Raw genomic sequence first — 57671 nt, 5'->3', positions numbered from 1 at the left:
GGTTATTTTCCATTAAAAAATCGAACTGTACTCAATTGCCCCTTCATAACCTGAATGACAACATTTTTGAGCATAAAAAAGGAGACACTATTAACTAGTGTCTCCTTAAGTGCCGGTCAGCATACTTTTTTCACATCATTTTGAGCAGGATTTGAAGAATTTGTTGGAAGCTTTGAGCTGAAAATCTACATAGGCCTCAACATACCTAATGTCCATTAATTTTTATTAGACGTAGGGTAAGTACATCATTTTTCCGAAAGCTAAGATTGGACTTTTCTAATTTACGTTACTAATTGATTTATTTGTTGTTTGTGTCTAATATTTTTTGATAATTCCGTTGGTGTGAGATTCCCCAGCCCTTCATGGGGTCTGTTGTTATTATATTCATCCATCAATGCCTGGGTATGTTCTCTTACTTCTGACAAATTGAAAAATAAATAAGCATCCAAAATTTCTTTGCGATAACTTCGGTTGAATCGTTCAATATAACCGTTTTGCATAGGCTTACCGGGCTGGATAAATTGAATAGCGACGCCTTTATCTTTAACCAAAGCTCAAAATGATGACTGGTGAATTCAGGTCCGTTATCATGGATCTTCCCATTCATGTTTTCGATGATATTTGGTCGTATAGATTATTCTTCGGATCTCAAGTGGAAAGCCTTAAAAGACAGTTAGTTGAATTTTCGGCATTACTTCCGGTACCCATCTTAATTGTATGTCCTGACCCGGAGATATTTCCATCTAAGGGCTGCCATGTCGCACCTGGAGCACCTTTCTCCAATATCCTGTCAATAGGGCCAGCTTCAAAAATTGTCCTTTCATATGGATAGCTCGTCGTTTGGATCCCAGATCCTAACGGTGGATTTTCATAGAAATTTGGTCATATTCAGCCGAAAATTGAGTACGTAACATATTCACAAATGCAATTTCCTTGATCGTAACAAGAGCATTTAAATAACGGCTCAAAGCATCAAGGTCCCCACTTTCCGGAATGCTAAAATCACCCCAGTTACATTTTTTTGCCATCTTCGTTTTATAGTTCGTCCAGCTTCCCTCAAACGAATTATTGCTAAATCCATCTCCATAATAATACAATGTATTGACCGTAGGACAGTGGAAAGGTTTCAGGACATTGAAAAGCTCAGCGAAAGCGAAAAAGATCAGGTATTTGCACTGCTTGACGCATTCCTCGCCAAAAGCAAGATGCAGGCAATACTCAAATAAAACAACAACGCCCAATCTTTATCGGATTGGGCGTTGTAAGTGTCGTCATAAAAAGGGGAACATATTATTTTTGCCGAATGCTATGTATAAGAACAGTAGGAAGACAAAGATAACCAAAGGGATAATGATCAAAACAATCCTATGCAGAGTATTTTCTTTAGCAAAGAGAAGAGCAATAGATACAAAGAATAAACCTACTAAACAAATATAAAGGGTGTATATCAACGTATTCCTAAACACTTCTACTGTTTGCAATTCATTAACACCAAACACCCTATTAAACAAATTCTCCTTAAGAAGGCTCAGGGTTAACAGTAACAAAGTAAATGCAACCAGATAATAGTATTTTTCAGCGAAAAACTTCATCATAACATGTTTATTGATGTTTATATTTTGTACTTATAGGTGGAAGATTTTTATATCCCATCATTCCCATACCATATTTCCACCGATCTGTAATGCTCATTATTGACCCATTAAACACAGGTCCTGGAATAAACTTGGATAGAAAATAGTTTTTCTTTAAAGAGTTTTCTAGAGTATTCAACGAGCTATTAGACAACTTCCAATAAGAACCGTTTATCACATTTTGCTCCTTTAACAACTGATCGCCGTCCCAAATACGTGCTGCATCTCCCTTCACAGGGTTGCCGTTATACAAGTCTTGTAATCCGCCCCAAACATCGTCCATTATCATTTTATTCCCTAATGTAACAAAGTTCTTGATTTCGTCATTGGAATAGCCTGTCATTGTCGCTCCAAATCCCAATAAGTTTTTCAACTTATCAACAGTAGAGGCAGCAGCACCAGCCCATTTAGTTTCAAACCCGCGACTGGAGGTCTCATCCTGAAACCATCTGTAAAAATCGGCCCTTTGATCCAAATTCTCATACTCTTTAAAACCATCGTTTTTCTGAATATTAGTTTTATTAGCATTTTTCCAAACAGAAGTATTATATTTTCTATCTGAAGTTCGCCAATGACCATCACTGCCATCAAGCTTTCCATTGGGATTTTCTGCGTAATAGGCTTCTGCATCATCATACTCCTTGAAATACCTTCCATCCGGATCAATAAAAAGAATAGGATTATTTGCAGTATAGGTATAAGGTGAATAAGAATAATAGGAGCTTGCCAACGGATCCACTACGTTCCATCTTCCAATCTCCGCGTCGTAGAATCTCGCTCCGTAATCCAGTTGACCTTCCAGAATATAAGTACTTCCCAAGTTATGCGTGCCACCATTCAGGTCAGACTGCATCTCCTTGCCATTATAAAGATATTTATTATTAATGCTAGTTGCAATAGACTTTGTTTTGCCAAAGGGATAATAGTCCTGACGTTGCATCACGGTAGCTATTGGTAAAGCTGCAGACCCCTCTTTTTTCAGAACCACTCGAATATTGCCTAGATGATCTGTCAGATTATAGTAATAACTGTATGTTCCTCCGCTATTTAGCAGAAAGCCGTCTTCGGTAGCGATCCGCTCAATCACGGGTGCTGCTGAGCCTGTCTTGCTATATTCGATTCCACCAATATAATCTTGTTCTGTAGTAATGTTATTGACTGTCGACTTCCGGTTCAGTTTGCTACCCAAGGCATCGTAGCTGTACACGACACTCCTACCCCCTCCGATCGCTGTCTTCGGTTGATTTAGGTAACTGTAGGTCAATGCCATCCCAGTACGATCTTTTGTCGCATTACCATTGAGGTCATACGTAAACGTTGCGATCAATCCTCCTGAAAGACTAGCAAGTTTATTACTTTTATTTGCATTATTATAATTGTAATTAATGGCCGGACTATTGTCACGCGTAAGGGTTTTTATATTGCCCATCTCATCATAACTCAGGACTTCACTCATCACCGTACCTGTACTTACACTACTCGTTAACCTGCTCAGTGCATCATAACTGTAATCGAACGTACTGCTTGTCATGGTGCCATGTCCCCACAATTGCTGAGCTATATTTCCATTGTATTGTGCATTGGGTAATATCGTGTTGCCGTTGATATAATAATTCAACTGGGAGACGAACTGGGGTGCCCCTATTCGGGTCAGCCAGCCGCGCTCGTTATACTGATAGGCAATGCTGGTCATAAAGTTTGCACCTCCGTTTTCACTGTGTAGCGATTTCGTTTTAGGCTGTCCGATTTCATTGTATACGAACCGACTTTGAATCACTTCTGCCTGAGCATTCACCTTCTTCTTTGTCTGTAAAAGACGCCCAACATGATCGTATTCATAAGCCATGACAAGCGTTGTCGCTAAACCAGTCGCTGGTGTATGGATCCGCGTGCTTTTCAGCAGTTCGTTCGTAAAGCTGTACTCATTGGTCTCCCGGTCTGTACCTTTTAGGTGGTTTTGGCTTACATTCTGTATCAGCCGCCCATAATCATCATAATAATTGATCGTCAGCATGGAGTCCGTGCGGTCATCTTTCCATATTATTCTACCTGTTAGAAGTCCCTTGGTCATCGAACTTTTTGTTACCCCTAATGGTTGGAGCTTCGCCAAAGATCCGCCATTGAAGCTATAGTCATCGTAATAAACGGTTGTCAGACGTTCTTTTGCTGTCCTAGGATAAGCCAGGTTGCTATAGTCGGCCGCTCCTTCACGCTCTTCCCAATACTTTGTCACTGTATTTACATCAGATTGAGCCAAAACCTGCGATGCAAATAGTTTTGTATAATGTCCTGTTTCAACAATCCTGTCAAAAGCATCATATTTTATATAAGTCCACCTGTTCAGTGCACGCTGATTGGCGTCCTGTTGCAGAACCACTTTGTCTTTGGCATTATATACCAGCCATTCCCAGCCTTTTCCCGGAATTTTCTTTTGTATCAGCCGTTGTTTATTGTCGTACTTATATGCATAGATCAACTCGTCAAATCCATTTGCGTTCTCTGAAACACTTGTTTCTTTATATCCTGGTGGAATGACATAGCGTAAATTCCCTATAATATCATATACATAATAAGTATCTATCGAACTATTCTCATCCTGCCAGATCCGGATCAGAACCAACTGGCCCTGAAGATTTCTAAACTCCTCCCTTGTACCGGTTTTGCCAGAAACCCAATTTTCATCTTTTTTAATCAGCTTTTCGAGTTTATTAGCAGCATAGAAGGTCGATGCTGTAGCGCCATCTGTAGCGATCATCCGCCATAAACGCACCTCATTTGCAGTATTTGCAGTATAAGCGAACTTAACAGTATGTCCAGAATTACCGATCTGACTGTTACTGACCTGCCACACCTGCCCAGGAGCACCGATCTGTTCGGTCCTTCCCAGTTCATTTTTTTCATATACCGTTTCGGCAAAGGGAAATGCTGTTCCATTGGCCAGTAATGGATTTGACTGATAGAAGCTTTTTACATTATTGGCATCCCCTATCCTGAAACTTCCTTCATTACCATAAGCAACGTAGGGAAGGTACTGATATCGTTCTCTGCCAACTGGATCATATTCACTGTATTGCACGATATCTCCATAATCAGTACTTCCCATAACAGAAGTAGCCTGAATTGGTCTGCCAAAACCATCGATGTATTGAATATTGCGGTTCTCCTGATCTGCCGTTCTTGCCGCTGCCATATTCGAAGGATTGATTCCTGCCACACGGAATATATTATTTAAAATATAATTCTGCGTTCTGGTTTCAACGCTCTTCATGGCAGGAAGCCCCCCAATAGAGATCTGCGCATTGGTTCCCTGCGGAATATAGAATCCATTTTTAAGGGTCACGCTTTTGGCCGCCTGTATGTTATTTTCGCCATTATAGGTTTGAAGAACTAGATTTAGCTCCTGCGCAATCAAAAATTGACAATGAAAGAGGAGAATTAAGATTAATTTTATTCGTTTCATAAAATTTGTAGTTCAGGAAATCATTTTCTTACATTATATTCAGTCGCACCCGTTATATTACCCTTCGAATCAGATGTCGTAACCCGTCTTCCCAATTCGTCATACGTGTAATACGTAAATTCTCCCCGGGTATCGTATTGTTTGATCATGTTACCTTTTAGATCAAATAGCTGAACCCAAAAGTTAACGCCTACTGGCGTCATCAGAATCAATTCCTTATTGATATGGCTGTCAAATTCGACATCAGTAAATTGTAAAAAATTGTTTATTGTGGCCAGATCGACAGTTGTGCCGTAAAGTCCATTTGTCATGGGTGATGAATTTAGGCTGAGCTGGTACCGTTGGCTTTCTCCCTGATAAAAGTTCAGTTTAACGCCTGAAAATGGCTGCGCAGAAATGAACTGAACTGGCCTTCCTAAGTTTTTAAAACCATCCAATTTCTTTCGGTAGTCCAACTTACCATTTAAAGTTGACAGGTATAAACCACCGTTTTTCGAATACCATAAACCTGAGGGATATAAATTATTTCGCAGGGGATAGACTACCTTGGAGAACAAATCAGTCAAATATCCACCAAATGTGATCTCACCACCGTAAAAGTCATCAAATTCCGCGGAATTTTGACCGGCCTCAGAATACTTTGACTCGGCCAGCGGATATTTTGCAAGGATCGAATCTAAATTATCAAATCTGACTGCAGATTTCAAAAAATCTGTCATTGATCCTAAAATATTATTAAAATCCCCCCAACCATTATCAATTAAATACTCGTTTCTTTTAATAATCCACTGTAATATTTCTGTCTTGTCAATTGAGTTTGGAAGCTCGAACATAGATCCAAAGTTGCTGTCATTAATTTCACTTGGATTTAACGACCTGCGAACTCTCCTCGTATTAGGAATTCCGTCAGAATAAAAGACTTCATCACCGTTTGCTCCTTCAATGGAAACAGTGAAAGAAAGATCTTCAATCGAGGCTTTTTTGACTTCATTGCTAGAAACCGAACCGCTGCTCCTCACTCCAAAAGGACTTACATAAAAATAATGATCCACGGTCTTTTGAAAATTAGCACTGGTGGGCTCATTCAGTGCATTATAGTTATTCAGGTTATTTTCAGGATTAACTTCACCCACTTCCGCAGCTGCGATGGGCCCAGCAAGCATTGCTGTTTTCACAGAAATAGGTAGGATTACATTCTTTAAAAATTCGGTATCATATTTTATATTCTGAAAAGTCTGAATATTTCCACTCATATAACTCCAGGTCGCTGTCCCAGAAGGCATAACCCAATTCTGTTCCTCAACAATATCAAATAACCTATTTTGTCTTTTTAAGCTATCAATTAGTGGTGAGACATTGCTGACAAAGTCCCGTACAAATTTCCGCTTTTTAAAATACCGATCGCCATTTTCAGCTTCTACTTTTTCCCCAACAGGTACTTTGGAACTTCCGTTATAAATGTACTTCATTCTATTTTCCAGACCACTACCCAATATTGTTGTGGAATAAAGGCTGACATTGTCATACCCATTGATTTCTAGTGGCATATTTTGGCCTGCATTAGCCTGCCAGACAACATTCTCAGAAAGAGATACGTTGCCCCCAGCCCTGAGGGTATAATTCTTTGGCATATTATTTATCATATTGAGCCTTGGCTGAATATTTCTCATATAGACCTGTAAATAGGGATTAAAGCCATATCCGACATCCCTGTTTTCATAACTTGAACCAAACTGATTTTTATAGATATTTTTATATGGATAAGGTCTATATTGATCTATAATACCGTTAAAGGCGAATCGTACATCAAAATCAAACATAGATAGATACTTCGAGTTGACATAGGGTACAAGATCATTCTGGGCCAGAAGGTAGCGCTTTTTTTCAATCTTTAGAACAGTTCCCGAATCATCAAATATCGTTCTGGAAAGAAGCAGATCTTCGAGCCAATAGGGATATATTGAATCGGACGCTGTAAAATCCAAAAAGCGATAACCGATCTTGCCTTTGCCCGGTTCGGATTCTTCAACATACGTATAAAACAAGTCATTATTACTCGATGTAAAATATGCAGGACTAAAATCAAAAGGTTCGGACATGCGATAATTATCGCTCTCAGGCATACCTGTATAATTGACCGACATATCAAATGACCGTTTATTTTTCTTGATATAAAAAGCTGTACTAGTTTGATTAAATTCGTAGGTAAACCTCCGCTGGCGTACCAATTTATCCTTATTAAAGTATTTTATCGCTTTAATCCGTATACCCCCGCCCAATGTATTTTTCGACGGAATAATTGGCATACCACCGCTATTCATAATACCGCTACATTGCAGTGAATTACTTTCGTAGTCAAATTCCATTTTACCTTGGAGTGGAGAGGTAATGGTTTTCAACGAAAAAGACTTTACATATGCTGAGTCCGGTTCTCGGTTTACTCCTGAATTTCCTTTTGAAAAATTCGCATAATCGTTTTCTGAAATGGAAGTAAAAAACTTCAGATAGGAAAGTCCCGGCGCAATATTATAACCGAAATAGGGCACCAGACCATAGCTATGATTATTATCAAGATCAGGGGTGAGACCACCGATATTATTGCAATAGTAATTCCAATAATCTTGCTTATAATCCTCCAAATTATGATTCTCCCGATAATATTCAAAGGAATACGGCATGTTAAGTCCCGTTTTGCTTCCTTTTATTATTTTTTTCAGGAAAACCTTTTTTGAGCACATATGGTCACCTTGATCAGATAAGTAGCTATATTGGAAATTGATAGAATCAATTTTGGTATTCTCCCAGTCTGTGAGGACAATCTGATCTAAAACGGGTTGGTATTTTTTCTCCTGATCATAGGACTTATATGAAAATTTCAGCAAATGGTTTTTTGAAACAATCAGAAGGGGATATTTTTTCAAAAGGAAGTTCTCGCCCTCAAACATCCAAATATCTACAGGGACATAAGTCGCGGTACTATACAATTCCCGCATTAACTGATTTTGCTGGTACTGGGCGGCCTGTAATGCAGAAGAGGCAAATAAATATTCGTTGGCACGGACCTGTTTCGAGGATTCAAGGCTCTGTAAGTTACTGACCAAATTGGACATCTTCGTTTCGTACAATACATTGGAATTATTTCTGACATAATTAAGATAGGAATCTTGCTTTTCCAAAGCGGACAGTTTGGAATTGTTTAAATCGTTTACAAGGACATTTTGATTAAAAAAAAGTAAATCTCTGTATTGTGCAATTGTATTGTCCAGCTCTTGCGTTGTAAAGCGTTCTGCACATTGTAACTGGTCGAAATAATTCTGCACCTTATCATACTCCGTAAGCACCGCAGCATAATTTGACGAATGGAGCTGTGCTAGTAAACTCTCATCCTTTCCCCATTCTGCAATGCTACGCCCGTACCTTAACGTATTTTCTGCAAGTGATTTTTTTGTGACCAGATAAGAATTATATAAGATGGTAATCTTTTCTCCAAAAGCACTTTTTATTTCGCTTACATACCATTGCGATGGGATTCCAGGTTTAATATTGGACGTGTTAAAGTTATTTTTGTTATCTATCTCGGCCTCAAATTCTTTTTCGTTAAATGTATAGATCGTGCCATCTGTATCTGTGACCTCAAAATAGTCTATTTCCTGATTTTTTTGTACTGCGCCATTACTTGATTTGAGTTCAATCCTCACATCACTTTTTTCCAAAAGTATGGCGACTTTTGATGTTGCATTGTTGCGGACAACAAATTTAAATGACTTACCATTTAAATTCAGGGCGAACACATCAGATTCACCATCCAGAAGATCATCTTTAACCGCATCCTTGAAATTTTGGACATCATTGCTGTTTTGTAAAACAGTATAATCTCTGCCTTTACCAATGCCATCTGGCATACCTTTCATTATTCTGACAATGGAATTGATACCACCTAAGGACCAGCCTAAACCAATCGGCGAGGAAATATCCCCAACCTTGATCCCGGAAGTGGTGTAGTTAGCACCGATGCCAATATTGAGATGTCCTTCCTGAATCGAAAAAAGAGGAACATTGATATTTACGAGACCCGTAGAATGCTTAACATCTGTCTGTATGTCCTCATACTGGCTTCGAATAATACTCTGGCCACTTAACCGCGAGGCGAGCATAAACAGGGAAAATAAGGTCAGAGAAAATCTTTTCATAATTTGAAGGCTTTTATTATGGCAAACGGCTCAGAAATAGAATTGTCCCCAAAAAATAAAAATAATTCATATTGGTTTATTAAAAACTCATTAGTACATTAAAAAAGACGCAAACGATTAAAGAAATTTTCAACTTAAAACATCCAATAAATTCTCTATATCCTGCTCAAAATGCTGTAAAGAAATTATGCTGACCCGTAAAAAATCTATTACTTTCCATGTAAAAAGATTGACTTGGATTCTGCTATACTTTTTCGTTCTTTATTAACTCAGTCGTATATCTCAATAGAAGTTACACCTCTTCTTGGTAAAAAATCCCTTTTTCAATCAATCCTAGGATCGCTCATGGACATCGACAATATGCGACAGACCTGCTCTACAAGTCCTCAGCCGGCAAGAAGCCCTATTTACCTAATCTTACTTTCCAGACGCTAAGTTCTTCGTTTATATGGCTGGAAATTACTATCCAACCGCTCGGTGAATATTTTAAACGGATATTCGTCTTGATTACAGTAAAGCTTACGAGGGCCAAGAATAGTCATGGAAGTTTTACCAATGACTGTAAGCTCTGCGATTTTCCAGGTGTAATAGCTAGGATTCTTTCCAAAGAAATGTAGCGGTTCGGACAGGCGGCAGATCGGATAGTGCTGTGCACATAGTTTTTCAGTATATCTAGTTGGTTATCTACTGACATCTTCATCATCCGAAAAAACAAGTTTTGATGCATTCACTAAAATTTGAATACACAACACAAGATCAATAGGATAAAATTCCCTCTAAAATTGGGGAAGAACCAATTTACTTCGGAATTTGCAATAATTGAGTTTGAGTGTAAATTTCGGATACGAGAAATGGCATGAGAAGAGCACACAAAGAAGGCAGATGGATGGGTTCAACACCTGTAAGTTATAAAAACTGGTTAAATGAACATGGGAAAAAGTCCATTGAGTTAAAAGAACCTGATGCATCATTAATTAAATGGGCTTTTGAAGAACTATCGAAGGGAATTTTTCAACACTCAGCAAATTCACCTTAAAGAGAGAGAAAGGTTTAGATATCTGTAAAGCCTATTTTTGGAAATGTATCAAAAATCCCGTGTATTGTGGACGAATTGTAGTTCCTGAATATGAAGGAGAAGAAGAATACACTGCAAAGAGACAACATGAGGCTATTATTTCGGAATCTACGTTTAACAAAGTTCCAGGAGGTTTTAGACAAAAGGAAAAGAAAAAAATATCGAACAAAGATTGTTGGACTTCAACTTGTCGTTCTGGTAGCCAGCTGGAGCGATGTTAAGTTCATCTAAATAAATGTGGAGCTGATTGTCAACCTGATCGACTTCTAAAATCTGAAAATATTCCAAAAGCCCTTCGGGCATCAATAGGGATAGTAATTTACGTTTGGCCTCTTGCAATGTTAGCTATATTAAAGAAGCTAAACTAGGAAATTTTTACTATTCCCCAACAATTCAGCTTGATCCACTTTCTGACCTCTAATGGGAAAGTCGGAAATCTCTGTAGAAGGCATAAAGCCCTTTGACTCCAGCTTGCTGTTCTCATAGCCTGTTGGAGAAATATTAAGCTCGTCTAAATAAATGTGGAGTTGATTGTCAACCTGATCGACTTCTAAAATCTGAAAGTATTCTAAAAGCCCTTCGGGCATCAATAGCGATAGTAATTTACGTTCGGCGTCTTGCAAGGGATATCTGTATTAAAGATGCTAAACTAGGAAATTTTTGATATTCCCCCAAGAAGTCTGCTTGATCCCTATATCTATTTGATTAACAACGAATTAAATTCAAAAAAAAGCAGACAAAACTCGATTTTAAAGAGTTGTCTGCTAAAGTGCCCAGGAGCAGATTCGAACTGCCACGCCCATGCGAGCGCCACCCCCTCAAGATGGTGCGTCTACCAATTTCGCCACCTGGGCTCATATTCATCTTTGGTATCACAAAAATAAAGATTTTTCGCTCTTTTACAAGTCGAAAATCGCTTTTTACAGCATTATTTTACTAAATTCCTATTGATCAAGGTTCTAATTACGCCGTCGACAAGCCCAACCCTTGGAACAATGATTTGTTTTAGACGACCATGCTTCATAATCGTCAGAAAAATCTCACTTGCAGGAATAATGACATCGGCACGATCTTCGTTTAAACCCAATAAGATAATACGTTCTTTCAGAGAAAATGAAGATAAATGCTCATACACGGCTTTTAATTTAGCATAGGATAATGGTTTATCCAATTTTTCATTGGAAAGGCGCGCAAGCTTATTAATATTGCCGCCAGTACCAATACCAACCACTTGCTTATACATATGCGTATTGCTACGTACCCATTCCCTCAGTTCATCCCAGGTCTCTGCCTTGTCCTGATTGTCGAGGATACGGATTGTGCCCAAGTTGAAGGACCTGGAATTAACCAAAACTCCATTGGCAAATAACGATAATTCTGTACTACCGCCACCGACATCAATGTAAAGGTAAACTTTGTCCTTTTCCATCTTATTATCCCAATGGCTATTGTAAATAATCTCCGCCTCCTTTGCCCCTTCTATAATATCGATGTTAATACCGTTTTTCTTGACCTCCGCAACAATGTCAGCTCCATTTCGCGCATCGCGCATGGCCGAAGTTGCACAGGCCATATAATCCTCCACGTTATAAACATCCATCAACTCCCGAAAAGCCTTCATCGTTTTAATCAAACTCTGAGCTTTCCTTGGTGAAATTTCCTGATGAATAAACGCATCATCCCCCAAACGAAGTGGAACACGTAACAGTGTATTTTTCTTAAAATTATATTGGTCTTTCTGTCCAATAATGTCAGCTATCAAAAGACGGACTGCATTGGAGCCTATATCTATTGCGGCGTATCTCACTTTATATACGATTTCATTAAATTACGCTAAAATAAACACAGTTATTAAGAACTGTGTTATATAAACGTTAAGTTATCATTAATTTAACAAATAACAAACCATTATTACAGGGAATTCTTGCCTACAAAACATTCGATATGTCGTACAATAACTAAAATTCCCATTTTATCAAAAATAACAACGGATTTCCTGACAAAATCATTTCACTAGCAATAACTGAGTCGAGATACAGATCGAGCATCCTACCTAAACTCACTATTAGCACAATTCCGTACAAAAATCTATTATTGCCAACAAAAAATCATAAAAAAAGGAATATTCATTTTGATGAATACTCCTTTCCTACTATTATCTTATTTCTTAGTGATGGTGCTCTTCAACTTTACCGCCAGCTAATTTGTAGATCTCTTCCACTTTTTTCAAAGATTCCTCTGAAAGGTGAATAACATCCTTATTTGTATTGAGTTCTTCATGAGACAATCTTGTATTGATCTCACCTTGTTTTTCAACTACTAGCGCTAAAAATGCTTTATCGTTAAATGCCGCTGTACTGTCCGAACCAATTGAAGCAGGAACTTGAAATGCAGGCACGCCACGTTGCGCATCGCCAACATGCAATTCTTTAGCTAAATTGTCCAATTCTGGTAGCACTGTTGCGTAAGCTTCTTTAATCTTTGCGGCTACATTTTTCACCTCTGCTGAGGTAGATTGTTTTGCAGCTACATCGGCAAGATTTACCAAGTAGTTTCCATTTTCGCCAACGAATTTAATCATTGCAAAGGCATCACCATCCGCTAAGGATGCATTAGAGTATTGACGCTGTCTATCTGCAGCTGTTTGACCACAAGATGCAAATAATGTACCCGCACAAGCCGCAACAATAAATAACTTATTAATCTTCATATCAATTTTGTTAACTATACAAAAGTAGATAAAATATATGTTCTCCGAAACCCTATCCGTGAAAAGAAAGAAAAATTACGCAACATTTCTTCCGGCATTCACCACGCCAAAGATTGTACGTGCTATTAATTTCGAATAATCTTCACGTTGTGCATCGGTCAGCTGATCCGAATTCAATGCACGAATCGCAAAATGCTGTATAACCAATAACGGTAATACAATTCCCTCGCGCGCTAAAATAGACTCTCGATCCACAGGATAGTTCTCCATCAATTTTGAGGTTCCGCTCAGCTTTAACAGATATTCTTTTGTTATTTGGTACTCGGCATACAAAGTTTTCCAAAAGTCACCATAAATAGGATCATCTTTCATGTATGCTGTAATATCAAAGTTGGACTTTGTCATCGACATCATACAATTGTCGATCAATGTTTGAAAAAATCCGGATGACACATACAATTGCTGCACGTCTTTCCAAAGGTTATTTTTTTCAGCCCATTGTAATGCTGTTCCGACACCATAAAACCCAGGAATATTTTGTTTCAGCTGGCTCCATGAAGTTACAAAACTAATCGCCCGCAAATCTTCCAATCGCAATTCACGGCCTGAGTTACGTTTTACAGGTCTACTTGAAATATTGATCGACGATAGCGCTTTCAATGGCGACATCGTTTCCAGATAAGGTAAAAACAATTCGTTCGTGCGTAGATCCATGAACTTATGATGGCTCAGCTCAGCCAGCTTATCAATGATCTCCTGTTGATGTTTGGTTAAGGTATCGCCCACACGTTGTTTCAAATCGGAAATAATTCCAGCGTGCAACAATTGCTCAATATTAAATCGTGCCGTATCTAAGGATCCATACTGGCTACTGATTGTTTGTCCTTGAATTGTCAATTGAATATGATCGTTGGCAATCTCCTTGCCCATAGATGCATAAAAACGTTGTGTTTTACCACCACCGCGTGCGGGAGGTCCACCACGACCGTCAAAAAATACCAAATCGACATCGTATTCGCGTGATATTGCCGTAAGTTCGATTTTTGCACGATAAATCGACCAGTTTGCCATCAAGTATCCACCGTCTTTGGTACTGTCTGAATAGCCCAACATAATGGTCTGTTTGTTTCCTCTACGTTTCAAATGTGCCTTGTACTCCTTATTGCTGTACAAGGTTTTCATCACGTCCGCTGCTCTCGTCAAGTCATCAACGGTCTCAAACAAGGGTACAAAATCGATCGTTAAAGCATCCTTCTTCCATCCAGACCACAAGAATAATTGGCGCAGTCCCAGGATATCACTTGCCTGTTGGCAATTGCTGATGATAAAGCGTTGCGCAGCTCGCTCAGAACCGGAACGTTGAATCTCCTTTAATAATTTTATCACACCAGATGTATCCTTCGTCAACGGATCCGCATCCTCGCCTACCGTCAAGTCAAGTTCTTTGAATTTTAATGCTTTTTGTTTATCATTTTCACCTAGTTCCAGATAATCCAACGGCATCCCAGTCTCTTCCTGATTATGTTGAATCAGATAATTGGTAGCCTCACGTAAAATGCGGCTGTCTTGTCTGATATCCAGCGTCGTAAAGAAACAACCAAAAGTCATCACTTTGCGGAGCAAATCATCAACGATCTCTACAAAAAGCCCATTGTGATATTCCTCCAAAACATTTTTGATTGCCTTCAGATTTGTGATAATAGTATCAGTTTCGTCTGCTGGATGTTCCACCGGATTAAAACTGTTTTCGTAGAACAATGTTTGAAGGTTTTCCATATATTCCTCCACACCTCTAAAAGTAATGCGGCGTCTAACGATACGAAAATCCCTATAGTAACATCTAAACAAAATAGTACGTAACAATGCGGCAACTTTCTTGGTGCTATCAACACTTACGTTGGGATTACCATCACGGTCACCTCCAGGCCAAAAGCCCAATTCAATCAATTGTTTGACTTCTTCGGTATCCACGTCCAGTTCATCATCAATAAAGGACTGAATTTCCGATGCTACCTTATAAAATACGTTTTCCAAAAACCAAGCTAAGCTCGCCGCCTCATCCACTGGGGTTGGTTTATTTTTATTGATGAAAGGCGTTTTACCCAGTTGCTGTAGCAATAAATGTATACTATGAATATCATTGGTCTTGATTGCATCAATCAGGTCGTTGATAATACCCAATACTGGTCCCGGATAAAATTGGGTAGGATGTGCTGTTAAGACAAGACGTACAGAAAAGTCCTTCAATTTTGACACGATCTTACGGCGCATATCATCGCTGCCTTCGGCATTTTTTATTAATGCCCCTAAGACATTTTCGTCATCGCCACGACCCACCATCTGAAAGGATGAATCTTCGATCGCATCAAATAACACAACCTGACGCTCTATATATTGAACAAATCGAAACAACAAATCAATCCGTTGCTCTTCCGAAGAAAATTCCTCATGCTGATCGAAGAAACTCTTTATGATCTCATCAGGAGTTAAATGCTGATCCACACCCTTTTCACATTGCTTTGCAAAAAATGGTAATAAAGTACCTGTATCTTTAACACGTTGAAATGGCAATGTTAAAAACAAACTTTTGAAAAGCTCAAAGCGTGTCAATACCTCGTCCTGAAAGACGGCTTCATTTTTACTTTGCTTCATATTTAAATCTTTGAAAGTGGTCAAGAGAGTTTAGGTGACTCTTGAAATTTTGTAATGTCTCTGAAATTACCCTATGGCTCCAAATATAACAATATTATACCTAAACAAATAAAAAAATATAAATTAATCAAAAAAACAATTAAAATATTATAAACATACTAACAAATTTTTGGTAAATTTTCGTTTTTAACACATTAATGCAATGCAGTATAGCAAGGAAGACCTTGAAAACCTGATCCTGTTAAGCCCCGCTACAAAATGAACCATCCCTAATCTGACAGGAATGGAACAGCTATCTCGCGATCATCCGTACTAAAAAGGGCAAACATAGCCGAACAATTGTTTTTAATATGAAAAGCAATTTATCTAAGTTTGTACTATACATTATGAAACAGACACAAGAAATAAAAAGTTTTTTCTATAGCCAATATTTTGCGGATGGACTCCGAATCACCATCGGATGTATTGTGCCTGTCCTAATCTTTGCAACCATCGGGCAATTTACCAATGGAACCATTGTTTCCCTGGGAGCGCTATTGGTAGGTCTCTCCGATACGCCCGGAGCACCTAGCCATAGAAGGAAAGGCATGATTGCGGGTGCGATTTTGACGACGTTAACTTTTATTTTAACCAATATAGTTAATCAAAATGTCTATCTACTGGCAATTTTTATCGGCGTAGCCTGCTTTATATTTGCCATGTTTGCAGTATTCAATAGCAGGGCCGCCAACGTAGGCCTTATGTGTATTCTGATGATGTTGATCCATGTGCAGATTCACTATCCTCTTGCTGAAGCCATCAACTATTTAGGCTTCTATACATTAGGCGGTCTATGGTATATCGCCATTAGTCTTTCCATCACCCAAGCGCGTCCTTATAGGCTCGCCGAACAGGAGCTATCCGAAACAATTCGCTATGTGGCTGATTACATCCGGCTAAAAGCTAATTTTTACGATGCCAAAATTGATAATGATAAAAACTACCTCAAACTGATCGACAAACAAGTTGAAGTCAATCAGCATCAGGAAAACCTACGGGATGTATTGTTTCAAAGTAAACGATCAATTAAAGACACCACAAAGGTGGGACGTTATTTAACCCTCGTTTTCAACGATATTGTCGATCTCTTTGAGCAAAGTATGGCGGCGCACTATGATTACAACACCATCAGCGAACGCTTTGGTCCGACCGGAATCTTGGAAGATTTCAAAAACGTGATCCTAAAATATACCAATGAGCTTGATAATCTAGCCTATCAGCTTAACACAAATACGCAGCCAAAGCCACTATACGATTTCGATTCGGATCTCAGTCGTCTTCATAGTAAAATCGATCAACTTGATAAAAATCAAGAGTTTAGTACCTTTGCTTTACGTAAGGTATTGATCAATTTGCGTGATCTGGTTCGCCGGATCAAAAATATCTATGGTTACTCGCATCTACAACCAGACGATGTCAAACGCAAAGAAATTGACGACGCAAAACGCTTTGTTCAAAGCTCTGCAATTGACTTTAAGAAGTTCCGCGAAAATCTTACTCTAAAATCCACCATCTTTCGACATGCCTGCCGCATGGCAATTGTCATGTCGGTCACTTATTACGTGTTTGAGGTCACCAATATCACAAATAATGTCTACTGGATCCTCCTGACTATCATGGTTATCCTAAAACCTGGCTTCGGGCTCACAAAGGAGAGAAATATCCAACGTCTAATCGGTACCACGATCGGTGGACTCATCGGAGCCCTCATCCTGCTAACCATCCATGACCCAACTGTTCTTTTCGTTCTCCTGGTATTCTTTTTTCTGACGGCATATAGCTTATTCCGGGTCAATTATGTCATTGCCGTACTTTTTATGACCCCATATGTATTAATTATGCTGAGCTTCGTCAGCGCCAATACACTAGACGTCACGAAAGAGCGCATATTGGATACCTTTATCGGGGGCATGATTGCATTCTTGTCCAGTTATATTATTTTTCCAAATTGGGAGAGCATGCAAGTCAAGGAATCCATGCGAAAGCTACTCATTGCCAACTACAATTACATCTTTCAGGCATTAAAAGAAATTGCAGGTCAAGCGCCTTCCATCACAGAATACAAACTAACGCGCAAGGCAGTCTATGTGGAAACAGCCAACATGGGTTCCACTTTCCAACGTATGCTTACAGAACCCAAGAAACGTCAAAAATATAGCAAGGAAGTCAACAAATTCGTCATATTCAACCATATCCTAGCTTCTTTTTCGGTGACTTTAATGAACCATCTCGACGAAATGGATAATAATTATATCAATAAGGACCATGTCCGGACGATCCGAAAAATATTAGGCGCCTTAGAGCAGTCCATTCAACTGCTTCATTCTGCCGATAGCGTCGATGCATTTGTTCCTTTGACAATCGAAATTCCCAACGACCAATTTGCGAATACAGATGTCAGTTCAGTTGATGGACAGCTATTGAGTGAACAGCTGGACTTTCTCAATAAAATTGCACAGGACCTGCATAAAATAGTCCAGGACCTTCACGCAAAAAGCACAGCAATGTCAGAAAATGAACTGTCTAAAGCTTTAAGCTGATTTATTCTTTAAAATTCTCGACATTTATACCATGAGCGATACGATAACACGGTACGACCTGATTATAGTTGGCGGCGGCCCAATTGGCTTAGCTTGCGCCTTAGAAGCCAAGGAAGCAAATTTAAATTATCTTATTCTTGAAAAGGGCTGTTTGGTCAACTCATTATATAATTACCCTCAGAATATGACCTTCTTCTCTTCCTCCGAACGACTAGAAATAGGTGATATTCCTTTTGTGACAACCAACCCCAAGCCCAAACGCATGGAGGCTTTGGAATATTACAGACGTATACAGCAAAAGTTTGCACTGGATACCCATCTTTTTGAAGAAGTACTGGAAATTAAGAAAGAGGACACGGAATTCCGGGTCAGCAGCAGCAAAAGCATGTACTTAACCAAGAAAGTCATTATCGCCACAGGTTTTTATGACATACCGATGTTGCTCAATATCCCAGGCGAAGAACTCCCAAAAGTGAGGCATTACTACGATGATCCACATTATTATAGCAGCCAAAAGGTGATCGTTGTCGGCGCCAGTAATTCATCCATCGATGCAGCGCTTGAAACCTACCGAAAAGGAGCGCACGTATCTTTGGTGATTCGCGGCAGCGAAATCAGCCGCCGGGTAAAATATTGGGTAAAACCTGATATTGAAAATCGAATCGCTGCTGGTGAAATCGATGTGTATTATAACAGCAGCTTAACAGAAGTTACTCCAACTACTGCACATATCCAAACACCAAATGGTATTGTCGAACTCGATAATGATTTCGTACTGGCTTTAACCGGCTATCGCCCAAATTTTGAATTTTTAAAAAGAATCGGAATTGATATTCCTGAAGAGGCACCTTGTATTCCCAGCCATAATGAAGAAACAATGGAAACAAATGTAGCTGGGATGTACTTGGCAGGCGTCGTTTGCGGTGGGTTAAATACCCACCTTTGGTTCATTGAAAATTCACGAATTCATGCCAAACAGATTATCGGACATATCCGCTCAACACTTACTTAACAACTTGAAAACGTAAACCATTTAAGAAGATTTTCATCATTTTCTTCTGTAAACTAAGAATATGATCGAATTCTTCTTTTGTTGGAAACAACATGTTTTTCATATCCTTTAATATGCCCATACGCATGCCGAATAGGGAATACAGAAGAATCCGTGCAGTTTCATTGATATCTTCAACCTGTATCTCGCCGGCATCGATACCAATCTTGAGAATCTTCTCAATAATTTCTACTTCACGAAGATATGACTCTTTGAACACCTGCTCCAACTCGTCCGGAAGCTCTTTGACCATCTTCATGGTGTATTCAAATAAATTATAATACTGATTGATGATCTTAACACGCATATCAATGGAGTACATCATAATCTCCTCAAAGTCCCCCCCCTTTCCAATGACATCCTCTAGGTCCTCGATCATTTTGTCGATGACATATTCGAAAACCGCAGAATATAAGCTATTCTTATCCGGAAAATAATAATAGAGCAATGCTTTTGAGAAATTGAGATCCTTGGCTATTTCCGACATCGTTGTCTTAGCCATTCCAAAATGTGCAAAGCGCCTTGTCGCAGCTTCTAGAATTTTGATTCTTTTTACATCTGCATTACCCATTAAACTTATATTTTTTATCGTTAAATAAACGGTTTATACTATCTTTACCGATTATCATGCTAAAGATAGCTGATTTTTTTGAATTTCTGAAAACTAAAGTCAATATGAAGTTAAACATTCAATCGAATATATCTTTAAAAGCTTTCAATACGTTTGGGATTGAAGAAAAGACAAATTTTCTAATCGAAGTGAATGACAATGAAACATTGACCGAAATTTTTAAAAACGATATTTTTAAGGAGAACTTTTTTGTTCTTGGTGCCGGTAGCAATGTCCTTTTCACTAAAGCATTCGACGGCTATATTATCCGCATGACCAGCAAGGGCATACAGTCAAAAATTGATGGCGATGACGTCTATGTCACTGCGCAAGCAGGAGAAATCTGGAACGACTTCGTTTGGTATTGTATCGAACATAATTACGCCGGCATTGAAAACATGGCCCTTATTCCCGGCACTGTTGGTGCTTCACCTGTGCAAAACATCGGTGCCTATGGGACCGAGTTGATGTATGTCTTTTACGAATGTCAGGCTTTCGATACGCATACCGGCAACTTTACAACATTCAAAAAGGAAGATTGCGATTTCTCCTATCGCGACAGCATTTTTAAAACAGCACACAAAGGACGGTTTATCATTACCCAGGTAACTTACAAGCTTAGCCGAACAGCCCATATCAATACAACTTATGGTGCAATAGAAGCCGAACTCGCCAAAGAAAACATAACAAACCCAAGCATTGCCGACATTGCAACCATTGTCTCCAAAATCCGCGTAGAAAAGCTTCCTGACCCAAGTACAGTGGGAAATGCAGGTAGCTTCTTTAAAAACCCAGTAGTGACAGCATCGACTTTTGAACCTCTTCAAAAAGAATATCCTACAATACCGCATTATCCAATGCCCAATAATGAAACAAAATTGGCTGCTGGATGGTTAATAGAACAATGTGGTTGGAAAGGAAAAGAATATGGACAAGCAGGTGTATGGAAAAATCAGGCACTTGTACTAATAAATAGACAAAACGCTACAGGACAGGAAATTTATAATCTATCGGAACAAATTATAAGTGATGTCGCAAACAAATTCGGCATTAGGCTAGAGCGCGAAGTTAATTTACTGTAAAGATTTAAAAAAAGTATTTTTACTCTTTTTAAATCTGAAAGCAAAAGAAAAACAAGCTTCACCTTAGCAAAACATCACTTTCAGCTAATTTTATTTACTTAAAGTTAGCTTACACACACGTTTGCTTTGCTTAAAATAATCTTAAAATTATATTAACAAATCTAATTTTGCCATTTTTGGCGCATTTTTTGCCTCATACTTAATGAACCGCATTTATAAACGTACTGTTTTGTAAAAAGAACAGTTATAATTCATTAAGCTATGACAAAGAATGAATTTGACACCATGGTTATTGAGCAATCGGACTCATTAAAACTCTACGCCAGAAATTTTACCAGTGATTACGAAGATGCCAACGATCTCGTTCAGGACACGATCCTGAAAGCTGTAACCTATTTTAAAAATTTCAAAGAAGGAACCAATTTGAAAGGATGGCTCTACACCATCATGAAAAATACGTTTATTAACAACTATAGACGTATTGTGAAAACCAACTCTTTCATTACGAAAGACGAGGATATTTCTAACGCTAACCTCCTATTATCCGCTTCCTCAAATCAGGGCGAAAGCAAATTTGTCATGGAAGACATCCATGAAGCTTTATCTAGTCTTTCCGAAGAATATTACATCCCTTTTTCATTGTACTTCGAAGGTTTTAAATACCACGAGATATCGGAACATTTAAATATCCCCATCGGAACGGTAAAAACAAGAATACATGTTGCTAGAAAATTAATGAAAAGATCACTATCGGCCTATAAAGTAGCCTAGTTTTTTTATCTTCGCCTTTTTACAATAACGAATGGCGGAAGAATTATCGGAATATAGCAAAAGCCAACTGGCTTTACGTAATGGTCAGGACAAACCACAGATCTGGATTGCTTATCGCGGATTTATCTATGATGTCGGAGAAAGCAGACTTTGGAAAAACGGAATGCATTACGAACATTGGGCCGGACAAGATCTAACTGAGGAGCTCCAAGAAGCCCCTCATTCAGCATCCGTATTTTCAAAATTTCAGATCGTCGGAAAACTGAAAGATCAATGACTATAAATTAAACTGAGATAGGGCAACAAAAGCGTTCAATCGCTTTTGTATGTCCTCTTCGGTAAGATCAACCAAACGATCTGTTCCAAATTTCTCCACACAGAATGAAGCTAGGGCAGAACCAAAAATCAACGCATTCTTCATGTTTGTAAAGTTTATACTTTTTACTTTGGCAAGATAGCCAATAAAACCTCCAGCGAAGGAATCCCCTGCGCCAGTTGGGTCAAACACATCTGCTAGTGGTAGTGCTGGGGCAGAAAAAATCTGGTTCTCTCCAAAAAGAAGCGCGCCGTGTTCACCTTTTTTGATAATTAAATATTTAGGGCCCATTGCTAAAATGGCTGTTGCAGCTTTAACCAGCGAATACTCTCCTGATAGTTGCCTTGCTTCGGAATCATTGATGGCTAAAACATCAACCTTGAGAAGCACTTTTCTTAAGTCTTCCATGGCAACATTCATCCAGTAGTTCATGGTATCCAGAACAACCAGCTTAGGCTTATGTACCAAGCGCTCCAATGTTGTCAATTGTATTTGAGGTGTAAGATTACCCAAGAGAAGATACTCGCAATCTTGGTAACTTTCGGGAATAATGGGATCAAAATCAGCCAATACATTTAGGTCTGTAGCCAGGGTGTCACGGCTATTCATATCGTTATGATACCTGCCAGACCAAGAAAAAGTTTGCCCACCAGTGATCACCTGAACCCCTGTAACGTCTACACCACGGTTTCTGATAAGATCAAGATTGTCATTTCCAAAATCCTCCCCAACAACACTGACCAATTTGATTTGATCACATAGATAGGATGCCGCTATACTCGCAAATGTACCGGCACCACCTAGAATTTTGTCAGTTTTACCGAACGGTGTTTCTATTGTATCGAAAGCCACCGTACCAATAATTACTAAACTCATAGTTTTTTAATAAGCATGGTAAACAAAAAAACCGGCGTAAAGCCGGTTTCAATATTGCTCCTGAAGCTGGGCTCGAACCAGCGACCCTCTGATTAACAGTCAGATGCTCTAACCTGCTGAGCTATTCAGGAATTTATTTTTCGAGAAATTCCTTTCTCATAGAGTGTACAAAAGTAGTACATTTTAATATTATTTGCAAATAAAATATTTGCATTGTTGCTCCTGAAGCTGGGCTCGAACCAGCGACCCTCTGATTAACAGTCAGATGCTCTAACCGGCTGAGCTATTCAGGAATGAAAAATTGAATATTTTAAAAACCCCGGTTATGTAAGTTATTAAATTGCTCCTGAAGCTGGGCTCGAACCAGCGACCCTCTGATTAACAGTCAGATGCTCTAACCTGCTGAGCTATTCAGGAGTGTTTTTCAATTTTTCCGGAGACCCTATTGCGTTTCCGTGATGCAAGTATCGGAAGATTATTAGAATACTACAAATTTTTTGAGCACATTTTTTACAACTTCCTAAATTCCAATTAGAATAATTTATTTTTATTTTTTCAAACAGCTCCACAAAATCCCCTTTTCAGCACTTAAACCAACATTATCCTTCTTTTACCTTCAATCGCCATGAGTGGATCAACGAACAATATCGGAAATTGCGTACGATTAAAGCAGCACACCTTTCAAAATTAGCGTGGCCACACTAAAATAAATCAGCAAACCTGTTACATCGACTAATGTCGATACAAAGGGCGCTGAAGAACTCGCTGGGTCGGCCCCAAGTCGTTTCATCACAAAAGGCAACATAGACCCCATCAACGACCCCCAAAGGACCACACCAACCAAGGACAAAGAGATAACTAATGCAACCAACACCCAATACTGACCATAGCTATGCGCAAAAGATTGCCATGCCATAATCCTTATAAAGCCCAAAGCCCCCAAAATAAGTCCCAGCAGTAAACCCGACAAAATCTCTCTTCGCATCACACGCCACCAGTCCCCCAACGTAACTTCCCCTAAAGCCATCGCTTGAATAATTAGTGTTGAGGCTTGCGAACCGCTATTCCCACCACTGGATATAATAACAGGCATCAGTGCAAACAACATAATCGCACTTGCCATTTGCTCCTCGAAATGCTCAATCACTGTAGCTGTCAAAAGTTGCCCCAGAAAAAGCACAATAAGCCATCCAGCTCTCTTCTTGACCAAGTTCTTAATCGACACATCCAGGTAAGGTTCATCCAAAGCCTCCGTTCCCCCAATACGCTGCATATCTTCCGTGTACTCCTCGTTTGCCACCCAAAGAATATCATCCACAGTCACAATCCCCAACATAACCCCCTGTTCGTCGACAACAGGCAAGGCCACGCGATTATTCATCCGGAAGATGTTGATCGCTTCCTCCTGGGGATCGTAAGCATTCAGCGAGATCAGCCGATGATCGATCAAATCTCCAACGACTCTATCTGGCTCCGCCATCAGCACATCTTTAATCCGAATATCATCAACCAGCTTCCCATTTCCATCAATCACATATAGTACATCTATCGTCTCCGAATCTCTTCCATAACGTCTAATATGTCCCAATATACGCTCAATACTCCAATGCTCCTTTACGGTAATATAATCGGGTGTCATAAGGCGTCCAACGCTATCCTCTGGATAGCCCAGCAAAGCCAATGCTTCAACACGATCTTTAGGTGGTAACAGTAAAATCAAATGCTTAATATCGTCCTTCATTTCTGAAAAAAAAGAAGTCCGATCGTCGGGGGGCAACTCGTTAATTAATGCGCTAATTTTCGCTTTAGAAAGCTTCTTAAAAATCCGGTTTTGCGTAGGGAAATCCAGAATACGAAATACGTTAACTGCACGATTCAAATTTAACGATTCAATAAACAGTGAACCATGTTCGGGCAACTCATCAATCAGCTCCTCTACTTCTGAAATATTTAATTCATTCAAAAATTCTTCCAGCCCAACAAGATCTCCACTTGCTATCAATTGCTCTATTTGATTCACCTGCATTTCCAGTTCTTCCATATCTCCTATCAATTTAAAAATCCTACATCTACACAAAATTTATATGTTACAAAAATCGCTTTTTTAAAGTAAATTCTGCATAAAAAAATAAATAATAAAAACCGGCTGTCTGTCGCAGGAATTGGGATAAATATCAGACGAATGGTGCAATGCCCAAATTAAAAAAGAGACATTTTGTCATCAATAAAAATACGAGAGAAAACCGTCCCCGCCAACATCTTCAACAAGTACAAGCAAAAAAAAGACGACGAAATTTATCATCTAATTACCGACCCATTTTTTATCGAATAAAATGAATCAGGCCACACCGAACTCGCCAGCACACTCCCGAAAGCAACGCCCCATAGTCGTCTGATTTTTCCACAAAAAAAAAGCAAACAAATTTTCTGAGCACAGCCTTCGAATCGCCAATTATTTAAGTATATTCGTCGTATACTTTAACCTGTTTAGTGCAGAGCTTTTTTTTCAGCTCAGCTCAATGGGACTGGTTTTTCTTCAAGAAAAAATAACAAAAAAAGCTGAAATACAAAAAACATAAAACCCTATTATTCAACAACTAGTAAACTTTAAAAAGAACTTAAAATTCATATAAACAACAATAATAAAACTAAAAAAAATAGCAAACCTCCGATACATAGAAATTAATGAAACATAAAAACTTAATTATCAGCATATTATCATTATTGTCATTAATAATATATTCACACAAAAGTTCTGCTCAATTTTTTGAAGACAGCCAAGCCCCCTTAAGTCAAAAATGGTATAAAATTGAAACGAAGAATTTTCAATTAATTTTCCCCGCAGAGATGAAGGGCAAGGCCCCTACCCTAGCCGACCAGGTTAACCGATCGCTGCGTACAACTGCTAGAAATTACAAAATAACACCGCGAAAAATTCCATTCATTATCCATAACACAAATTTGCAAACGAACGGTTTTGTACAGTTGTCTCCACGTAAATCTGAACTATACAGCACCGCAGGAGCAGAACCTGATAACCAAACCTGGCTCCCCAATTTGATCCTTCACGAGTCCAGACATGTAAGCCAATTTGACAAATTGACAGGAAAATTGCGCGCGCCATTTTTTGAACAGTTAGCCCTTGCCTACTATGGGCTGACCGTTCCTTCCTGGTACTTCGAAGGCGATGCAACCCTAACTGAAACCATATATTCGGAGGGCGGAAGAGGAAGATTGCCTGCTTTTGAAATGCCTGTTAAAGCAAACTTTCAATCTAATCGCCACTACAGTTTCAATAAATATTTACTGGGATCCTATAAAGACATTGTTCCAAGTTACTATACAATCGGCTATCTGATGACCTCCACTTTAAAGTCAGAATTACCCGCGAATTATGAGGCCGACCTCTTTGTGGAGCTGAACAAAAAACCATTATATCCCTATAATATCAATCGTGTTTTAAAGGAAAAAATAGGTGGAAATAGCGCCTATTTATACAACAAAACAATAGCAAATTTAGAAGCTATATGGAATAAAAAAACAAGCGACTATCAATACCAGAAATACACAGAAATAGACAAGAAAAACGACAGCTATTACAACAGCAATTTACTACCAAAACATAAGAACGGTCTGATCTATTTCATTAAGCAGAACCCACAAAAAACCAATGCAATTTATACGTATGATGTCGCAACAAAAATAGAAAATAGGCTCGTTAAAACTGGCATACAGTTAACGCCACATTTTGACGTAAACAGCAGTTATATCGTATGGGATGAGCTCCATAAAGATCCGCGTTTCAACAAAAGAACATACAGCGTTATCAATATCATGGATCTCAAAACAGGGAAAATTAACCAGCTCAGCAAACAGACGAGATATTATTCACCTATTTTAAGCCCATTAGACGAAACCATTGCCTGCGTCGAGGTAGATTTATCCAATGACAGCTATCTAACGCTCATAAGCCTTAAAAACAACAGCATCATCAAACGGATAAAAATAGGCCATTCCGAACAGCTCCAACACCCTGCTTTCAACCCCCAAGGCGATAAAATAATAGCTATACGATTATCCGAATCTGGAACCGCACTGTGTGAAATAGACCTGAACAAGGATAAAATCACCAATCTAACACCTTGGGGCAACCAGCAATATGAAAGACCGCAATACCTTTCAGGTATGAAAATCATCACAAAAGCTAACTTCAACGGTATCGATAATATTTACAGCATCGACCTCTTAACTGGAAAAAAACAGCTTTTGACAAAGGCACAATTTGGCGCGTTCAACCCTTTTTACGATAACGATACAAGGCAATTATTCTTCAACGACTACCAGTACAACGGCTACAAGATCGCCCAGACATCTATCGATACCGCATTTGATATTGCTCCAGAAACGGATTACTTTTCGCATTATTACGCCACCGCATTGACCAGAGACAGCGTAAAAAATATCGCTGCAGTCTCCGTAGATACTAGTCAGCACTACCAAATTGCTCCCTATCGTGGACTGGGCAGAACGTTCAATTTTCATAGTCTTTCGCTAAGTAGCAGCAATTTTGAAAGCTTCGACAATTTTAAACCCGGAGTCTTCTGGTTATCAAACAACATCTTAAACACCACACAAATTGCTCTGGGGTATGAATATGACACCGACATTCGAAAAGGAGTATACTCGGCAGAACTTACCTACAACAAGTACTTTCCAAAATTCTCGCTACGCTATGAAAACAGAGGGCAAATTGCAGCAGCAAGCATTCCTAACAAACCTGACAGTAGCATCCGTTTCGACTGGCGCGAGCATTATATATCTTCACAGATCTCCATCCCACTCTCCTTTTACAAAAGAGACTACGTCTACTCCACTGGATTCAACCTGGCAACAGCCTATCTACGGCGCTATGACCTTAGCAGAACAGACGTCAAGAACTTTAATTACGAGACTGCATTTCCATTGACCTATCAGCTTTACCTCAATCGAAATGCTCGAATGGCCAATATGGACCTCTACCCAAGATGGGGACAAAATTTTAGTGTCACCTACCGACATACGCCCTTTGAAAACAATGCAAAAGGTGAAATTTTATCAGCAAGAACAGTATTCTATCTACCTGGATTTATGAGCAATCACGGTTTTCAAATTAGATTGAGCGCCCAAACAGGATCAGGAATCTATCAATACATCAACGATATCCCTCTTGTGAGTGGATTTAGCTACTACAAATATGAAAAAATAAAAAACACGGTGTTGGTCAACTATCGTTTTCCCATAGCTTATCCCGACCTTGGATTAGGATCTTTAGCCTATATAAAACGTGTAAAAGGAGGAATATTTGCCGATTATCAAAATATACACAAACACAGGGAGATTTCACCAAAAAGCTTTGGAGCCTATCTCTCGCTTGATTTCAATGCCTTTAGATACCCACTTCCGGATTTCGAATTTGTTGTTAAGGGTACCTATATCAATGACAACACCACAACACAACGTGTAGTTCCAACATTCAGTTTAAACTATACCTATTAAGGATGAACTGTTTAAGGACGAATCGCCCAGTTGAAATTCAGTGCCAAGGCATAATGATCCGATAAGGGCAACCCTTTGACATTGGTGAATAGATTATTTTCTATTTTATAATCCCGGGCAGCAAGACTGAGGTGACTGCTGCTTCGATAAAGAATCTTATCGATAGATTCGCTCTGATTGCCGATAGACAACATATGCGGGGGCTTAAACTCATGTCGCACCTCCGGCACTAAGCCTCCATTTTCGAGCTCAACCCAGCTATCAACCAATGCTGTGGAATCCATAAAATCATGCAGGTTATCATCACAAAAACTATAATGTGCATTAAAATCCCCCATTACAATAAGTGGCTTACCGCCCGAATGCTCTCCGATATAATCACGTAGCTGATTGAGATTATCCCGACGTGCACTTGATGCCTTCCTGCTATTTTGTGCATTCGCATGAACGTTATAGACATCCAACCAGACTTCAGGAACGATTTCTATCTGAACGAGGGTAAATCCCTTCGGTGTTAGAAAATCTGCTCCTGTACGTTTCTTCCAAGGAACACGTACAACATCAGTCATTGGAAAATGAGACAGGGTATTGAGACCATCACCAAAGGGAACACGCCCCTTGGTTTTCGTGCGATATGGATGTAAATTTCCACCCCAATATAAACTTCTATTATAATTGAAATCCTCCTGTACATTAACAATATCAAAAGGATTGATCTTCTTTCCAATTTCAGCAATACTTCGACTTCTTCCTGTAATCGCAGAGGAAATAATCCCGGGCAACCCCGCTACATTATACGTCAGTACCGAAAAAAAACCAAAACTATCTTTTTCTTTACTCTTATTAGCATCCATCAATATCTGCATATATAACCATGTCATGATAAATTTAGCAAATACAATAAAAACTCACCAGTGCTACACAAACATTTAACAGATAATTGATTTAATCTGACATTACATCCATAGTTTCGTACAAAACACCGATCTTTTTTAAATAAAAAGGGACAACCTATGTTGTCCCTTTCTAAAGATTTGCTTTATATTAATCTTCAAGTGCCTTCACCCCTGGAAGAACTTTTCCTTCCATGTATTCCAAAAGCGCACCACCACCTGTACTGACGTAACTTACATCTTCAGTCATACCAAATTTACTTACCGCAGCAGCTGAATCGCCACCCCCTATCAAAGAGAATGCACCATTCTTCGTTGCTTCCACAACAGCATCAGCTACAGCTTTGGTACCCTTCGCAAAGGTATCAAATTCAAAAACACCCATTGGACCATTCCAAAGAACTGTTTTAGAATTTTTGATGATCGCAGCGAAATTTGCTGCAGACTCCTGACCAATATCCAGCCCCTGCAAATTTGCGGGAATTTGATCATTTGGTCCATCATATACATTGGCATCGTTAGAAAATGCATCTGCAATCTGAGCATCCATAGGAATAACCAGGTTTACACCTTTTTCCTTTGCTTTTTTTACCAGCTCATTCGCTAAATCAAGTTTATCGATTTCAACCAACGACTGGCCAATCTCACCGCCTCTAGCTTTGATGAACGTATAAGCCATACCTCCACCAATCAAAAGGTTGTCAACTTTATCCAATAAAGCCTCAATTAACTGAATTTTATCAGAAACTTTTGCTCCACCCATGATAGCCGTAAATGGTCTAACCGGATTGTTTAATACTTTTTCTGCATTTCCGACTTCTGCAGCCATCAAGTAACCGCTATATTTAGCTCCTGGAAAAAATTGCGCAACAATTGCTGTCGAAGCATGAGCTCTGTGGGCTGTACCGAAAGCATCGTTCACATAGATATCACCTAATTTTGACAATTTCTCAGCAAATTCAACATCTCCCTTTTCTTCTTCTTTATAGAAGCGTAGGTTTTCTAGCAATAAAACCTGACCAGCCTGTAAAGCTGCCGCTTTTTCTACGGCCTCTGTGCCAATACAATCATTGGCAAACTGAACATCAGTGCCTAAAACCTGTGAAAGATGAGCAACAATATGTTTTAATGAATACTTATCAGTAGGACCATCTTTTGGCCTTCCTAAATGGGACATCAATATCACGCTTCCACCATCGTTCAAGATCTTCTTTATTGTTGGAGCCGCTCCCTGGATACGATTATCATCCGTAATATTGAAATTTTCATCCAAAGGCACGTTGAAATCCACACGTACCAAGGCTTTTTTACCTGCAAAATTTAAATCGTCTACTGTTTTCATTCTGTAACTTTATTGATTTGGGATTAGGTCGTTTTGTCAAACGAACAGCTAAATATAAAAAAAAGCATTTGCTTTCATTAGAAATAATTATTTATTCATGGCAATCCGTACATTGGATCGAACTTCTCCGCACGCAACGTAAGAATTACCCGCATCGTTATAAATTATAATCACCTACAACCATACCGCGATTGAACTTCCTTTACGAATCAATTACTAGTGAATCTCAACGCTATAAGGCATTCTCGCCTGCACCCCCATCTGTGCTGTAGCTTTTCTCACGACATCAAAATAACGATAATATTCGCCCATTTGCTCTTTCGCAACCCAAACTTGGACTTTTTCTTTCGAATTATTCAATATTGACGTAAAAGGATCTTCTTTCTCCGGATACTGGGACACTTTATAGTTACTCAATTTGGCCTTTTTAGCGGCAGCCTGAATAGCGGCATCCAAATTTCCGAGACGGTCAACCAATTTATTATTCACACCTTGCGCACCGGTCCAAACTCTTCCCTGCCCAATACTATCTACATCAGCAATGGATAATTTACGGCCGTCTGCAACAACTTTAGTAAATGTACCATATACTTTATCCACTTCCCGCTGGATGATATCCCTTTCTTCTGCTGTCAACGGCCGATCGAAAGAAGTCATCAAATCAGCAAACTTACCCGTCTTTACACCATCATAATGCACTCCAATTTTATTGTTCATCAGATTTTGGAAATTAGGAATCACACCAAATACACCAATAGATCCTGTAATTGTAGTTGGTTCAGCAAATATCGAATCTGCTGCCGCCGAGATATAATACCCACCTGATGCAGCTAAATCTCCCATCGACACGATTACGGGTTTCACTTTCTTGGTCAAAATAACCTCCCGCCAAATAATATCGGACGCTAAAGCAGATCCACCTGGTGAATTCACACGCAAAACAACAGCTTTAACAGCATCATCTTCTCTTAATTTTCGTAGTTCGCGGGAGAATTTATCACCACCGATTTGACCAGGTCCTGTTCCCTCACCATCGACAATTTCTCCAGCAGCATAGAGAACCGCGACTTCAGATCCGCTCGCATCATCTTTTAACTTTTTATTATAATCCAACAGGGAAACAAACGATATCTCATCCTTTTCCGAAATTTTCAAACGTTTTCTCAAATCCGATAAAAGTTCGTCTTTATACAACTTGGCATCTGCAAGCTTATATTTTACCGCGTCGTCCGCATCCCGGACACGATAGTCATTCGCAATAGCCCGTAATGAATCGGCAGCAATATTTCTGCTCGCTGCTATTTCATTAATAAAGGTACTGTATATACTTCCCAAATATGATGTTACCTGCAAGCGATTGGGATCACTCATTTTATTTAAAAAGAAAGGCTCAACAGCACTTTTAAATGTACCTACCTTCACAATTTGCATCTCCACCCCAACCTTGTCCAAAAGGTCTTTATAGAACATCGTAGAACTTGCCAAACCTTTAAAATCAATCGTCCCTTGCGGATTAACGTACACCTTATCGGCGGTGCTCGCTACATAATAGGCCTTTTGGTCATACCCCGCATTATAAGCAACAACAAATTTCCCGGTTTTCTTAAAAGCCGAAAGTTCGTCTCTCACTTCCTTTAAACTTGCAAAGCCAACTCCGATATGACTAGCATCTAAATAGATCCCTTTAATATTCCCATCCGTCGCCGCATACTTGATCCTCGCCAAAATATCGTCTAGACCAATATTTTTAGTGGAATAACCTGGAAGATTGAGACTACCCAAAGGATTCGCTTCGCTTCTCTCTGAAATATCATAATCAAAGGATAGGTATAAAACCGAGTTGCTTTTAACAACAATCTCCTGATCCGAGGATGCCGAGCTGATGATGGCCCCAATAATCCCCATCAAAACAATAAACAACACAACAAAAGAGATCACAATCCCCGTAATTGTTGCCAGTACGTACTTAAAAAATGATTTCATATTTTGTAATTAAATCCGATCCATAATCGATCTTCCTGTGAAAAGACTTATTTTCACTAAAGGTAATGCAATATTTTTTATTCACCCAGTCTTTTATTTCATCTACCCCACATTTTATTCGCGAAATTAAGGCTCATAGCCTGAAAGAAATTTACATATCCATAGACCATTAATACACTAAATCCAAAAAATAGCCGAAATTCAAACAACTAAGTTTCACAAAATCTTAATTTAGCATCATGAATCAGATTTATATACTATTGGGCACTAACCTTGGGGATCGTTTTCAACAGCTTGATCTAGCGAGAAAACAACTTGAAACACATGTTGGAGCAATTATTGAAGCTTCTTCGATCTATGAAACAGCAGCCTGGGGAGTTGAAGACCAACCGCCCTTTTTAAATCAGGTCGTTTTAGTGGCATCCCGGTTACAGCCCTTAGCATGCTTAAACCTGACACAACACATCGAACAGGAATTAGGACGTGTCCGTATAAAAAAATGGGGTGAAAGAGTCATTGACATTGATATACTCTACTTTAACCAGGAAATTATCGATCTGCCTTCGTTGCAGATTCCACACCCTTTTATTGCTGATCGCAGGTTTACACTGGAGCCTTTAGTGGAAATAGCACCAGCCTATATCCATCCCGTTTACAAAAAAAATAACGTATATTTATTGAATAAATGCAAAGACGACTTACCTGTAAAGAAAATTAGCGACGATGAACCATATCGATATTGAACTGATCAACCAAAACATGTTTGACAACCAAGACTTAATCAAACAATTTGTATCCATGTATCTTATTCAAACACCTGTCGATTTCGACAAGCTCCGCGAAGCAGTGGCTGAGGGAGATCTTCAAAAGATTGGCGATGCTGCACATCATATCAAGCCGACCATGGACTATATCGGTGCCTTTCATCTAAAAGAAAAATTTGAGGAATTAGAGACCAATTCAAAGAACGAAGCATCTCTTGACAGTCTTCGGGCCACTTTTGGTGTTATCGATATTGAAATGAAAGAGCTTCTATTTGAATTGGAACAATATGAAAAAACGATCTAAACCAGATCGTTTTTTTTATTAAAATGCAATGCTGATAATAGGAAATATAAAATTAAAATAATCGGTAAAGCCATAAATTGACCAGCAATAAACAAGATCAGCGTCAAGATCAAAAATATAAAGCGAAATTTATTCGTTTTCCAATCCATTGAACTAAATTTCATCGAAAACAACCTGATTTCACTGATCAAAAGATAACTGGTTAAAAGAACACTACAGATTAATACAATCGGATTTAAAACCAATTGCGGGTATTTGTCTGCGATATAAGGTAGGGAAAGCACATAAAATGTATTCATTGGCGTATTCAAACCAATGAAATCCGAAGTTTGGCGCTCATCCAGGTTGAACTTTGCTAAACGTAAAGCCGAGAAAACAGTAATGATAAACCCTAAATAAGGCAACAGAGAACCATCAGGAAATACCTTTGTCAACAAGGTAAACATGATTGTCCCAGGTAAAAAACCAAAACTGACCATATCAGCCAACGAATCCAGCTCCTTTCCTATTGGCGATTTAACATGAAGTAGTCTCGCTACCATTCCGTCAAAAAAATCGAATATCCCGGAAGCAAATACGCAAATAGTGACAACTTGAATATTACCTTGCAATGCCATCAATACAGCGATACAGCCACTAAATAAATTTAGACAGGTCAGCAGATTTGGGATATGTTTTTTCATGTACAGAATCTATTTTATAAAAAAAGCCATCATTTGATTAAAAATGATGGCTAAAATATCAAAATTTGATGGGATTACCCATTCATACTGATCAAAAATTCTTCATTTGATTTAGTTCCACGCAATTGACCTTGTAAAAATTCCATGGCCTCTGTAGAATTCATATCCGATAAGTGGTTGCGAAGTACCCAAATACGTTGTAATGTTTCTTTGTCAGTCAATAGATCATCACGACGTGTACTCGATGCAGTGATATCGATCGCAGGGAAAATTCGTTTGTTTGCCAACTTACGATCCAACTGTAATTCCATATTACCTGTACCTTTGAATTCCTCAAAGATAACTTCGTCCATTTTAGAACCTGTATCTGTCAATGCTGTTGCTAAGATCGTCAATGAGCCACCATTTTCAATATTCCGGGCAGCACCAAAGAAACGTTTTGGCTTGTGTAAAGCATTCGCATCCACACCACCTGACAAAATTTTACCTGACGCAGGCGCCACGGTGTTATAGGCACGTGCCAATCTTGTAATCGAGTCTAACAAGATAACGACATCATGTCCACATTCTACCATACGTTTAGCTTTCTCAAGCACGATGTTTGCAATTTTAACGTGACGGTCAGCCGGCTCATCAAATGTCGAAGAAACAACTTCTGCGCGTACACTTCTCGCCATATCAGTAACCTCCTCAGGACGCTCATCGATTAATAAGATAATCAAATAAACTTCTGGGTGATTTTTTGCAATAGCATTTGCAACCTCTTTCAACAAGTTTGTTTTACCCGTTTTCGGTTGAGCAACGATTAATCCACGTTGACCTTTACCGATCGGCGTAAATAAATCCATGATACGTGTAGAGTAATTTCCAACACCCATATCTAAATTTAAACGCTCATCAGGGAATAATGGTGTCAAATAATCAAATGGCACACGATCGCGTACTTCAGCCGGATTTTGTCCATTGATAGCCTCAACCCGTACCAAAGGGAAGTATTTTTCACCTTCTTTAGGCGGACGGATACAACCACGTACCGTATCTCCCGTTTTCAAACCAAATAATTTGATCTGAGATTGTGATACATAAATATCATCAGGAGAAGTCAGATAGTTATAATCTGATGAACGTAAGAAGCCATAACCATCAGGCATGATCTCCAATACACCCTCATTAACGATCACATTATCGAAATCTGTACTTGAAGAAGTGTTTTCTGCTTTAGGAGTTTGTGTTGCTTTTTCAGGTTGGGGGCCTTTATCTGCTGCTGGTGCATCTTCGGTTGCAACCGGGGTTTCGTCATGCTCAGAAACTTCACGTTTTCTTACCGTGACAGATTCCGCAGTTTTTACGGTCCGCACACGTTTACGTGTACGCTCAGCATGTTCCTGATTATCTTCCTCTACTTTAGCTGCTTTTTCAGCTGGCGCTGGTGCTGCTTCCTCTTCCCCACCAGTATTGCTAATTCTTTCGATTAATTCTTGTTTACGCAATTTATCAGCATCTGCGATACCGATCAACTTAGCAATCTCGCGCAATTCCGATACGAGTTTAGCGTTTAATTCGTTAATATCCATTAATGTGTTGTGTATGATTTTTGGATTTTTTTTTGAGCTTTTTTCTGAATTCTGATTACACACTTAAACAAGTTTCCATGATTAAGTGAGATGAAGAACTTAATGATTTCTTTTAAACCCGAAGTGGATTAAATATTGAGAACCTAGACAAAGAAAAAAACAAATTTTGTTATTTCAAAATATTTCAAAAAAAATATTTACTATTGTAGCTAGTAAAACGATTTAACAACATTTTTAGATTGAATTTTATATTTTTTTTCATAAGTTCGTACCTTTCAAAATTAAGTTTTTAGATCCCTTATATGGAACAGCAACAAACTAAAACCAATTACCCCGCACTCTACACATTGATTATTGTGTTTTTCTTTTGGGGGTTCATTGCGGCAGGGAACAGTGTTTTTATACCGTTCTGCAAAAATTACTTTCATTTAGACCAGTTTCAATCCCAGTTAATAGACTTTGCTTTTTATACAGCCTATTATATTGGTGCATTGTTACTATTTATATTCAGTTCAATCGGAGGAAAGGACCTGGTTGGAAAATGGGGATATAAAAAGAGTATAGTTTACGGTTTACTTTTCTCGGCCTTGGGTGCCGCAGCCATGATTGTTGCTGTCGAAGTAAACTTATATGTTGGTATGCTATTGGGACTATTCGTTGTCGCCCTTGGTTTTTCATTACAACAGACTGCAGCAAATCCATTTGCGGTTTTATTGGGCGATCCAAAAACGGGTGCTTCCCGTGTGAACCTAGGCGGTGGTATCAACTCATTTGGTACAACAATAGGCCCTCTTGTTATCGGGTTTTCCTTATTCGGAACTTTTGAGCCTATTTCTGACTCCGAGATCGCCAACCTTCCGCTAAACAAGGTTGTTTATCTTTATATAGGTGTTGGTCTATTATTCCTATTAGCTGCAGCATTATTTAATTTCAGTAAAAAAGTTCCTGCTGGAATTAGTGATGAGCCAATGGAAAAAGCGAATAAAGCTTTACGTACGTTGATCATTATGACCGTCCTCCTTTTTGGTATGTTCACGCCAGTGTTTTTAAGCTATAAGAGCGATTTGGCCTTGCAGGTAGAACAGTTGCACAAACAGGTTTCGAGTTTAACAGATCAGGTTCAGATCGACCAACTCAAACTGCACATTAAAGAAGTTGCCAAACCACTCGAAATGCAACGCATGTTATGGTTGGCAGGAGCATTGGTCGTTGTGATCGGTGGTTTATTGTTCTCCAATAAGAGCGCGCAAAAAAATCCAGAAGGTTGGGGTGCGATGAAATATCCACAATTGGCTTTGGGTATGCTCGCGCTTTTTATCTATGTCGGTATCGAAGTCGCTATCGGTAGTAACCTCGGCGAATTATTAACATTGAAGGAATTTGGTCATTTGCAATCATCTCAAATTACACCTTATGTATCCATGTATTGGGGGAGTATGATGATCGGTCGTTGGGCTGGTGCTATTACAGCATTTAACTTGAGTAAATCAACTAAAAATGGATTATTGATTATCGTTCCTCTGATTGCATTCTCCATTATCATCGGCGTCAATACGCTTGCAGGATTTGAGATGTCACATTTGTATTATTACGTCGTATGTATTATTCTTCAAATTGTAGCATTCTACCTAAGTAAAGAAAAACCTGCTCGCACATTGATTATTTTTGGATTATTTGGAATTATTGCGATGTTAATTGGCCTATTCTCATCGGGCACTATTGCAATCTATGCTTTCTTGTCAGGTGGTCTTGCGTGTTCAATTATGTGGTCCTCAATTTTCAGTTTGTCCATTGTAGGTTTAGGAAAATATACCGCTCAAGGTTCTGCATTTCTTGTAATGATGATTCTTGGTGGTGGTGTTCTTCCTCCAATTCAAGGAAAATTAGCGGATATTATCGGTATACATAACTCGTATATTTTACCATTAATCGGATTCTGTTATGTCGTTTTCTTTGCGATATTTGTTAAGGGAATATTAACAAAACAAGGAATCAATATAGATGAAATAGAAGCTGAAGGAGGCCATTAACACCCCTCACTAATTGTAAATAGTACACTATTTAAACAATTTTATTACACAGCTCAAAAACTGGCTTAACAACACCGTTAAGCCAGTTTTTTTATATAGTCACCAAAGTACAAAAATTTATTTTTTGAAAAATAAGCGGATAAATTATGATATTTAAAATTAAAAAATGTATTTTCGGGGAATTGATTAATGAATTGATTACTCATTTTATAACGATAAACACAATTAAAACTACTCAATAATGATAATCATTGCTGACGGGGGATCAACAAAAACAAACTGGTGTTTGTTAGACGATTCGAATAAAAAAATCTACTTCAACACGGAAGGGTACAACCCTTATTTTGTTGATAGTGAATACATTGTAAACTCCCTAAAAAAAGGACTACCGCAAGATTTACCTTTTGAAAAAATCTCAGAGGTAAACTATTATGGTGCAGGTGTTCATAACAAGGAAAAAGCACAAATTGTTGTTGATGCTTTAAAACAAGTATTTACTACAGCTGAAGTTGAAGTAGGACACGATCTTCTTGCAGCAGCAAGAGCATTATTAGGAACTCAAGCCGGATTTGCTGCGATCTTAGGAACAGGAACAAATTCTTGTCTATACGATGGTAAAGAAATCACATTAAACATCGACTCAGGTGCTTACATTTTAGGTGATGAAGGTTCTGGTAGTTATATCGGTAAAAAATTACTGGCAGATTATGTTCGCAATTTGATGCCTAAAGATGTTAAAGAAGTATTCTATAACACGTATAAAATGACAAAAGACGAAATTATGGACGCGGTTTATACCAAACCTATGCCAAATCGTTTTTGTGCGAGCTTTAGCAAATTTGTCTATGACAACAATGTAAATATCGAATATACACGCAATATCGTTGATGAAGCTTTTGAAGCGTTTTTCAGAAACCTTGTCAGCAAATACCCTAATTATCAGAGCTATACTTTCAACTGTATCGGTTCGGTTGGTTACAATTTCAGAAATGTATTAGCTGAAAAAGCTGAGCAATATGGAATGAAAGTAGGCAAGATCTTGCGCTCCCCTATCGACGATTTAGTACAATTCCACATCGATAGAGCAGCAGCAACTGCCAAATAAAAAAAGAAAATTAATCTTTAACATAAGGAAAGGTATTCAATAAAATTGGATACCTTTTTTATTGCTCTTACCCCAGTCCTCCAACCTCCCATTATTCTCCGTACCGAAAATTTCCTACTAATATTAATTTCCAATTAACTAACTCATACCGTTTTACAAGACATTTTAATGATTTAATAACAGGAATTTCATCGGTACAAAATAAAAGTATCTTTTTTTTGTAATAGAAGTTAACAGATGGATTAAATGAAATATTGCGGCCTAGAATAACTTCAAAAACGGTAAAAAAGGTCGTTTATGATCGATTCATTTCAGACAATCCGGCAAAGGTAAACTATAGTCCTCAACAGAGGTATAGAAAAAAAATCTACAAAGGACATCTTGGTAGACATAAATGAATAAACAAATTTATTGCGAATGAAAAGAAGCCTTGATATACTTGTAATCTCAGATTTACACCTAGGTACTTACGGTAGTAGAGCTAAAGAGCTTTTACTTTACCTAGAGTCCGTATCTCCCAAAATACTGATACTCAATGGAGACATCGTAGACATTTGGCAATTTAAAAAAAGCTATTTTCCGCAAGAACATCTCAAAGTCATCAAAAAAATCATTGACATGAGCTCTTCGGGGACAGAAGTACATTACATCACGGGCAACCACGATGAAATGTTGCGCAAGTTTACCGATCTAAAATTAGGTAATATCAAGCTGAGCAATAAACTCCTTCTTTCACTCAATAATCAAAAAGTGTGGATCTTTCATGGAGACGTTTTCGACGCGTCCATTCATCATTCTAAATGGTTGGCCAAACTCGGTGGATGGGGCTACGACAAACTTATCCAGCTCAATAATATCATTAATTATTGCCTAGATAAAATGGGTAAGGAGAAATATTCTCTTTCTAAAAAGATCAAAAACTCCGTTAAAAAGGCCGTCAAGTATATATCAGATTTTGAACATACAGCGACTGAACTAGCGATTGAAAAAAATTACGATTTCGTTATCTGTGGACACATCCACCAGCCTCAAATCAAAGAAGTCATTACCCGAAAAGGAACCTGCACGTATATGAACTCAGGAGATTGGATTGAAAACCTCAGTAGTTTAGAATATAAAAATGGGGAATGGAAGCTGTTCTATTTTGAAGAAAACAAAGAACAAATCCTGAAGAATAAAATCATCGATATCCCTCTTTTCAGCCTAGAAGATCTTAAAAAGATTGTCATCTCATAAAGATTGTCATGTCTTAATGAACACAACACAGATCTGTATATAATCAGGAAAACGATAAAATAAAAAGCCGAGCAAGCTCGGCTTTGTTTTAGTGTTTATAGTTCAAATGTCGCACCGATTTTCGGCAATGACAATGAAATATCCTCATTTTGGAATTTATCCAAAGCTTGTTGTTTATCGATCGTTATTGGCGGAAATGAATCGTAATGGATACCAACTACCCGAGCACAATTCACAAACTCAGCCGCTTTAATTGCATCATCCACATCCATTGTATAGTGCCCACCTATAGGTAAAAATGCCCAATCCAGGTTCATGTCTGCCAGCAATTTCATTTCCATAGTCAGTGCGGTATCGCCGGCAAAATAAATTTTTTTGCCTTTTACATGGAAGACAAATCCCACAGGAAACCCGCCGTATTGACCGTCAGGTGTGCTATTGGTATGTGCAGCATACACCATCTTGACCGAACCAAAAGGCAGTTGAACTGTTCCGCCCAAGTTGAATTCGATCACCTTTTCGTCAGGTACTCCCTGTCTTCTCACCCAGCCTGCGGTTTCAACAATCGCTAATACAGTGGCATCGCTGTTTTTTTGAATCGTCGCCATATCGGCCACATGGTCTTGATGTCCATGACTTAAAAAGATATAATCCGGTTTAATTGTATTTACATCGATTTCTTTTGCAAGTGGATTATAGGTAACAAATGGATCTAAAAGAACCTTCGTTCCGTCAAAATCAAACTCTACACAAGACTGTCCGTAATAAGTTGCTTTCATGATAATATCGCTATTGATTAAATAATCCGCCTAGTCCGCCTAGTCCACCCAACATATCTTTACTTGCCGCCTGCATTTCAGCCTGGCTGATATTCTCAGCTTGCGCAATTGCCTTATTCAGAGCAACCACAAGCAACTCCTCCAATTCTTCCTTATCTGCGTTTGATAAAAATACAGGATCGATGGTAACCTCTTTTATCTCTTTGTTTGCTGTCGCTACCACACGGATTAAACCACCTTCCACTTCACCAGACACAGAAATTGAATCCAATCTTTTCTTGATTTCCTCCGCCTTTTGCTGGGCTTGAAATAATTTGTCAAACATATTTATATCATTTATTTCAGGCCAATTTACAAAAATCTGTGTATACCTCCTATTGCTAATTTACTTTCGCCAATGCTTCCCTTTTTTTTCTGAAAGTGTCTGATCTTATTGGTCAGAAAGAACCTTCAGTTCGCTTTCATTGCTCTTGGTGTCTGCGAAGTCAGGAAGGTTTTGTATTTTTGCAACATGCAAAGCAATCAAGAAAAACTAGTCGCCCATATTTTGGACCAGTTGGACCTAAATCCGGCAGCTATTCCAGCTGAAACCTACGACACATTAATTTCAGATCGCCCTCAACTTGTCGACATCGACGATATGATCTCCTATATCAAACGTATCGGGACTGATCTCGATGCCATTGATAAAACAGTTGAACTGGTTGAAAAAATTGAAGACGAAACAAGTATTCTCATCCATAAGCTTAAGTTTATTTCGGCTACTGACAGGCCAAAGGTATTGGTACTGGACCAAATACAGCCACTTGAAATAAACCGTTCTGCCTATCTGCAGGAAGCCATAAAAATAGCCGGTGGTATTCCAGTTACAACAGAAAATGAAGCCGATAAAATCATTGTCATCGGCCAGGGGGAACAGACATTTATCCAAATCCCGCAATTGTTGAATTCGGCAGCTATCGCATCATCCAAAGCTATCGAGCTTGACCAGGTCTTCATCATGACCAATGAACAATTTGCACAGATTCCCGGATATAATTATTTGAGCGAACTTGAATCCTTAGCCGAAATTCTTCAGCCAAAGTATTTTGTGTATGGTCATGAAGGAAACGATTGGCTACAATTTCAACTAAGCTAAAAAAACAAAAATATAGGTATAAAAAAACAGCTCCAGTAGAACGGGAGCTGTTTTTTTATACTTTAGAATTTTAGTTGTATCTTCTGCGCAGGACGTTGTATAATTTTTCAACGGTATGCGGTTTATCTGCCCATTTATTTTTAATCGCATAATTTGTCTGCAAAAATGCATCCGCTTCCGCATAGCTTGTAAACCTATTCAATAATTCGACAGCCTCACTATACGCTAAACTATACCCATTAAACAAATCCTTAATAAATAAGAGTTTATCATTTAAGCTTATCCCGGCTTTGATATCCGTGAGCTTATCGCTATGTGCAGATTGGTTTACCTGATAAACACGGTTCTGCACGCCGGCTTGCTTCTGTTGAGAGATAATTTCATTTAAGGTCAATGGTCTCGCGGGAGCTTCCTCAATGACCGTATTGATGTCTTCCTGAATAAACACTTCTTGCGGCTGCTCAATAACGACTTCTTTTGGTTCTTCGATGACTTCTGTAACGAAGACAGTAGGTTCTTCAACTTGCGCTGTAACTTCCTTTTCTGCCTGATAAGCTAATTCCTCCACTGGAGCAGCTTCAAAAACCGGTGGCGTTGCAACAACTGGCGGAGCGACAGGTTCAGCAATTGCAGGGCTAGGCTCTCCCGATTGTATCGGTTCACTTTCAGAAACAAATGAGGTTTCTGGCTCTTCCAATTTTACAGGTTCACGTTCAGAAACAAGTGGGACTTCGTTTTCCTCCACACTGGTTTCTTCATTTGCTACAATGGCTTCTTCATTTCCACGGTTGAAATCTTCAACTGGTTGAGCTTCTTGAATCTCGCTTTCAGTCGGTTCAGCAACAACTTGCTGCGCTGAAGTTCTAAGGGTGGAAGGCGGTGTAAAATAGTCGTTGAAAGCAATCTTCTTACTGTCTAAGGCAGCAGTACTTAACGTATGCTGCGATTGAGTTCCCTGAAGAACGGCCTTGGTCTTAAGTAAAGTTATGTAGGCAGCCACAGCCTGTGCCTTCGCTTCCAGTGTTACTAATTCGTTAATTTCGGACAAGCTTCTCTGTTCCGACAAGGTCAGATACTGTCCATTTAAATCCTGTAATAAATCGCCTATCGTATTAAAAATTTCCTCTTTAGTACCCATAATTCTATTTGAAATCACCAATTAATTATTTATAACACTTACACCTGCAACCGATCAAAAAGTGGAAAACCCAATCCTTTGATTTAGAAATATTTGGATTTACGTCCAATTTTTGCTACCCAAATTTAATATTTAATTCTGATATTAGCGGTGTCAAAAACAGAATATAATGGGAGGTCATTTTACAAAAATCACCTTATTTGCGGACCTTCCGACAAAATTAAATTAATCAAATGCTTTTTTCCGAACATAATTTGGCTTTGCGCCCCGCACAATATGGTAGCATTGAAATTGTCTGTGGATCGATGTTCTCGGGCAAGACTGAAGAATTGATTCGCAGGCTAAAACGAGCACAATATGCACGTTTGAATGTCGAAATCTTTAAACCAGCGGTTGACAAGCGATATGATGAAAAGTTGGTCGTTTCTCACGATAGCAATAGCATCCCATCAACTCCCGTTGATCATTCTTCAGCGATCCTACTCTTAAGTTCATCGACCCAAGTTGTCGGAATCGATGAAGCACAATTTTTTGATGACGGTTTGACAGAAGTATGTGTCAAATTGGCAAATAGTGGTATCCGGGTGATCGTTGCCGGTCTCGATATGGATTTTCAAGGGCAACCATTTGGTCCAATTCCCAATTTAATGGCAGTAGCCGAACACGTCACGAAGGTGCATGCGGTTTGCATGCAATGTGGCGCTCCAGCGAATTATTCCTACCGCCTGACCAAGGATACGGAAACCGTGCTTTTGGGTGAAAAAGAAGCCTATGAACCACGGTGTAGACCCTGTTATTTCGGCTTGAATAAGTAAATGATCCAAAAAGTTAACTAAAATCTGCCAAAAGGACCATAAACGCTATTTGGCATAGGATTTGAAATATACTTTATAAATAAGAAGATTAACGCTTTTAATAGCGACAAAATACTTTTCATAATTTAGGTTTATAATTGGTTAGTTAGCACCTCCTTGCCCATCAAGGAGGTGTTTTTTTTAACAAAAAAAGAACGCTGTTTTCAGTCAAAGGAAACAGCGTTCTTTTTTCATGAACTCCTATAGGTAAGGTTTAAGGCTGAACACCATAGTTTATGACCTTCCGGCCAATGTTACCTGTTTGATCCATTCCCTCGACGATGACCTTGTAATTTCCGTTTCCATCGGCATTATAAAATTGAATGGCAGCTTCCCCCGTCTCTGTGATTGAGACTTTCGGATTCCAGTAAATGGTCGTTCTCAAATCGTTTACAGTCTTTCTTTCCGGCGTATCGTATTTTGGAACATAGAATTTGCGTTCTTTAATATAACCTAGAGGATACATATCGATCACATTTGATTTTGGCAACATGCTCTCAATTTCACTCAATGACATTCGCGGTTTCTTCGCTTCCACTTTTTTCGTATAAATGGACACAACACCATTATTTTGATACATTCTGGAGACTGTTCCCAATTCATCACGTAAGAAGATTTCGATTCCTTCGATATCAGCGACATTGATGCTGTTCAATCCAGGCTCATCGATAGCCATACCGTTCAGAAAGAACTGAACAGGCGTACGTCCCCCAGCATTATAATCGCGGGAAACATAATATTTCAATGTCTGCGGATCATAGGTAATGCCAGTCAATACCGTTTGAAGACACATGGTCAACACGTTACAACCGGTCAAACGCTCGGGCTCAATACGGTGTTCCGGCATGGATAAGCCCGAAATAGATGGAAAATCTTTATTGGTGATTGCTTTCTTCACTACGCCTGTCACCTCGACCTCATCCAGAAGGATCGATTTTCGATACTCTTTTCGGCTATTTGCCAAATAAGGAGCAAAAGCCTGGTCTATATTCGGGACAAAATAACTCTTATAGCCATTATTCTTATCGATCTCCGGGTAAAAGCTCTGATCCATATTAATAACCAGGCTCCGGTAATTGTCGTTAGAGCGGGCATTAACCGTTACTTTAGACGAGTCCGGGAACACAAGATCCTTAAAGGTGAATCGTCCATTCTGATCCGTATAAACGTCTTTCTTAATATTACGCGAAGGAACCGATAAAAGTAAGCCTCCATTTGGATAAGGGCGTCCAGTATTCATCCGAAGTATACCGGACAATTCAATTCCTTGCTCGGGAAGAAAACTGATCTGTGGCAACTTCTCCGATATAAGTGTCGGGTAGTCAAATCGACGGTATCCCTGTGTCATTAATAGTGCATCCAGCGCTTTATCCCGATTGGGATTCTTTTCATCGAAATATGAATTTGGGTTTTCGACATTTCCTTTCAGGTCCGAAGTCAACAGAAAGTTGCTCACAATAGAGAGATCTGCCTGATCATTGTAAGGAACTTTGGATTCGTCTATTACAGCGACTGAATAGCTTCCCGGGAACTTCTGCCCATTGTTGTCCACAGCAAGTTTAAGATTGACCAAGTCTTTAGCCTTATAGCTTTGCTTATCGCTGGTAACTTGAATATTTAAAAGCTTTTCACTTTGAACAAATGCCAAGCGTTCGCTGATAGGTTTTCCGTCCGGACTCAATAAGGTTACCTGAACAATACCATTTGGCAAACGCTCTTTCGGAATATTGACCAATGCTGACGAAGATTTTAAATTCACCTGTGCGCCAAAACAGAGATGGCCATTCGACTGAACCAAAACATAATAAGATTGCCCCTGGTTCTTTGAAAAATTCTCCTCGCTAGTGACCACGGCAAACTCTGCATTCGTGGCATCCTGTTTTACAAAAACAACATTTGCCTTGTCACTGACAACAGCCGGCAATTTGTATTTGCGCTCCTGTCCATTCTCAAACTTCACAACAGCTTGATAATTTTCTCCTGCGAGCGGCAGAAGAGAAAAATAGCCCATTCCAGTTCCAAAGTCTGCAAACTCTGCTACCGACTTGCCCTTTGAATCCAAAATACTACCTTTTACCTTAAGCCCCTTACCATCGGATCCAACGGCTTTAAATGCAACTTTTTTGGCCAATCCAGCGATAATATCACCCCCTTCAGGAAAGAATTGTACATCTGCATCCCACAAGGCATTTTTGAGCAAGAAGGAACTGGACAAAGGTTTTTCATTTTTATTTTCCTGAATGCTAATCTTCAGTTGTCCTTTCTCCAGATTTGCCTTTTCTTTTGCAGACAGGTTTATGGTTACTTTCCCCAGCCCATCGGTCTCAGCTTTGCCCTTGTCGAAGGTTTCCCATCCCGACACAAACTCCCAATTGATTTTTGAATTGATCATCGGTTTTCCCGTACGATCGCGGAACTGTATGACAGCTTGGGTTTTATTACCACCAATGTTATTTTGAAATTCAATGTTCGTAATCAATTTCTTATTGATTACATCCCCGATGGGCACCACTTTGTTAAAAAAGTAAGCATTATCAAAGTTGGCCATCCATTTTGTGTAGGCCCTAAAGCGATAATTGTCCTGAGACATAAATTGAGGATCAAGTACAATCTGCCCATTTCCTACCCCTTTATCCAATGGAATTTTTAGTGTCTGAATCAGGGAATCGCGACTGTTCAGCACTTCCACATAAGCTATTTTACTCGGCTCATATTCGGCCAAATTGCGGGATAAATAGGTTGAAAACCAAAGAGTATCCCCTACCGCATAATAAGGCTTGTCGAAATGTAAATGTACCTTTTCAACTGGGTAAACCTGAAAATATTTCTGAACTCGTTCTACGATTGTATTAATAGGCAATGTAGGTGTAGTCTGGGCATAAGTGGTCCCTATTCCTAACAGTCCTATCGATAAAGTCAATAGTTTTATGTGCTTCATTGAAAGTCTTAGAATAAAAAATGAATAGCTAAATATATTCAATTTTGAGCAAAGACCAACCGCATTGGGGTATTTTTAACATTTATTATACCTAATCATGGGACGATTTCCGACGCGCTAAAAGTAATTAGAGCAATGGAGCCAAAAGCCTACAGATAGAATCTACTCCTCTTTTCCAGCGGCTTCGCTGCATCCACTTTCGAATTGTAATCAGGTCTGAAACTTCGATATCAGCCAAAAATTGCGCATTAAGACGGTCGCAAAGCGCTTTATCCGATACAATTCCCGAGATTTCAAAGTTGATGTAAAAACTTCTGATATCCAAGTTTGTCGTACCGATATAGGCCAGCTTCCCATCAATGCAGATGGTTTTGGCATGTAGAAATCCCTTTGTATAGAGGTATACATTAACTCCTCTTTCCAGTAGTGGTTTTATAAATGAGAAGGAGGCATGCTGTACAAAAAACGAATCAGACTGGGCCGGCAACATCAAGTCCACCCGGACACCGGAAGATACCGCGAGCATTAAAGCAGTCGTCAATTGATCGCTGGGAATAAAATAAGGTGTACACAACTGTATATATTCTTTTGCTTCGTTGATACCGGCAATAATTGCTTCCATATTGAAAGGTGCTGGCGACCCAGGATCACTGGCTGTAAATCCTACTCCACTCTCATCTTCATCGGTAAGTGGAAATCGGTTTAAATAACCGCGGCCCAATTCAAACGGTTCTGCATCTGTCTGGTTCCAGCTGTTCCAAAACTGGATTTGCAAGGTATTTACTGCTGCGCCGACAACCATCATCGCCGTATCCCGCCAGTAAATCTCATTTTTTCCGTTATTGATATATCGATCTGAAATATTGATTCCGCCGACAAAACCGATTTTCCCATCGATCACGGCTATCTTACGGTGATTTCGGTAGTTGCTATTCGCCAAGGAACTAAAGGTCACCGGAAGGAAAGCTTGAAACACAAAATCGGGTTTATGCCGCCGTAAATATTTAATCACATCCGGAGCACCAAAACTATCCAATATCAGGCGAACAGTTACGCCAGCTTTTGCTTTTTCTTCTAGAATATGTAAGATTTCCTGCCCTACATCATCCATTTCCCAGATATAGTATTCCATGTGAATGGAATGCTGCGCAGCCTTAAGACGATCTATAAGTACTGGAAACTTTTCTTCCCCATTGATAAACAGGGTGACATCGTTGTTGAGGGAAAAAGTAGAGATCTTTTGATTTTTAAGGTAGCGGTATACCATTGCCAAACTACCGATCCGCTCATTTAACGTATCGATATGTTCCTCCATAATTTCGGATTCCTTACGCCAGGCATCCATTAACTTTTTGGACTGCTCGCGATACACACGTTTCATCCTTTTGACCTTCTTAAACTTCTGACCAAAGAAATAGTAACTGAGCAAACCAACGCCAGGTAAGAAAACAATGACCATAATCCAGGCAATGGTCTTGGAAGGATTACGGTTTTCGATCAAAATCGTCCCGATTACACCAATATAAAGGATGAGTAAGGGAATCCAATAATAGGTTAATGCAATCTGTAAAATATGATGAAGTACCTCCATATTGTGTGCTAAGGGTTTTACCAAATATAATACTTAGCATCGACATATTGTTTGTCGTTAAACACAGTTTATTGCACCATCGACATGAATGAACGGACTTAAATAGGGAATATCTAAATTGGCACCCCGGAGTATAAACCATATCCCCAATAAGAAATAGAGAAAAGGAATCCATTTCGAAAATCCAATTTTGAAAGATCGGGAGAAATTTCCCAAAAAAGAAAACACAAACAAGAGCGGGATAGTGCCTAAGCCAAAAAACAACATAAAAAAGAAACTCTGCTGTGGGCTATCCGCATTTATGGACGACATAAGCGCCATGTAGACCATACCACAGGGCAACAATCCATTCAGTACACCGGCAACAAAGCTACCGCCCGGTTTATAGAGCCATTTCGACAATAACCGTACAATTGGCTGAACAGCCTTCGTCTGCCAGCTGGCAATTTTTCGATTATGTTTACCAATAAGCTGAAATAAAGCAATTCCAATCAGGATGATACCTGTAGCCCAGCTTAGACTACGCTGCCAGCCCTGGATCTGCGCAAATGTTCCGATCGTACCCAGTAAAAGTCCCAAACAACCATAAGTCAGTACCCTACCGGATTGATACAGTATTTTATTTAAGAAAACGTTCCAACCAAAACCTTGCCTTCCTTCAATGGCGAAAATTAATGGACCACACATGACCGCACAATGTATGCTTCCAAACAATCCCATGAAAAATGCAAAGTAGGTATAACTCATTTCCTTAAAATAAAATATGCTCTTCAAACAAAAAATCTTTACCTACACTCTTCCAGTCGATATACAAATTCCACATGCCTTTATCGAACGTGGAAATGGGCAGTGTATATAAATTGCCTGTTGTCTGAAATGGCAATTCTTTATCCAATCGATTGTCCGAAGGTTTTCGAAACAGCAATTTCCCTTTATTTTCTTTGGAGACAAAATGAATATACAAGGTATCTTGCCTGATTTCAATTGTCGGTGATTCTTTCATCATTAAGACATTTTGCTTTTTGTCGTAAGCTTGATCATAATTTAGTCCCTGCTCGTAATAATCGTCTTCTTCCAGACTATCTGAATCGTGACTCACCATGTATATTCCCGCTCCGACTATACACAACATAAATACCGCCAAGGTTAAAAAAATCTTTGTACCCCAATTCATTGTTTTTCATTTTAATTCATACCCGGAGGCGCTATAAAAGTGGTTTTTAAACTTTCCACTTTCTTATCGCCCGAATAGATAGCTAATTTTACATTACTTTTATAAGTCTCAACATCCTTATTTGCGATAATTAGAAAAAAACTTAGTGTTGCATGCCCATCTTTACTCAATTTTTGAATGGGGTTAACCACCTGAATCTTTAAGCGTGGGTCATCACAGACCAATTTAAAAGGCATTTCTTTACCCGACTTATTGATCAATTCCAAAGAATACAGGTTGCTTATTGTCTTATCATCACGAAGCTGGTAGGTACTTCCCTTTGCGCGGAGCAATCTACCGTCCACCTGAGAACGGTTGAACAACAGAAAACCAAAGACCGACATTAGTGCAACCAACACGATCGAATAAGCTATTGCTCTCGTATTGCTTTTTTTCTTCAGTGTTCCTTCAATCTCACCCATTGGATAAAAGCCTATCAACTTTTTAGGCTTTCCGATTTTGTCCATGACAGCATCACAGGCATCTATACAGGCTGTACAGCTTACACATTCCAATTGAAGGCCATTTCGAATATCAATTCCTGTGGGGCATACATGTACACAGAGCTTACAGTCCACACAATCCCCTTGCGTCGTCACTGCATCCTTTTGCTGTTTTCCTCTTGGCTCTCCACGTCTATGATCATAGGCGACAGTTATACTTTGGTCATCCAGGAGTACACCCTGCAATCTGCCGTAAGGGCAAATTGCAATACATACAATCTCCCTGACATACGCAAACACAGCATAAAAAACCAATGTAAATATGATTATCGATATCAGTCCACCGATATGTTGGTCCAAGGGATCAGTGATAATCTTCATCAGCGCATCAGCACCGATGATATAAGACAAAAAGATATTTGAAATGAAAAATGATATGATCAAGAATATACCATGTTTCAAAATTTTTTTCAATTGTTTTTGATCCGTATTTGGTCCCGCATCCAATTTCTTTTGTTGCTGCCAGTCACCTTCGATCCAATATTCAATTCGTCTAAATATTAATTCCAAAAAAATGGTCTGAGGGCAAGTCCATCCACACCATACCCGTCCAAAGACAACAGTAAACAAAACCACACATACCATCACGATTAACATACCGAATACGAATATGTAGAGATCTTGTGGATAGAAAAGATTTCCCAAGATGGAAAACTTTCGCTCAATAATGTTGAACATGAGAAACGGTTCACCGTTTATTTTGATAAAAGGAACGATAAACAAGAACAGCAGTAGTGAATACCCAACCCACTGTCTTTTTTTGTAAAGCTCTCCCTGCGGTTTTTTGGCATAAATCCATTGTCTTTTTTTTGACTTAGATCCACCGTTATTGGCATTATTCACGACTGCTGTACTCATTGCTATTTCAATTTACTACTCTGCTTTTTTATCTGCTTCAGCTGGACCTGTTTTGGCATCATCCGCTGCTTTCTCTCCGTTTGCCGCCTGACCACCGCCATAGGTTACCTCATCACCTTGTGGAGCTTTTGGATTAGCAGGGTTTGTATCCCTTAAGGTGACAATATAACTGGCAACCTGTGCGATTTGAGCGGGACTTAACGTTTGTTCCCATGGCACCATTCCTTTATCAGGAACACCATACTTAATGGTTTTGAAGATGTCTTTAATCTCACCACCATGTAGCCAAAACTTATCGGTCAAGTTGGGTCCGATGCCTCCCTCGCCACTACCTCCGTGACAAGCGACACAGTTTGCAGTAAAGATCGCTTTTCCATCAGCTGCCATTTCCGGCTGAAACTCCACGCTACTTTCGTCTACATTACTCGCAGAAGCAGTAAGATAAGCCTGACGCTCTTTCTCGGCAACGACCATCTCATGTTCATACTCCTGGTCCTGGTTCATTCCGATACCCGACACCTGATAAACAAATAAGTAAACAAGGCCGAAAAAAATCGTTCCATAAAAAAGGAAATTAAACCAGATCGGAATCGGATTATCCAATTCGCGGATACCATCGTACTCATGGTCTATGACAATATCCTTTTCTTCTGAAATCGGTCTGATCCCCATGATCTTGTTCCACGACCTTTTCATCCAGCCCTTATTCGACACCTTTTTGAGTTTTTCCTCCTGGGCCAATTCAGGCATGGTAATCTTAATGATGGATTTCATCGCGCGATTGACCATCAATGCCGAAGCAAGTAGAGCCAGCATCACAACGATCAATACAACAATTAAGATATCTGTGTATAAATTATCTGTACCGAATCCTATCGTAGATTGAACAACTTCTGCGGTAGCTGGTGCAGTATCCAATAATAAACTCATATATTATAGACTTTCAGGTGAATGATTCAGTTCCTTTTCTGTTTCATCTTCTTCCAAAGGCAATTCCTTCATATAAGTAACATAATCTTTTTTCATTCGAAACAACATGATTGCTACTGAAATGAAGAATACCAAGAAGATCCAAAGTGATGCAATTAGATAAAGCTCACTGCCGTTTAGATTTGTTATTTGCTTAAACATGGCTTTATTGATTTGCGTTAACATTATCAGCTACTTTTGGAGCTGCTTTTATATCTGTTCCTAATCGTTGTAAGTAGGCAATTACAGCCACAATCTCACGGTCAGCTAACACATTCACTTGATTTTGTTTTAGATCATCAGCAATTTTCTGTGCCTGTTTGGTGAGATCCTGTTCAGCATGTTCAATTTCCGCATCGGTATAGGGGATTCCCAATTTCCGTAACGCCTTCATTTTATCTTGCAGAATAGCATTATCCAGTTTCTGATTGATTAACCACGGATATGTTGGCATGATACTTCCAGGCGAGGTAATCGTTGGATCCAACAGGTGATCAAAGTGCCATTTGTTTGGATATTTACCACCGATGCGATGCAGATCAGGTCCTGTCCGTTTCGAACCCCATAAAAACGGTGTATCGTAAACAAATTCTCCCGCCTTGCTATACTCACCATAACGGGCGGTTTCGGATCTAAAAGGACGAATAGTTTGCGTATGACAGTTCACACAACCTTCTCTAACGTAGAGATCCCGTCCCTGCAGTTCCAATGCTGTATAAGGTTTTACACTTGCAATTGTTGGAACATTTTTAGAAATTGTAAAAGTCGGCACCATCTCCACCATACCCCCGATGAGGATGGCGATAAGCGCGAGTACCATGAATAAAATTGGCTTACGTTCAAGACGACGGTGTTGAGACTGTTCATTTACCTGAACTGGCAATAATGCAGGAGCTTCTGCTGGCTCATTGGCCAAGAGCTTCCCTTGTTTCATGGTTTTGATCAAGTTAAAGGTCATTAGGAAGACCCCCGACAGATAAAGTGCACCACCTAGTGCGCGCATCATGTGCATCGGCAGAATTTCCAATGTTGTCGCCAGGAAGTTTGGATATTTCAAGACCCCTTCTGGTGTAAATTCCTTCCACATCAAGCCTTGTACTACAGCTGCCCAATACATCGGGATCGCATAGAACAAAATACCCAAGGTACCTATCCAAAAGTGCGTTGATGCCAACTTTTTAGAATACAACTCTGTCTTATATATACGTGGTATCAACCAGTATAGAATACCGAATGTCATAAACCCATTCCATCCCAAAGCACCTACGTGTACGTGCGCTACGATCCAGTCGGTAAAGTGGGCAATTGCATTCACCTGTTTCAAGGATAACATAGGGCCTTCGAAAGTCGCCATACCATAACAAGTAAGGGCCACGACCATGAATTTTAACATCGGTTCTGTCCGTACCTTATCCCAAGCACCACGTAAGGTCAATAAGCCATTGATCATACCACCCCAGCTTGGAGCAATCAACATAATGGAGAATACAACCCCTAAAGACTGTACCCAACCCGGTAGCGCCGTATAGAGCAAATGGTGAGGACCTGCCCAGATATAAATAAAGATTAAAGACCAAAAGTGAAGAATACTTAACTTGTACGAGTAAACAGGACGGTTGGCCATCTTAGGAAGGAAATAATACATCATTCCCAAATAAGGTGTTGTCAAGAAAAAAGCAACTGCGTTGTGACCATACCACCATTGTACCAGTGCATCCTGCACACCCTTGTAGACGTAATAGCTTTTCCAGCCAGCTACTGGCAATTGGATGGAGTTAACAATATGCAATACGGCTACTGTGACAAATGTGGCAATATAGAACCAAACTGCGACATACATGTGACGTTCGCGTCGTTTGACGATAGTACCGAACATATTGATTCCGAATACCACCCAAATGAGGGTAATTGCGATATCAATAGGCCATTCCATTTCGGCATACTCATGACTTGAAGTAAGGCCGAGTGGTAGTGTAATAGCCGATGCAACAATAATTAATTGCCAACCCCAAAAATGGAGCTTGCTCAAAGCATCACTAAACATTCTTGCTTTAAGCACCCGCTGTAAGGAGTAGTATACTCCCATAAAAATACCATTACCCACGAAAGCAAAAATCACCGCATTGGTATGCACAGGACGTACACGGCCAAATGTTGTAAATTGCAATCCAAAGTTCATCTGGGGCCAAACAAGCTGCGTCGCCACAAGCAATCCTATGGTCATACCAACTATTCCCCAAATAATGGTAGCGATTCCGAAATTCCTGACAATCTTGTTGTCGTAATTAAATTGCTCTAACTGCATTACTTAAATTGTTGATTCTGGTTCAAAAGTAAGCAGCAATTTATGACAATCTAATGATGGGCAATGCGTACAAAAATGATGTACGTCACTTTTGTATTACCGGATTACAAGGTTTAGTTACTAATTTCGGCTACTGGTTCTAAATGACTTAGGGAAAATTGAGACCCTAAAATATACTTTTCGCCAGTAGATCTGACACCAAAAGTGACCGTAGTCACATTTCCTGCCATACAATACGCTATAGCACACCAAATCTCATCAGAGTGACAAACCTTAATCTTTCAATGTGTCACACTATCCAACTGTAACTAGCGAGCCAAAGCCTTTTCGAAAAGGAGCAGTGGCGGGATGAGCTTGAATAGGGACAGTAGAGGCTCTAGGACAGCGCCGGTCGGGGAAGTACGGCAGATATGCAATAGCATTGTACAGGGAAGTACGGGAGTTACCTAAACGAAAGAAGCCCTTGACTGTTTCCAGCAAGGGCTTCCGTGTAAAAAAAGGCACCGACCTACTCTCCCACCTGTTACGGCAATACCATCGGCTCTGGCGGGCTTGACTGCTCTGTTCGGAATGGGAAGAGGTAGACACCGCCGATATAGGCACCTAAATATTTTTTTAGATCTGAGATCAGGGATAAGAGTATCAGGAGCCTGTAAGGTCCGAAATGATCCCTATGTTCATATCTAAATGACATATATATTGAAAGAGTTTCGTTTCTGTTTTGTTTCTAAAAATTAAAGAGGAAGACAACAGTGTTATCTGCTTGAGAAAGCTTCGGGCTATTAGTACCACTTGGCTTTGGTCTCTCAACCTTTACACCTATGGCCTATCAACGTAGTCATCTTCTACGACCCTATAAGGAAGTCTCATCTCGTGGCTAGTTTCGCACTTAGATGCTTTCAGCGCTTATCTATTCCAGACGTAGCTACCCTGCCGTACACCTGGCGGCATAACAGGTTCACCAGAGGTCTGTCCAACCCGGTCCTCTCGTACTAAGGTCAGATCCACTCAAACTTCCAACGCCCACAACAGATAGGGACCGAACTGTCTCGCGACGTTCTGAACCCAGCTCGCGTGCCACTTTAATGGGCGAACAGCCCAACCCTTGGGACCTTCTCCAGCCCCAGGATGTGACGAGCCGACATCGAGGTGCCAAACCTCCCCGTCGATATGAGCTCTTGGGGGAGATCAGCCTGTTATCCCCAGCGTACCTTTTATCCTTTGAGCGATGGCCCTTCCATACAGAACCACCGGATCACTATGTCCGTCTTTCGACCCTGTTCGACTTGTCGGTCTCACAGTCAAGCAAGCTTATGCCATTGCACTCCGCGTACGGTTACCAAGCGTACTGAGCTTACCTTTGAAAGCCTCCGTTACCTTTTTGGAGGCGACCACCCCAGTCAAACTACCCACCAAACAATGTCCTCCACATCATGGAGTTAGAAACCGAATACAGAAAGGGCGGTATTTCAAGGTTGATTCCATGACTCCTGGCGAAGCCACTTCAACATCTCCCGCCTATCCTACACATCCTGTACCCAATCTCAATGTTAAGCTATAGTGAAGGTGCATGGGGTCTTTCCGTCCCGTTGCGGGTAATCGGCGTCTTCACCGATACCACAATTTCACCGAGCTCATGGCTGAGACAGCGCCCAGATCGTTACACCATTCGTGCAGGTCGGAACTTACCCGACAAGGAATTTCGCTACCTTAGGACCGTTATAGTTACGGCCGCCGTTTACTGGGGCTTCGATTCAATGCTTCTCTTGCGATGACATCCCCTCTTAACCTTCCAGCACCGGGCAGGTGTCAGGCCTTATACTTCATCTTGCGATTTTGCAAAGCCATATGTTTTTGTTAAACAGTCGCCTGGGCCTTTTCACTGCGGCTGCTCTTTCGAGACAGCGCCCCTTCTCCCGAAGTTACAGGGCCATTTTGCCGAGTTCCTTAGCCATGACTCACTCGAGCACCTTAGGATTCTCTCCTCGACCACCTGTGTCGGTTTGCGGTACGGGTCTTCATAACCTGAAGCTTAGCGGGTTTTCTTGGAAGTCTGTTTACCTGCTCTATCAGCGCCACCGGAGCTTTGCTGTACTATTGGGTTTCAGCTAGAGTTGCGGATTTGCCTACAACTCCAATACCTACGCCTTTCAACGAACTATTCCGTCAGTTCGCGGCAGTGTCACTACTCCGTCACCACATCGCAGTTATGAAGAGTACTGGAATATTAACCAGTTGTCCATCGGCTTGCCCCCTTCGGGTGCGCCTTAGGTCCCGACTGACCCTGATCCGATTAACGTTGATCAGGAAACCTTGGTCTTTCGGTGGGCGGGTTTCTCACCCGCCTTATCGTTACTTATGCCTACATTTGCTTTTCCATAACCTCCACACAGCATTGCCACTGTGCTTCACCGGCGATGGAATGCTCCCCTACCAGATGTACATCTTTCAGTACAAATCCATAGCTTCGGTACCGTTCTTGATGCCCGTTTATTATCCACGCCCGGCCGCTCGACTAGTGAGCTGTTACGCACTCTTTAAATGAATGGCTGCTTCCAAGCCAACATCCTAGCTGTCTGGGCAACCGGACCTCGTTAGTTCAACTTAGAACGGATTTGGGGACCTTAGCTGATGGTCTGGGTTCTTTCCCTCTCGGCCTTGGACCTTAGCACCCAAAGCCTCACTGCCGGCTATATTTGATAGCATTCGGAGTTCGTCTGGATTTGGTAGGATTTGACTCCCCGCACCCAATCGGTAGCTCTACCTCTATCAAACTCCACGCCGACGCTGTTCCTAAAAACATTTCGGGGAGTACGAGCTATTTCCCAGTTTGATTGGCCTTTCACCCCTACCCTCAGGTCATCCGGAAACTTTTCAACGTTTATCGGTTCGGTCCTCCATTACATGTTACTGCAACTTCAACCTGCCCA

44 protein-coding genes, 4 tRNA genes and 2 rRNA genes (1 of these 50 only partly in view) are annotated in these 57671 nt (G+C 39.7%); 16 read left to right on the top strand and 34 right to left on the bottom strand.

All coding sequences use genetic code 11. The annotated features are described in order from the left end of the window. Positions 1-281: 281 nt before the first annotated feature. Positions 282-551 carry an integrase core domain-containing protein gene (locus AAH582_RS08020; RefSeq protein ID WP_430459033.1) on the bottom strand — a complete coding sequence of 90 codons (270 nt, stop codon included), beginning with the start codon at positions 549-551 and terminating at the stop codon, positions 282-284. 8 nt (positions 552-559) lie between these two features. On the opposite strand from AAH582_RS08020, the gene AAH582_RS08015 reads away from it, so the two are divergent. Then, on the top strand, positions 560-832 hold the full coding sequence (locus AAH582_RS08015; protein ID WP_343321767.1) for a hypothetical protein: 273 nt from the start codon (positions 560-562) through the stop codon (positions 830-832). 22 nt (positions 833-854) lie between these two features. Here the strand turns inward: AAH582_RS08015 and AAH582_RS08010 are convergent, their stop codons facing one another. The 3 genes from AAH582_RS08010 to AAH582_RS08000 form a co-directional block, all read right to left on the bottom strand. Then, on the bottom strand, positions 855-1241 hold the full coding sequence (locus AAH582_RS08010) for a hypothetical protein (RefSeq protein WP_343321766.1): 387 nt from the start codon (positions 1239-1241) through the stop codon (positions 855-857). A gap of 361 nt (positions 1242-1602) precedes the next feature. Continuing rightward, positions 1603-5094: a DUF6443 domain-containing protein gene (locus AAH582_RS08005; protein WP_343321765.1), complete on the bottom strand. Its 3492-nt coding sequence runs from the start codon at positions 5092-5094 to the stop codon at positions 1603-1605. A 20-nt stretch (positions 5095-5114) separates the two neighbouring features. Next, positions 5115-9284: an RHS repeat domain-containing protein gene (locus AAH582_RS08000; protein WP_343321764.1), complete on the bottom strand. Its 4170-nt coding sequence runs from the start codon at positions 9282-9284 to the stop codon at positions 5115-5117. Between the two features lie 856 nt (positions 9285-10140). Here AAH582_RS08000 and AAH582_RS07995 point away from each other — a divergent pair. Together AAH582_RS07995 and AAH582_RS24845 are read left to right on the top strand one after the other, a co-directional pair. Next, on the top strand, positions 10141-10320 hold the full coding sequence (locus AAH582_RS07995) for a hypothetical protein (RefSeq protein ID WP_343321763.1): 180 nt from the start codon (positions 10141-10143) through the stop codon (positions 10318-10320). Further along, positions 10281-10580, top strand: a complete 300-nt coding sequence (locus tag AAH582_RS24845) for a recombinase family protein (protein ID WP_430459043.1) — start codon at positions 10281-10283, stop codon at positions 10578-10580. The genes AAH582_RS07995 and AAH582_RS24845 overlap by 40 nt, the downstream gene beginning before the upstream one ends. Here AAH582_RS24845 and AAH582_RS07990 read toward each other — a convergent pair. From AAH582_RS07990 to AAH582_RS07965, 6 genes are all read right to left on the bottom strand, one after another. Continuing rightward, positions 10495-10698, bottom strand: coding sequence for a hypothetical protein (locus AAH582_RS07990; protein WP_343321762.1), 204 nt, complete (start codon positions 10696-10698; stop codon positions 10495-10497). The two genes, AAH582_RS24845 and AAH582_RS07990, sit on opposite strands and share 86 nt — an antisense overlap. Before the next feature lie 20 nt (positions 10699-10718). Continuing rightward, complete coding sequence (locus AAH582_RS07985; protein ID WP_343321761.1) at positions 10719-10982, bottom strand: ISAon1 family transposase N-terminal region protein; 264 nt, start codon at positions 10980-10982, stop codon at positions 10719-10721. A 147-nt stretch (positions 10983-11129) separates the two neighbouring features. Further along, positions 11130-11213 (bottom strand) — tRNA-Leu (locus tag AAH582_RS07980). 74 nt (positions 11214-11287) lie between these two features. Continuing rightward, positions 11288-12166, bottom strand: coding sequence for an exopolyphosphatase (locus AAH582_RS07975; protein ID WP_046671917.1), 879 nt, complete (start codon positions 12164-12166; stop codon positions 11288-11290). A gap of 360 nt (positions 12167-12526) precedes the next feature. Next, entirely contained in the window at positions 12527-13069 is a 543-nt protein-coding gene (locus AAH582_RS07970) for a hypothetical protein (protein ID WP_046671916.1), read from the bottom strand. A 75-nt stretch (positions 13070-13144) separates the two neighbouring features. Then, positions 13145-15721: a phosphoenolpyruvate carboxylase gene (locus AAH582_RS07965; RefSeq protein ID WP_046671915.1), complete on the bottom strand. Its 2577-nt coding sequence runs from the start codon at positions 15719-15721 to the stop codon at positions 13145-13147. 386 nt (positions 15722-16107) lie between these two features. Here AAH582_RS07965 and AAH582_RS07960 point away from each other — a divergent pair, with 386 nt between their 5' ends. Both AAH582_RS07960 and AAH582_RS07955 read left to right on the top strand, forming a co-directional pair. After that, on the top strand, positions 16108-18300 hold the full coding sequence (locus AAH582_RS07960; protein WP_343321760.1) for an FUSC family protein: 2193 nt from the start codon (positions 16108-16110) through the stop codon (positions 18298-18300). A gap of 31 nt (positions 18301-18331) precedes the next feature. Next, on the top strand, positions 18332-19312 hold the full coding sequence (locus AAH582_RS07955; protein WP_046671913.1) for a YpdA family putative bacillithiol disulfide reductase: 981 nt from the start codon (positions 18332-18334) through the stop codon (positions 19310-19312). Here AAH582_RS07955 and AAH582_RS07950 read toward each other — a convergent pair. Further along, on the bottom strand, positions 19305-19922 hold the full coding sequence (locus tag AAH582_RS07950; RefSeq protein WP_046671912.1) for a TetR/AcrR family transcriptional regulator: 618 nt from the start codon (positions 19920-19922) through the stop codon (positions 19305-19307). The genes AAH582_RS07955 and AAH582_RS07950 overlap by 8 nt on opposite strands. A gap of 104 nt (positions 19923-20026) precedes the next feature. On the opposite strand from AAH582_RS07950, the gene murB reads away from it, so the two are divergent. From murB to AAH582_RS07935, 3 genes are all read left to right on the top strand, one after another. Further along, on the top strand, positions 20027-21043 hold the full coding sequence (gene murB, locus AAH582_RS07945; RefSeq protein WP_084823041.1) for a UDP-N-acetylmuramate dehydrogenase: 1017 nt from the start codon (positions 20027-20029) through the stop codon (positions 21041-21043). 261 nt (positions 21044-21304) lie between these two features. After that, on the top strand, positions 21305-21814 hold the full coding sequence (locus tag AAH582_RS07940) for an RNA polymerase sigma factor (RefSeq protein WP_046671910.1): 510 nt from the start codon (positions 21305-21307) through the stop codon (positions 21812-21814). A gap of 31 nt (positions 21815-21845) precedes the next feature. Next, positions 21846-22091, top strand: a complete 246-nt coding sequence (locus AAH582_RS07935) for a cytochrome b5 domain-containing protein (RefSeq protein WP_046671909.1) — start codon at positions 21846-21848, stop codon at positions 22089-22091. Here the strand turns inward: AAH582_RS07935 and AAH582_RS07930 are convergent, their stop codons facing one another. From AAH582_RS07930 to mgtE, 5 genes are all read right to left on the bottom strand, one after another. Further along, on the bottom strand, positions 22092-23006 hold the full coding sequence (locus AAH582_RS07930; protein ID WP_046671908.1) for a PfkB family carbohydrate kinase: 915 nt from the start codon (positions 23004-23006) through the stop codon (positions 22092-22094). It abuts the gene before it with no gap. A gap of 57 nt (positions 23007-23063) precedes the next feature. Beyond that, a tRNA-Asn gene (locus AAH582_RS07925) sits at positions 23064-23137 on the bottom strand. Between the two features lie 88 nt (positions 23138-23225). Beyond that, a tRNA-Asn gene (locus AAH582_RS07920) sits at positions 23226-23299 on the bottom strand. A 50-nt stretch (positions 23300-23349) separates the two neighbouring features. Next, positions 23350-23423: transfer RNA gene (locus AAH582_RS07915), tRNA-Asn, on the bottom strand. A gap of 247 nt (positions 23424-23670) precedes the next feature. After that, entirely contained in the window at positions 23671-25047 is a 1377-nt protein-coding gene (gene mgtE / locus AAH582_RS07910) for a magnesium transporter (protein ID WP_046671907.1), read from the bottom strand. 806 nt (positions 25048-25853) lie between these two features. Between mgtE and AAH582_RS07905 the strand changes: the two genes are divergently transcribed. Beyond that, positions 25854-28541 carry a hypothetical protein gene (locus AAH582_RS07905; protein ID WP_343321759.1) on the top strand — a complete coding sequence of 896 codons (2688 nt, stop codon included), beginning with the start codon at positions 25854-25856 and terminating at the stop codon, positions 28539-28541. A gap of 11 nt (positions 28542-28552) precedes the next feature. On the opposite strand, the gene AAH582_RS07900 is transcribed toward AAH582_RS07905, so the two are convergent. The 3 genes from AAH582_RS07900 to sppA form a co-directional block, all read right to left on the bottom strand. Then, positions 28553-29422 (bottom strand): endonuclease/exonuclease/phosphatase family protein, encoded by an 870-nt coding sequence (locus tag AAH582_RS07900; protein WP_343321758.1) that lies wholly within the window; start codon positions 29420-29422, stop codon positions 28553-28555. Between the two features lie 163 nt (positions 29423-29585). Continuing rightward, positions 29586-30776, bottom strand: a complete 1191-nt coding sequence (locus tag AAH582_RS07895) for a phosphoglycerate kinase (protein WP_343321757.1) — start codon at positions 30774-30776, stop codon at positions 29586-29588. 216 nt (positions 30777-30992) lie between these two features. Continuing rightward, entirely contained in the window at positions 30993-32759 is a 1767-nt protein-coding gene (sppA, locus tag AAH582_RS07890; RefSeq protein ID WP_343321756.1) for a signal peptide peptidase SppA, read from the bottom strand. A 239-nt stretch (positions 32760-32998) separates the two neighbouring features. On the opposite strand from sppA, the gene folK reads away from it, so the two are divergent. Together folK and AAH582_RS07880 are read left to right on the top strand one after the other, a co-directional pair. Continuing rightward, the gene (gene folK / locus AAH582_RS07885) at positions 32999-33502 is read left to right on the top strand and encodes a 2-amino-4-hydroxy-6-hydroxymethyldihydropteridine diphosphokinase (RefSeq protein ID WP_046671902.1); all 504 of its coding nucleotides are present in this window, start codon (positions 32999-33001) and stop codon (positions 33500-33502) included. Next, positions 33483-33827 (top strand): Hpt domain-containing protein, encoded by a 345-nt coding sequence (locus tag AAH582_RS07880; RefSeq protein WP_286754268.1) that lies wholly within the window; start codon positions 33483-33485, stop codon positions 33825-33827. Before folK ends, AAH582_RS07880 begins: the two co-directional genes overlap by 20 nt. Here AAH582_RS07880 and pssA read toward each other — a convergent pair. Together pssA and rho are read right to left on the bottom strand one after the other, a co-directional pair. Then, positions 33824-34510 carry a CDP-diacylglycerol--serine O-phosphatidyltransferase gene (gene pssA / locus AAH582_RS07875; protein WP_046671901.1) on the bottom strand — a complete coding sequence of 229 codons (687 nt, stop codon included), beginning with the start codon at positions 34508-34510 and terminating at the stop codon, positions 33824-33826. The genes AAH582_RS07880 and pssA overlap by 4 nt on opposite strands. Before the next feature lie 74 nt (positions 34511-34584). Then, entirely contained in the window at positions 34585-36084 is a 1500-nt protein-coding gene (rho, locus tag AAH582_RS07870) for a transcription termination factor Rho (RefSeq protein WP_343321755.1), read from the bottom strand. A gap of 302 nt (positions 36085-36386) precedes the next feature. Between rho and AAH582_RS07865 the strand changes: the two genes are divergently transcribed. From AAH582_RS07865 to AAH582_RS07855, 3 genes are all read left to right on the top strand, one after another. After that, positions 36387-38114, top strand: a complete 1728-nt coding sequence (locus AAH582_RS07865) for an MFS transporter (RefSeq protein WP_286884105.1) — start codon at positions 36387-36389, stop codon at positions 38112-38114. A gap of 241 nt (positions 38115-38355) precedes the next feature. After that, positions 38356-39219 (top strand): N-acetylglucosamine kinase, encoded by an 864-nt coding sequence (locus tag AAH582_RS07860; RefSeq protein ID WP_046671899.1) that lies wholly within the window; start codon positions 38356-38358, stop codon positions 39217-39219. 417 nt (positions 39220-39636) lie between these two features. Then, the gene (locus AAH582_RS07855) at positions 39637-40455 is read left to right on the top strand and encodes a UDP-2,3-diacylglucosamine diphosphatase (RefSeq protein WP_046671898.1); all 819 of its coding nucleotides are present in this window, start codon (positions 39637-39639) and stop codon (positions 40453-40455) included. Positions 40456-40550: 95 nt separating this feature from the next. On the opposite strand, the gene AAH582_RS07850 is transcribed toward AAH582_RS07855, so the two are convergent. Then, the gene (locus AAH582_RS07850) at positions 40551-41234 is read right to left on the bottom strand and encodes a metal-dependent hydrolase (RefSeq protein WP_343321754.1); all 684 of its coding nucleotides are present in this window, start codon (positions 41232-41234) and stop codon (positions 40551-40553) included. Positions 41235-41244: 10 nt separating this feature from the next. Continuing rightward, a complete protein-coding gene (locus tag AAH582_RS07845; protein WP_046671896.1) occupies positions 41245-41559 on the bottom strand; it encodes a YbaB/EbfC family nucleoid-associated protein in 315 nt (104 codons plus the stop codon). A 186-nt stretch (positions 41560-41745) separates the two neighbouring features. Here AAH582_RS07845 and AAH582_RS07840 point away from each other — a divergent pair, with 186 nt between their 5' ends. Beyond that, positions 41746-42372, top strand: coding sequence for a hypothetical protein (locus AAH582_RS07840; protein WP_343321753.1), 627 nt, complete (start codon positions 41746-41748; stop codon positions 42370-42372). A gap of 70 nt (positions 42373-42442) precedes the next feature. On the opposite strand, the gene AAH582_RS07835 is transcribed toward AAH582_RS07840, so the two are convergent. Continuing rightward, positions 42443-43510, bottom strand: coding sequence for a hypothetical protein (locus AAH582_RS07835; protein ID WP_343321752.1), 1068 nt, complete (start codon positions 43508-43510; stop codon positions 42443-42445). 233 nt (positions 43511-43743) lie between these two features. Here AAH582_RS07835 and AAH582_RS07830 point away from each other — a divergent pair, with 233 nt between their 5' ends. Continuing rightward, positions 43744-44325, top strand: coding sequence for a thymidine kinase (locus tag AAH582_RS07830; protein ID WP_046671893.1), 582 nt, complete (start codon positions 43744-43746; stop codon positions 44323-44325). A 253-nt stretch (positions 44326-44578) separates the two neighbouring features. On the opposite strand, the gene AAH582_RS07825 is transcribed toward AAH582_RS07830, so the two are convergent. The 10 genes from AAH582_RS07825 to AAH582_RS07780 all read right to left on the bottom strand — a co-directional run. Further along, positions 44579-47302, bottom strand: a complete 2724-nt coding sequence (locus AAH582_RS07825) for a carboxypeptidase regulatory-like domain-containing protein (RefSeq protein ID WP_343321751.1) — start codon at positions 47300-47302, stop codon at positions 44579-44581. Between the two features lie 127 nt (positions 47303-47429). Next, positions 47430-48893: a cardiolipin synthase gene (gene cls / locus AAH582_RS07820; RefSeq protein ID WP_046671891.1), complete on the bottom strand. Its 1464-nt coding sequence runs from the start codon at positions 48891-48893 to the stop codon at positions 47430-47432. Positions 48894-48950: 57 nt separating this feature from the next. After that, positions 48951-49667 (bottom strand): sulfite exporter TauE/SafE family protein, encoded by a 717-nt coding sequence (locus AAH582_RS07815; RefSeq protein WP_343321750.1) that lies wholly within the window; start codon positions 49665-49667, stop codon positions 48951-48953. Further along, positions 49645-50067: a FixH family protein gene (locus tag AAH582_RS07810; protein WP_046671889.1), complete on the bottom strand. Its 423-nt coding sequence runs from the start codon at positions 50065-50067 to the stop codon at positions 49645-49647. The genes AAH582_RS07815 and AAH582_RS07810 overlap by 23 nt, the downstream gene beginning before the upstream one ends. 11 nt (positions 50068-50078) lie before the next feature. Continuing rightward, on the bottom strand, positions 50079-51467 hold the full coding sequence (ccoG, locus tag AAH582_RS07805; protein WP_343321749.1) for a cytochrome c oxidase accessory protein CcoG: 1389 nt from the start codon (positions 51465-51467) through the stop codon (positions 50079-50081). A gap of 15 nt (positions 51468-51482) precedes the next feature. Further along, on the bottom strand, positions 51483-52397 hold the full coding sequence (locus tag AAH582_RS07800) for a cbb3-type cytochrome c oxidase N-terminal domain-containing protein (protein WP_343321748.1): 915 nt from the start codon (positions 52395-52397) through the stop codon (positions 51483-51485). 3 nt (positions 52398-52400) lie between these two features. Continuing rightward, a complete protein-coding gene (locus AAH582_RS07795) occupies positions 52401-52598 on the bottom strand; it encodes a hypothetical protein (protein ID WP_046671935.1) in 198 nt (65 codons plus the stop codon). Positions 52599-52602: 4 nt separating this feature from the next. Further along, positions 52603-54741 carry a cytochrome-c oxidase, cbb3-type subunit I gene (gene ccoN / locus AAH582_RS07790; protein ID WP_343321747.1) on the bottom strand — a complete coding sequence of 713 codons (2139 nt, stop codon included), beginning with the start codon at positions 54739-54741 and terminating at the stop codon, positions 52603-52605. Positions 54742-55236: 495 nt separating this feature from the next. After that, positions 55237-55348 (bottom strand): 5S ribosomal RNA (gene rrf, locus AAH582_RS07785). Between the two features lie 156 nt (positions 55349-55504). Beyond that, positions 55505-57671 (bottom strand): 23S ribosomal RNA (locus AAH582_RS07780) (it continues 714 nt past the right edge of the window).

The organism is Sphingobacterium multivorum, assembly GCF_039511225.1.
In the GTDB taxonomy this organism is placed as follows: Bacteria; Bacteroidota; Bacteroidia; order Sphingobacteriales; family Sphingobacteriaceae; genus Sphingobacterium.
Note: the sequence above shows the minus strand (reverse complement) of the source record. Positions and strands in the feature narration are given on the sequence as shown.

Coding starts and splice junctions, on each gene's coding strand:
- AAH582_RS08015 (WP_343321767.1), top strand. CDS start 560: ATGATGACTGGTGAATTCAGGTCCGTTATCATGGATCTTCCCATTCAT.
- AAH582_RS08005 (WP_343321765.1), bottom strand. CDS start 5,094: ATGAAACGAATAAAATTAATCTTAATTCTCCTCTTTCATTGTCAATTT.
- AAH582_RS08000 (WP_343321764.1), bottom strand. CDS start 9,284: ATGAAAAGATTTTCTCTGACCTTATTTTCCCTGTTTATGCTCGCCTCG.
- AAH582_RS07995 (WP_343321763.1), top strand. CDS start 10,141: ATGAGAAGAGCACACAAAGAAGGCAGATGGATGGGTTCAACACCTGTA.
- AAH582_RS07970 (WP_046671916.1), bottom strand. CDS start 13,069: ATGAAGATTAATAAGTTATTTATTGTTGCGGCTTGTGCGGGTACATTA.
- AAH582_RS07965 (WP_046671915.1), bottom strand. CDS start 15,721: ATGAAGCAAAGTAAAAATGAAGCCGTCTTTCAGGACGAGGTATTGACA.
- AAH582_RS07960 (WP_343321760.1), top strand. CDS start 16,108: ATGAAACAGACACAAGAAATAAAAAGTTTTTTCTATAGCCAATATTTT.
- AAH582_RS07955 (WP_046671913.1), top strand. CDS start 18,332: ATGAGCGATACGATAACACGGTACGACCTGATTATAGTTGGCGGCGGC.
- AAH582_RS07950 (WP_046671912.1), bottom strand. CDS start 19,922: ATGGGTAATGCAGATGTAAAAAGAATCAAAATTCTAGAAGCTGCGACA.
- murB (WP_084823041.1), top strand. CDS start 20,027: ATGAAGTTAAACATTCAATCGAATATATCTTTAAAAGCTTTCAATACG.
- AAH582_RS07940 (WP_046671910.1), top strand. CDS start 21,305: ATGACAAAGAATGAATTTGACACCATGGTTATTGAGCAATCGGACTCA.
- AAH582_RS07935 (WP_046671909.1), top strand. CDS start 21,846: ATGGCGGAAGAATTATCGGAATATAGCAAAAGCCAACTGGCTTTACGT.
- AAH582_RS07930 (WP_046671908.1), bottom strand. CDS start 23,006: ATGAGTTTAGTAATTATTGGTACGGTGGCTTTCGATACAATAGAAACA.
- mgtE (WP_046671907.1), bottom strand. CDS start 25,047: ATGGAAGAACTGGAAATGCAGGTGAATCAAATAGAGCAATTGATAGCA.
- AAH582_RS07905 (WP_343321759.1), top strand. CDS start 25,854: ATGAAGGGCAAGGCCCCTACCCTAGCCGACCAGGTTAACCGATCGCTG.
- AAH582_RS07900 (WP_343321758.1), bottom strand. CDS start 29,422: ATGACATGGTTATATATGCAGATATTGATGGATGCTAATAAGAGTAAA.
- AAH582_RS07895 (WP_343321757.1), bottom strand. CDS start 30,776: ATGAAAACAGTAGACGATTTAAATTTTGCAGGTAAAAAAGCCTTGGTA.
- sppA (WP_343321756.1), bottom strand. CDS start 32,759: ATGAAATCATTTTTTAAGTACGTACTGGCAACAATTACGGGGATTGTG.
- folK (WP_046671902.1), top strand. CDS start 32,999: ATGAATCAGATTTATATACTATTGGGCACTAACCTTGGGGATCGTTTT.
- AAH582_RS07880 (WP_286754268.1), top strand. CDS start 33,483: ATGAACCATATCGATATTGAACTGATCAACCAAAACATGTTTGACAAC.
- pssA (WP_046671901.1), bottom strand. CDS start 34,510: ATGAAAAAACATATCCCAAATCTGCTGACCTGTCTAAATTTATTTAGT.
- rho (WP_343321755.1), bottom strand. CDS start 36,084: ATGGATATTAACGAATTAAACGCTAAACTCGTATCGGAATTGCGCGAG.
- AAH582_RS07865 (WP_286884105.1), top strand. CDS start 36,387: ATGGAACAGCAACAAACTAAAACCAATTACCCCGCACTCTACACATTG.
- AAH582_RS07860 (WP_046671899.1), top strand. CDS start 38,356: ATGATAATCATTGCTGACGGGGGATCAACAAAAACAAACTGGTGTTTG.
- AAH582_RS07855 (WP_046671898.1), top strand. CDS start 39,637: ATGAAAAGAAGCCTTGATATACTTGTAATCTCAGATTTACACCTAGGT.
- AAH582_RS07850 (WP_343321754.1), bottom strand. CDS start 41,234: ATGAAAGCAACTTATTACGGACAGTCTTGTGTAGAGTTTGATTTTGAC.
- AAH582_RS07845 (WP_046671896.1), bottom strand. CDS start 41,559: ATGTTTGACAAATTATTTCAAGCCCAGCAAAAGGCGGAGGAAATCAAG.
- AAH582_RS07840 (WP_343321753.1), top strand. CDS start 41,746: ATGCAAAGCAATCAAGAAAAACTAGTCGCCCATATTTTGGACCAGTTG.
- AAH582_RS07835 (WP_343321752.1), bottom strand. CDS start 43,510: ATGGGTACTAAAGAGGAAATTTTTAATACGATAGGCGATTTATTACAG.
- AAH582_RS07830 (WP_046671893.1), top strand. CDS start 43,744: ATGCTTTTTTCCGAACATAATTTGGCTTTGCGCCCCGCACAATATGGT.
- AAH582_RS07825 (WP_343321751.1), bottom strand. CDS start 47,302: ATGAAGCACATAAAACTATTGACTTTATCGATAGGACTGTTAGGAATA.
- cls (WP_046671891.1), bottom strand. CDS start 48,893: ATGGAGGTACTTCATCATATTTTACAGATTGCATTAACCTATTATTGG.
- AAH582_RS07810 (WP_046671889.1), bottom strand. CDS start 50,067: ATGAATTGGGGTACAAAGATTTTTTTAACCTTGGCGGTATTTATGTTG.
- ccoG (WP_343321749.1), bottom strand. CDS start 51,467: ATGAGTACAGCAGTCGTGAATAATGCCAATAACGGTGGATCTAAGTCA.
- AAH582_RS07800 (WP_343321748.1), bottom strand. CDS start 52,397: ATGAGTTTATTATTGGATACTGCACCAGCTACCGCAGAAGTTGTTCAA.
- AAH582_RS07795 (WP_046671935.1), bottom strand. CDS start 52,598: ATGTTTAAGCAAATAACAAATCTAAACGGCAGTGAGCTTTATCTAATT.
- ccoN (WP_343321747.1), bottom strand. CDS start 54,741: ATGCAGTTAGAGCAATTTAATTACGACAACAAGATTGTCAGGAATTTC.